Source organism: Frigoribacterium sp. PhB116, from assembly GCF_004364285.1.
Classification (GTDB): Bacteria; Actinomycetota; Actinomycetes; order Actinomycetales; family Microbacteriaceae; genus Frigoribacterium.
The window spans coordinates 1259946-1316283 of record NZ_SOBE01000001.1 but is presented as its reverse complement, the minus strand read 5'-3'; the positions used below and the strand labels follow the sequence as shown (position 1 = coordinate 1316283).

The 56338-nt window shown below is 73.6% G+C and carries 53 protein-coding genes (2 of these 53 only partly in view); 32 read left to right on the top strand and 21 right to left on the bottom strand.

Annotated elements, in window-relative coordinates; genetic code table 11:
* On the top strand, window positions 1-279 hold the 3' portion of the coding sequence (locus EDF20_RS05985) for an antibiotic biosynthesis monooxygenase family protein (protein WP_123546840.1). 33 nt of this gene lie to the left of the window's left edge; 279 of the gene's 312 nt are visible here — the last part of the coding sequence; its start codon lies off the left edge, out of view; its stop codon occupies window positions 277-279.
* A gap of 6 nt (window positions 280-285) precedes the next feature.
* On the opposite strand, the gene EDF20_RS05980 is transcribed toward EDF20_RS05985, so the two are convergent.
* Window positions 286-1077 carry a hypothetical protein gene (locus EDF20_RS05980; RefSeq protein ID WP_133737979.1) on the bottom strand — a complete coding sequence of 264 codons (792 nt, stop codon included), beginning with the start codon at window positions 1075-1077 and terminating at the stop codon, window positions 286-288.
* Window positions 1078-1295: 218 nt separating this feature from the next.
* On the opposite strand from EDF20_RS05980, the gene EDF20_RS05975 reads away from it, so the two are divergent.
* Entirely contained in the window at window positions 1296-2708 is a 1413-nt protein-coding gene (locus EDF20_RS05975) for a hemolysin family protein (RefSeq protein WP_123546838.1), read from the top strand.
* A complete protein-coding gene (locus EDF20_RS05970; RefSeq protein ID WP_133737978.1) occupies window positions 2705-3745 on the top strand; it encodes a hemolysin family protein in 1041 nt (346 codons plus the stop codon). The genes EDF20_RS05975 and EDF20_RS05970 overlap by 4 nt, the downstream gene beginning before the upstream one ends.
* Here EDF20_RS05970 and EDF20_RS05965 read toward each other — a convergent pair.
* A complete protein-coding gene (locus EDF20_RS05965; RefSeq protein WP_233569000.1) occupies window positions 3742-4419 on the bottom strand; it encodes a GntR family transcriptional regulator in 678 nt (225 codons plus the stop codon). The two genes, EDF20_RS05970 and EDF20_RS05965, sit on opposite strands and share 4 nt — an antisense overlap.
* A 217-nt stretch (window positions 4420-4636) precedes the next feature.
* Between EDF20_RS05965 and sigK the strand changes: the two genes are divergently transcribed.
* Genes sigK through EDF20_RS05950 form a run of 3 tightly spaced genes read left to right on the top strand, consistent with a single transcriptional unit; the run spans window position 4637 to window position 5951 of the window.
* Window positions 4637-5218, top strand: a complete 582-nt coding sequence (gene sigK / locus EDF20_RS05960; RefSeq protein WP_133737977.1) for an ECF RNA polymerase sigma factor SigK — start codon at window positions 4637-4639, stop codon at window positions 5216-5218.
* 20 nt (window positions 5219-5238) lie between these two features.
* The gene (locus tag EDF20_RS05955) at window positions 5239-5637 is read left to right on the top strand and encodes an SMR family transporter (RefSeq protein WP_123547338.1); all 399 of its coding nucleotides are present in this window, start codon (window positions 5239-5241) and stop codon (window positions 5635-5637) included.
* Window positions 5637-5951, top strand: a complete 315-nt coding sequence (locus tag EDF20_RS05950) for an SMR family transporter (protein ID WP_123546835.1) — start codon at window positions 5637-5639, stop codon at window positions 5949-5951. Before EDF20_RS05955 ends, EDF20_RS05950 begins: the two co-directional genes overlap by 1 nt.
* A 120-nt stretch (window positions 5952-6071) precedes the next feature.
* Here EDF20_RS05950 and EDF20_RS05945 read toward each other — a convergent pair whose 3' ends face one another.
* Entirely contained in the window at window positions 6072-7802 is a 1731-nt protein-coding gene (locus EDF20_RS05945; RefSeq protein WP_208292594.1) for a glycerol-3-phosphate dehydrogenase/oxidase, read from the bottom strand.
* A gap of 159 nt (window positions 7803-7961) precedes the next feature.
* Here EDF20_RS05945 and EDF20_RS05940 point away from each other — a divergent pair, with 159 nt between their 5' ends.
* The 4 genes from EDF20_RS05940 to EDF20_RS05925 all read left to right on the top strand — a co-directional run bounded on the left by EDF20_RS05940 (window position 7962) and on the right by EDF20_RS05925 (window position 11895).
* Window positions 7962-8924, top strand: a complete 963-nt coding sequence (locus EDF20_RS05940; protein ID WP_123547337.1) for a sugar-binding domain-containing protein — start codon at window positions 7962-7964, stop codon at window positions 8922-8924.
* 172 nt (window positions 8925-9096) lie between these two features.
* Complete coding sequence (locus EDF20_RS05935) at window positions 9097-9675, top strand: type 1 glutamine amidotransferase domain-containing protein (RefSeq protein ID WP_133737975.1); 579 nt, start codon at window positions 9097-9099, stop codon at window positions 9673-9675.
* Between the two features lie 197 nt (window positions 9676-9872).
* Complete coding sequence (locus tag EDF20_RS05930; protein ID WP_133737974.1) at window positions 9873-10511, top strand: hypothetical protein; 639 nt, start codon at window positions 9873-9875, stop codon at window positions 10509-10511.
* 175 nt (window positions 10512-10686) lie between these two features.
* Window positions 10687-11895 (top strand): GAF domain-containing protein, encoded by a 1209-nt coding sequence (locus EDF20_RS05925; RefSeq protein WP_133737973.1) that lies wholly within the window; start codon window positions 10687-10689, stop codon window positions 11893-11895.
* On the opposite strand, the gene EDF20_RS05920 is transcribed toward EDF20_RS05925, so the two are convergent.
* The gene (locus tag EDF20_RS05920; protein WP_133737972.1) at window positions 11892-14933 is read right to left on the bottom strand and encodes a DEAD/DEAH box helicase family protein; all 3042 of its coding nucleotides are present in this window, start codon (window positions 14931-14933) and stop codon (window positions 11892-11894) included. The genes EDF20_RS05925 and EDF20_RS05920 overlap by 4 nt on opposite strands.
* Before the next feature lie 336 nt (window positions 14934-15269).
* Between EDF20_RS05920 and EDF20_RS05915 the strand changes: the two genes are divergently transcribed.
* The 5 genes from EDF20_RS05915 to EDF20_RS05895 all read left to right on the top strand — a co-directional run bounded on the left by EDF20_RS05915 (window position 15270) and on the right by EDF20_RS05895 (window position 20424).
* Window positions 15270-16127, top strand: coding sequence for a response regulator transcription factor (locus EDF20_RS05915; protein ID WP_166644757.1), 858 nt, complete (start codon window positions 15270-15272; stop codon window positions 16125-16127).
* A complete protein-coding gene (locus EDF20_RS05910; protein WP_133737970.1) occupies window positions 16124-17488 on the top strand; it encodes a HAMP domain-containing sensor histidine kinase in 1365 nt (454 codons plus the stop codon). The genes EDF20_RS05915 and EDF20_RS05910 overlap by 4 nt, the downstream gene beginning before the upstream one ends.
* Before the next feature lie 88 nt (window positions 17489-17576).
* Window positions 17577-18944 (top strand): glycosyltransferase, encoded by a 1368-nt coding sequence (locus EDF20_RS05905; protein WP_133737969.1) that lies wholly within the window; start codon window positions 17577-17579, stop codon window positions 18942-18944.
* Window positions 18941-19927, top strand: coding sequence for an SDR family NAD(P)-dependent oxidoreductase (locus tag EDF20_RS05900; protein WP_133737968.1), 987 nt, complete (start codon window positions 18941-18943; stop codon window positions 19925-19927). Before EDF20_RS05905 ends, EDF20_RS05900 begins: the two co-directional genes overlap by 4 nt.
* 155 nt (window positions 19928-20082) lie before the next feature.
* Window positions 20083-20424, top strand: coding sequence for a hypothetical protein (locus tag EDF20_RS05895; RefSeq protein ID WP_133737967.1), 342 nt, complete (start codon window positions 20083-20085; stop codon window positions 20422-20424).
* 117 nt (window positions 20425-20541) lie between these two features.
* On the opposite strand, the gene EDF20_RS05890 is transcribed toward EDF20_RS05895, so the two are convergent.
* From EDF20_RS05890 to EDF20_RS05875, 4 genes are all read right to left on the bottom strand, one after another.
* A complete protein-coding gene (locus EDF20_RS05890) occupies window positions 20542-20889 on the bottom strand; it encodes a LysR family transcriptional regulator (RefSeq protein ID WP_133737966.1) in 348 nt (115 codons plus the stop codon).
* A 121-nt stretch (window positions 20890-21010) separates the two neighbouring features.
* Window positions 21011-21838 carry a ferritin-like domain-containing protein gene (locus EDF20_RS05885; RefSeq protein ID WP_123546824.1) on the bottom strand — a complete coding sequence of 276 codons (828 nt, stop codon included), beginning with the start codon at window positions 21836-21838 and terminating at the stop codon, window positions 21011-21013.
* 23 nt (window positions 21839-21861) lie between these two features.
* Window positions 21862-24294: an SDR family oxidoreductase gene (locus tag EDF20_RS05880; protein ID WP_133737965.1), complete on the bottom strand. Its 2433-nt coding sequence runs from the start codon at window positions 24292-24294 to the stop codon at window positions 21862-21864.
* A complete protein-coding gene (locus tag EDF20_RS05875) occupies window positions 24291-25112 on the bottom strand; it encodes a hypothetical protein (protein WP_123546822.1) in 822 nt (273 codons plus the stop codon). The genes EDF20_RS05880 and EDF20_RS05875 overlap by 4 nt, the downstream gene beginning before the upstream one ends.
* An 86-nt stretch (window positions 25113-25198) precedes the next feature.
* On the opposite strand from EDF20_RS05875, the gene EDF20_RS05870 reads away from it, so the two are divergent.
* The 5 genes from EDF20_RS05870 (at window position 25199) to epsC (ending at window position 30628) form a co-directional block, all read left to right on the top strand.
* Window positions 25199-26020 (top strand): SDR family NAD(P)-dependent oxidoreductase, encoded by an 822-nt coding sequence (locus EDF20_RS05870; RefSeq protein ID WP_133737964.1) that lies wholly within the window; start codon window positions 25199-25201, stop codon window positions 26018-26020.
* Window positions 26017-27054: a lysophospholipid acyltransferase family protein gene (locus tag EDF20_RS05865; protein WP_133737963.1), complete on the top strand. Its 1038-nt coding sequence runs from the start codon at window positions 26017-26019 to the stop codon at window positions 27052-27054. Before EDF20_RS05870 ends, EDF20_RS05865 begins: the two co-directional genes overlap by 4 nt.
* Window positions 27051-28757 (top strand): FAD-binding oxidoreductase, encoded by a 1707-nt coding sequence (locus EDF20_RS05860; RefSeq protein ID WP_347876485.1) that lies wholly within the window; start codon window positions 27051-27053, stop codon window positions 28755-28757. The genes EDF20_RS05865 and EDF20_RS05860 overlap by 4 nt, the downstream gene beginning before the upstream one ends.
* 379 nt (window positions 28758-29136) lie before the next feature.
* Window positions 29137-30075 (top strand): cysteine synthase A, encoded by a 939-nt coding sequence (cysK, locus tag EDF20_RS05855; RefSeq protein ID WP_133737962.1) that lies wholly within the window; start codon window positions 29137-29139, stop codon window positions 30073-30075.
* A gap of 1 nt (window position 30076) precedes the next feature.
* A complete protein-coding gene (gene epsC, locus EDF20_RS16035) occupies window positions 30077-30628 on the top strand; it encodes a serine O-acetyltransferase EpsC (protein ID WP_133737961.1) in 552 nt (183 codons plus the stop codon).
* Between the two features lie 213 nt (window positions 30629-30841).
* Here the strand turns inward: epsC and EDF20_RS05845 are convergent, their stop codons facing one another.
* The gene (locus EDF20_RS05845; protein WP_123546817.1) at window positions 30842-31195 is read right to left on the bottom strand and encodes an MmcQ/YjbR family DNA-binding protein; all 354 of its coding nucleotides are present in this window, start codon (window positions 31193-31195) and stop codon (window positions 30842-30844) included.
* A 122-nt stretch (window positions 31196-31317) separates the two neighbouring features.
* On the opposite strand from EDF20_RS05845, the gene EDF20_RS05840 reads away from it, so the two are divergent.
* Window positions 31318-32085, top strand: coding sequence for a histidine phosphatase family protein (locus tag EDF20_RS05840; protein WP_133737960.1), 768 nt, complete (start codon window positions 31318-31320; stop codon window positions 32083-32085).
* Complete coding sequence (locus tag EDF20_RS05835; RefSeq protein ID WP_133737959.1) at window positions 32069-32938, top strand: NAD(P)H-hydrate dehydratase; 870 nt, start codon at window positions 32069-32071, stop codon at window positions 32936-32938. The genes EDF20_RS05840 and EDF20_RS05835 overlap by 17 nt, the downstream gene beginning before the upstream one ends.
* A gap of 119 nt (window positions 32939-33057) precedes the next feature.
* Here EDF20_RS05835 and EDF20_RS05830 read toward each other — a convergent pair whose 3' ends face one another.
* From EDF20_RS05830 to EDF20_RS05800, 7 genes are all read right to left on the bottom strand, one after another.
* A complete protein-coding gene (locus tag EDF20_RS05830) occupies window positions 33058-34200 on the bottom strand; it encodes an acyltransferase (RefSeq protein WP_133737958.1) in 1143 nt (380 codons plus the stop codon).
* A 302-nt stretch (window positions 34201-34502) separates the two neighbouring features.
* Window positions 34503-36092, bottom strand: coding sequence for an MFS transporter (locus EDF20_RS05825; RefSeq protein ID WP_133737957.1), 1590 nt, complete (start codon window positions 36090-36092; stop codon window positions 34503-34505).
* Window positions 36093-36170: 78 nt separating this feature from the next.
* A complete protein-coding gene (locus EDF20_RS05820; RefSeq protein WP_208292579.1) occupies window positions 36171-36761 on the bottom strand; it encodes a PadR family transcriptional regulator in 591 nt (196 codons plus the stop codon).
* A gap of 226 nt (window positions 36762-36987) precedes the next feature.
* Window positions 36988-37623, bottom strand: a complete 636-nt coding sequence (locus tag EDF20_RS05815; protein WP_133737956.1) for an MOSC domain-containing protein — start codon at window positions 37621-37623, stop codon at window positions 36988-36990.
* A 125-nt stretch (window positions 37624-37748) separates the two neighbouring features.
* Complete coding sequence (locus tag EDF20_RS05810; protein ID WP_243833384.1) at window positions 37749-38789, bottom strand: sugar kinase; 1041 nt, start codon at window positions 38787-38789, stop codon at window positions 37749-37751.
* Window positions 38786-39481, bottom strand: coding sequence for a bifunctional 4-hydroxy-2-oxoglutarate aldolase/2-dehydro-3-deoxy-phosphogluconate aldolase (locus EDF20_RS05805; RefSeq protein ID WP_133737955.1), 696 nt, complete (start codon window positions 39479-39481; stop codon window positions 38786-38788). Before EDF20_RS05805 ends, EDF20_RS05810 begins: the two co-directional genes overlap by 4 nt.
* Window positions 39478-40629, bottom strand: a complete 1152-nt coding sequence (locus EDF20_RS05800) for a type IV toxin-antitoxin system AbiEi family antitoxin domain-containing protein (RefSeq protein ID WP_133737954.1) — start codon at window positions 40627-40629, stop codon at window positions 39478-39480. The genes EDF20_RS05805 and EDF20_RS05800 overlap by 4 nt, the downstream gene beginning before the upstream one ends.
* 360 nt (window positions 40630-40989) lie before the next feature.
* Here EDF20_RS05800 and EDF20_RS05795 point away from each other — a divergent pair, with 360 nt between their 5' ends.
* From EDF20_RS05795 to EDF20_RS05765, 7 genes are all read left to right on the top strand, one after another.
* Window positions 40990-42321, top strand: coding sequence for an extracellular solute-binding protein (locus EDF20_RS05795; protein ID WP_133737953.1), 1332 nt, complete (start codon window positions 40990-40992; stop codon window positions 42319-42321).
* A complete protein-coding gene (locus EDF20_RS05790) occupies window positions 42321-43298 on the top strand; it encodes a sugar ABC transporter permease (protein WP_133737952.1) in 978 nt (325 codons plus the stop codon). Before EDF20_RS05795 ends, EDF20_RS05790 begins: the two co-directional genes overlap by 1 nt.
* A complete protein-coding gene (locus EDF20_RS05785) occupies window positions 43298-44146 on the top strand; it encodes a carbohydrate ABC transporter permease (RefSeq protein WP_123546807.1) in 849 nt (282 codons plus the stop codon). Before EDF20_RS05790 ends, EDF20_RS05785 begins: the two co-directional genes overlap by 1 nt.
* A gap of 181 nt (window positions 44147-44327) precedes the next feature.
* Window positions 44328-45290 (top strand): D-isomer specific 2-hydroxyacid dehydrogenase family protein, encoded by a 963-nt coding sequence (locus EDF20_RS05780; RefSeq protein ID WP_133737951.1) that lies wholly within the window; start codon window positions 44328-44330, stop codon window positions 45288-45290.
* A 168-nt stretch (window positions 45291-45458) separates the two neighbouring features.
* Window positions 45459-46118, top strand: a complete 660-nt coding sequence (locus EDF20_RS05775) for a hypothetical protein (RefSeq protein ID WP_243833382.1) — start codon at window positions 45459-45461, stop codon at window positions 46116-46118.
* A gap of 182 nt (window positions 46119-46300) precedes the next feature.
* Window positions 46301-46858, top strand: coding sequence for an NADPH-dependent FMN reductase (locus tag EDF20_RS05770; protein WP_123546805.1), 558 nt, complete (start codon window positions 46301-46303; stop codon window positions 46856-46858).
* Between the two features lie 225 nt (window positions 46859-47083).
* Complete coding sequence (locus EDF20_RS05765) at window positions 47084-47653, top strand: manganese efflux pump MntP family protein (RefSeq protein WP_123546804.1); 570 nt, start codon at window positions 47084-47086, stop codon at window positions 47651-47653.
* A 154-nt stretch (window positions 47654-47807) separates the two neighbouring features.
* Here the strand turns inward: EDF20_RS05765 and EDF20_RS05760 are convergent, their stop codons facing one another.
* Window positions 47808-48161 (bottom strand): PRC-barrel domain-containing protein, encoded by a 354-nt coding sequence (locus tag EDF20_RS05760; RefSeq protein WP_123546803.1) that lies wholly within the window; start codon window positions 48159-48161, stop codon window positions 47808-47810.
* Window positions 48162-48428: 267 nt separating this feature from the next.
* On the opposite strand from EDF20_RS05760, the gene EDF20_RS05755 reads away from it, so the two are divergent.
* Both EDF20_RS05755 and EDF20_RS05750 read left to right on the top strand, forming a co-directional pair.
* Window positions 48429-49181, top strand: coding sequence for a gamma-glutamyl-gamma-aminobutyrate hydrolase family protein (locus EDF20_RS05755; RefSeq protein WP_133737950.1), 753 nt, complete (start codon window positions 48429-48431; stop codon window positions 49179-49181).
* A gap of 292 nt (window positions 49182-49473) precedes the next feature.
* Entirely contained in the window at window positions 49474-50961 is a 1488-nt protein-coding gene (locus EDF20_RS05750; RefSeq protein ID WP_133737949.1) for an MFS transporter, read from the top strand.
* Between the two features lie 329 nt (window positions 50962-51290).
* Here EDF20_RS05750 and EDF20_RS05745 read toward each other — a convergent pair whose 3' ends face one another.
* The 4 genes from EDF20_RS05745 to EDF20_RS05730 all read right to left on the bottom strand — a co-directional run bounded on the left by EDF20_RS05745 (window position 51291) and on the right by EDF20_RS05730 (window position 55383).
* Window positions 51291-51953 carry a response regulator transcription factor gene (locus EDF20_RS05745; protein WP_243833381.1) on the bottom strand — a complete coding sequence of 221 codons (663 nt, stop codon included), beginning with the start codon at window positions 51951-51953 and terminating at the stop codon, window positions 51291-51293.
* On the bottom strand, window positions 51950-53452 hold the full coding sequence (locus tag EDF20_RS05740; RefSeq protein ID WP_133737948.1) for a histidine kinase: 1503 nt from the start codon (window positions 53450-53452) through the stop codon (window positions 51950-51952). The genes EDF20_RS05745 and EDF20_RS05740 overlap by 4 nt, the downstream gene beginning before the upstream one ends.
* A gap of 1 nt (window position 53453) precedes the next feature.
* Window positions 53454-54269, bottom strand: coding sequence for a hypothetical protein (locus EDF20_RS15610; RefSeq protein ID WP_166644756.1), 816 nt, complete (start codon window positions 54267-54269; stop codon window positions 53454-53456).
* A 196-nt stretch (window positions 54270-54465) separates the two neighbouring features.
* Window positions 54466-55383, bottom strand: a complete 918-nt coding sequence (locus tag EDF20_RS05730; RefSeq protein WP_133737947.1) for an ABC transporter ATP-binding protein — start codon at window positions 55381-55383, stop codon at window positions 54466-54468.
* 132 nt (window positions 55384-55515) lie between these two features.
* Between EDF20_RS05730 and EDF20_RS05725 the strand changes: the two genes are divergently transcribed.
* Window positions 55516-56338, top strand: partial view of an NtaA/DmoA family FMN-dependent monooxygenase gene (locus EDF20_RS05725; protein ID WP_243833380.1) — the 5' portion only. Its footprint extends 605 nt past the window's final position; the window shows 823 of its 1428 coding nt (coding positions 1-823); the start codon lies at window positions 55516-55518; the stop codon falls past the right edge of the window.

Below are 56338 nucleotides of genomic sequence, written 5' to 3'. Positions count from 1 at the left end.
CCTGAGCTCCGCGACGACTACCTCGCCTCCTGTGTGAGCCTCGTCGAGGCCGGTCGCGACGCGCCCGGCTGCCTCGACTACGCGCTGTCGCCCGACATCGTCGATCCCGGCCGCATCAACGTCGCCGAGCGCTGGGTGTCGCAGAACGCCCTCGACGACTTCCGCGGCTCCGGCCCGACCGACGAGCAGGAGGCGGAGATCCGGCACAGCGACGTGCACGACTACCAGCTGACCGGCCCCGAAGAACCGTCGCTGTCGGAGTCGGGCGACCTCGTCTGAGCAGGGCTAGTCGATCCCGTCGATCCCGCCGAGGCGCTCCAGCACGCCCGTGAGGATGGTGCCGGCAGGGTCGGGCAGCACGTGGTGGTTGAGGTAGATCCCCTCGAGCCACGGAAGCACCTCGTCGGCGGGCATGCCGACGGCGGCCCAGTCGACGCCGGGCAGCGCCCGGGTGACGGTCTGCTCGGTGCCCGGGGTCAGCCACGCCTCGGCGATCGGCTGGTCGGGCGTGCGGTGCTCGTCGGCCGCCCAGAGCAGGGCGATCGGGTGCTCGCGGACGTCGTCCGGCACCTCGTCGACGTGGTCGTGCTCGACGTGCCCGGCGCCGAGCCAGGGCAGGGTGAGCAGCTCGCCCTCGATGTCGACCTCGACCAGGTCGAGGTGCGTCGGCTCCTCGACCTCGCACACCCAGAGGTCGAGACCGGCGTCGTGCCAGGCCGCGGCGTCGTCGACGTCGTCGATCAGGTCGGGCATCAGGGCCTGCAGGTCGGTCAGCAGGGCGGTCGCCCACGCGACGACCTGGGCGGTGTCGCCGGGGCCCCACGGGCTGGTGTCGGTGTCGTCGCCCGCCGCGTCGTGGAAGTGGTGCTCGGCCCCGCCGTCGACGGCGTCGAGGTGCACCTGGCCCGTGCCGAACCCGACGTACAGGCTGCTGAGCTCGGTCTCGTCGTCCCACTCGCCGAAGAGGTTGGGCTTGCCGAGCGAGGGGGGCAGCGGCAGCGTCGCCGCGTGGCGCGTGCCCAGCGCGAACACGGCGCGGAAGCGCCTGGTCGGCAGCCGGAGGCTCATGTCAGTCACAGGGTGTCTCCGATCGATCGGCTCCCAGCGTACGGGCTGCCGCCGCCGTCGACGGTGGCCCCTCGGCCGCGAGAGCTACCTGCAGCCACTGCAGGTTCACAGCATCGTCGCGGCGTTGCTCCTTACCATCACCGCATGGACGACCCTCCCTCTCACATGCCGACGCCCTTCCGCGCCCTGACGCCTCACGGTGTCTCTGACGAGCGGGGAGGGGCTCAGTGAACGAGTGGGCCATGCTCGCCGTCGGTCTGGTCCTGACCGTCGGCACCGGCTTCTTCGTGGCGTCCGAGTTCTCGCTCGTGAACCTCGACCGCAACGACCTCGAGGCCCGCCAGGACCGGGGCGAGAAGCGCCTCGCGCCGACGATCAAAGCGCTGCGCATCACCTCGACCCACCTCTCGGGGGCGCAGCTCGGCATCACGCTGACCACGCTGCTCACTGGCTACACCTTCGAGCCCGCGATCAGCTCGCTGCTCGCCTCGCCGCTCGGCGAGCTCGGCGTGCCCGCGGCCGTCGTCCCGGGCATCGGCGCCGTGGTCGGCATCGTGATCGCGACCCTGTTCTCCATGGTGGTCGGCGAGCTCGTCCCGAAGAACTTCGCACTGGCCCTGCCGCTCGCGACGGCCAAGTTCGTCGTGCCGTTCATGGCGGCCTTCACGACCGTCTTCAAGCCGGTCATCCTGCTCTTCAACAACACCGCCAACGCGGCGATCCGCAGGATGGGCATCGAACCGAAGGAGGAGCTGTCCGGCTCCCGGTCGGCCGAGGAGCTCAGCTCGCTGGTGCGGCGCTCGGCGCTCGAGGGCATGCTGGACGACGACCACGCGACCCTCCTGGGGCGCACCCTCCGGTTCTCCGAGCACGCGGCCGTCGACGTCATGACCCCCCGGGTGCGCATGACCACCGTGCGCTCCACCGACACCGCCGCCGACGTCGTCGAGACGGCGCTCGCGAGCGGCTTCTCGCGCTTCCCGGTGATCGGTGACGACAGCGACGACATCGTCGGGGTCGTGCACGTCAAGCAGGCCTTCGCCCTGCCTGCCGAGGAGAGGGCGTCCGTCCCGGTCGCCGGCCTGGTCTCGGACGCGCGCTTCGTGCCCGAGTCGATGGGCGTCGACACGCTGCTCGGCCTGCTGCGGCGCGAGGGCTTCCAGATCGCCGTCGTCGCCGACGAGTTCGGCGGCACGGCCGGTCTCGTCACGCTGGAGGACCTGGTGGAGGAGCTCGTCGGCGAGCTCGAGGACGAGCACGACCGCGCCAAGGCCGGCATCGTGCGGTCGTCGGGCACCGTCGTGTTCGACGCCGCCCTCCGCCCCGACGAGCTCTGGGACCGCGCCACGGTGCGGGTGCCCGACGACGGCGACTACGAGACCGTCGGCGGCTTCGTCACCGAGCAGCTGGACCGCCTGCCCGAGGTGGGCGACGAGGTCGAGCTCGAGACGGGAACGCTGCGCGTCGAGCGGGTGGTCGGGCAGCGGCTCGAGCGCCTGCGGTTCGTGCCCTCGCCGGCCGAGCTGCCCACCGCCTCCGGTGCCCCTGCGGGCACGACGGGCACGGCGCACGCCGTCGAGCCTGCCCCCACCGACCACGACCGGGTCGTCGCCGGACTGCGAGAGGACCTGAGGCGATGAACGAGTACCTGCCCGGCATCATCTGGTTGTTCGTGCTGCTGATCGTCAACGGCTTCTTCGTCGGCGCCGAGTTCGCCGTCATCTCTGCCCGCCGCTCGCAGATCGAGCCTCGTGCCGAGGCCGGCAGCAAGGCGGCGAGGAAGACCCTGTGGGCGATGGAGCACGCCACGCTGATGCTGGCCACGAGCCAGCTCGGCATCACCGTCTGCTCGCTCGTCATCCTGAACGTCTCCGAGCCGGCGATCCACCACCTGCTCGAGATCCCGCTGGCCGCGACGCCCCTGACGCCCGAGGCCATCGGCGTCGTCGCGTTCGTCATCGCGCTGGTGCTCGTGACGTTCCTGCACGTCGTGGTGGGCGAGATGATCCCCAAGAACCTGTCGTTCTCGGTGCCGGACAAGGCGGCGCTGCTGCTCGCGCCTCCGCTGGTGTTCGTGGCGACCGTGTTCAAGCCCGTGATCTGGTCGCTGAACGGCGTCGCCAACGCGGTGCTGCGCCTGTTCCGGGTCGAGCCGAAGGACGAGGCGACGAGCACCTACACGCTCGACGAGGTCGCGACGATCGTGCAGCAGTCGACCCGCGAGGGCGTGCTGTCGGACGCGTCGGGCACGCTGTCGGCCGCCTTCGAGTTCACGACCCGCAAGGTGCGCGACGTGGAGGTCCCCGTGGGCGAGATGGTGCGGCTCGCCCCCGGGGCCACGCCCCGCGACGTGCAGCTCGCCGTCGCCGAGCACGGCTACTCGCGCTACGTGCTGACGGACGACGACGGACAGCCGACCGGCTACCTGCACCTCAAGGACGTCATGGACCTGACCTCGGCCGAGGCGCTCGACGCGCCCGTGCCGGCGAAGCGGGTCCGCCGCCTCGGAGCGGTGCCGCACGACGCCGACCTCGAGGACGCGCTGGCGTCGATGCGCCGCAGCGGGGCGCACGTCGCGCGTGCCGTCTCGGTGATGGGCGAGACGACCGGCGTGCTGTTCCTCGAGGACATCATCGAGGAGCTGGTCGGCGAGGTCGACGACGCGACGACCGTCTAGCTGTCGGCGCGCTCGGGCGAGAGCGGCCGCTCGCCGGGCAGCTCGTGCAGGGCCTCGGCGGCCAGCTCGGCCCGGATCGGGTCGCGGTCGCGGGTCGCCTGCTCGAGGGCCACGAGCGAGTCGCTCATCGCGGCCCAGTTCAGCACCTGGACGATGTTCGGCACGCGGAGCGAGTAGGCGAGGCCGTCGGTCACGTCGCGGCACACCTTCTTGAGCGCGGCGTTGCCGCAGTGCTCGACGTACAGGTCGAAGAGGGCCACGGCGTGGGCGTTGAGGGCCGGGCCGTCTTCTCGCTCGATGTCGCCGATGCAGATCTTGACCGTCGACGAGATCTGCTTCATGACGGCCGCGGGGAGGCGCGGCACGGCCAGCCGGACCGCGCCGCCGTAGAGCACGCCGAGCGTCTGGACCGCCTCGACCGCCTGGCCGGCGTCGGGAGTCGCGACCCGCGTCCAGCGGTTGGGGGCCATCTCGACCAGCCCGGCCCGGACGAGGTCGCTGAGCGCCTCGCGGATCGGGGTGCGCGACACCTGCAGCCAGGCCACGAGCTCGTCGTCGTGCAGGCGCTCGCCGGGCTCGAGCGTGCCGTCGAGGATGGCCTCGCGCAGCCGGCTCCTCACGGTGTCGCGCAGCAGCTGGCGCTCGGTCGTGGGTTCTGAGGTGGGGACGGGCACGGGGGTCTCCGATCGTCGGCGGGTCGGGCGCGGGGCCCTGCCCACCAGGATAACGGCACATGTCCCGTGTGGCGGGTGACGCGTCGGGGGTGATGTACCACCGGTCCGCGCCGCCCCGAAGTGGGGGTGACCGCGATCATGCGGGCGCATATGGTTGCGGCAGGGCTCGGGCGAGCGTCCTGCACCCCCGCACCCTCCACACCGATCGGACGGCACCGTGACCCTCGCACCTGCGACGCACGCCGGGCCGACGCCTTCGGACGACGACCTCGTGGCCGCCTCCGCCCGCGGTGACCAGCGCGCCTTCGCCGAGTTCTACGACCGCACCGCGCCGCGTGTGCACGGCCTCGTGCGGCGGGTGCTCGTGGATCCCGCGCAGTCCGAGGAGGTCGTGCAGGAGGTGTTCCTGGCGGTCTGGCAGGAGGCCTCCCGGTTCGACCCGGCCAGGGGGACGGCGCTGTCGTGGCTGCTCGTCCGGGCGCGTCGTCGTGCGATCGACCGCGTGCGGTCGTCGCAGGCGAGCCGCGAGCGTGACCTGGCCGCCGGCGTCCGCGACCTCGACGCCGTCCGCGACGACGTCGCCGAGACGGCGGCGATCCGGATCGAGCACGCGCGCGTCAGCCGGGCGCTCGAGGGGCTCTCGGCCGTGCAGCGCCAGGCGCTCGAGCTGACGTACTGGGGCGGCCTCACCCAGTCGGAGGCGGCGAGCCGGGCCGGCGTCCCGCTCGGCACCATGAAGACCCGCCTGCGCGACGGGCTCATCGCCCTGCGGCGCCTCGTGGAGCCCGCGGTCGCCTAGGCTCGACGGATGAGGTGCTCGTGACCTGGCTCTGGTTGGCGGGCGCGATCGTCGTCGAGGTCACCGCCTCCCTGGCGCTGCAGGCCGCCGTCGACGCCCCCGGCTGGTACGCGCTGGTCGTGGCCGGCTACCTGTCCGCGTTCGTCTGCCTGTCCCGGGTCCTGAGGGGCGGCATGGCGATCGGCGTCGCCTACGGCATCTGGGGCGCCTCGGGCGTCGCGCTCACGGCGGTCATGGCGGCCGTCCTCTTCGGGCAGGCGCTGACCGGCGTGATGGTCGCCGGGCTCGTGCTGGTGGTCGCGGGCGTCCTCCTGGTCGAGCTCGGGTCCCAGCGGGCCCTCGCCGCCCGCGCTGCCGCGGCCGCCGCGGCCTCTGCCTCGACGACCGCTGCCCGGGCTCCGATCGAGGGCGACGCCTGATGGGCTGGGTCCTGCTCGCGATCGCCATCGTCTGCGAGGTGGGCGCGACCATCAGCCTCAAGCTCGCCACCGACGGGCGGAGGCGCTGGTACGTCCCCGTGGCCGTCGGCTACGTCACCGCGTTCTCGTTGCTCGCCGGTGCCCTGGCGCTGGGCCTGCCGATCGGGGTCGCCTACGGGGTCTGGGCGGCGACCGGGGTGGCCCTCACCGCGGTGCTCGGACGCCTCCTGTTCAAGGACCCCCTGACGGCGACCATGGCCGCCGGCATCGTCCTCATCGTCGCGGGGGTCGTCCTCATCGAGGTCGGGCACTAGTCCCTGCACCTGGCCGACCAGCCCTCTCTCGCGTCGGCCGCCGGAGCAGCCGGCACCGGACGCACGAGACCCGCCCGGCCCCGAGGGGCGGGCGGGTCTCGTGGAGCCGGGAGGCGCCTCCTACGAGGCGGGCGTGCTCACGACGGGCGTGCCGCTGGGCACGTGCTGGGACGACACCTCGACGCCGTGCGACGTGCGCAGCACGTCGAGGGTGGCCTCGATCTCGGCCTCGCGCTCGTCGGCCGTCCAGCCGAGGCTCGACGCCAGGACGTCGGCGATCTCGCTGAGCAGCTCGATCGTGACTCCGCCCACGAAGGCGAGGTTGGTGCGGCGCAGGACGACGTCGGCGAGGTGCACCGCGTCCTCGTGCTCGGCGAAGTACGCGATCTCGGCCGTGGTGAGGCCCGGGTCGCTCGCCAGCGGCTCGGACGGCTGGTCGAGCAGCACCTCGATCACGCTCTCGGCACGGGTGCCGTAGCGGGTGAGGAGGCGGTCGACGTGCTCACGGCTGAGGCCGTCGGCGTGGGCCGCGACCCAGGTGGTGCGGGCGGCGTCGGTGGTCGGGAAGTCCTTGCCGCCGCCGATCGCCATGCCGGTCGTGTCGACCGTGCGGGTCACGCCGAGACGGTTCGTCGCCTCGGTCGACAGGTGTGCCGACAGGGCGCGGAACGTCGTCCACTTGCCGCCGACGAGGCTGAGCACCTTGCTGGTCGGCAGCTCGGCGACCTCGGTCTCGACGATGCGGTAGTCGCGCGACACGAAGCCGGCGGCGAGGTCGTCGTGCTTCGGCAGCGGGCGGACACCCGAGTAGCGGTAGACGATGTGGTCGCGCGTGATGTCGATCTCGGGGTAGACGTGCTTGACGAGGTCGAAGAAGTAGTCCACCTCCTCCTCGGTGCAGACCGCGGGCTCGGCCATGTCGGCCTCGAGGTCGGTCGTGCCGATCAGCACGCGGCCCTTCAGCGGGTAGATCAGCACGATGCGGCCGTCGTTGTTCTCGAAGAAGATCTCGCGACCGTTCGTCGCCTCGAGCAGCTCGGGGCTGTCGACGACGATGTGCGAGCCCTTGGTGCCGCCCATGTACTGCGACTCGGCGCCGAGCGCCGCGTTCGTCAGGTCGGTCCAGGGGCCGGAGGCGTTGACGACCACGTCGGCCGTCACGGTGAACTCCGAGCCGGTGACGACGTCGCGCAGCACGACCCCGCCGTCGGCGGTGCCGGCGGCCTCGAGGTAGTTCGCGCTGCGGGCGTTGTCGCCGGCGGCCAGGCCGTCCTTGAGCACGTCGAGTGCCAGGCGCTCGGGCTCGTGCACCGAGGCGTCGTAGTAGGTGCCCGTGTACTTGAGGTCCTTGTTCAGGTGCGGCATCTCGGCCAGCGCGGCCTTGCGGCCCAGGAACTTGTGACGGGGCACGGAGCCGCCGTCGCGCGAGAACGAGTCGTACATGGTCATGCCGACCTTGATGAGGAGCGCACCGCGCTCCTTCGTGCTGCGCTGCTTGTGCGTGAGCATGCGCAGCGGGGCGTTGAGGATGCCGGAGAACGTCGAGAAGATCGGCATCGTCGTCTGCAGCGGCTTGACGTAGTGGGGGGCGATCTTGAGGAGGCCGTTGCGCTCCTCGACACTCTCGCGGACGAGGCGGAACTCGCCGTTCTCGAGGTAGCGGATGCCGCCGTGGATCATGTGCGACGAGGCTGCCGAGGCGCCCGAGGCGTAGTCGGCGCGCTCGACGAGGACGACGTCGACGCCCTGGAGGGCGAGGTCGCGGAACGTGGCGATGCCGTTGATGCCCCCTCCGACGATCAGCACCTGGGCGTGGGGGCGGTCGGCGATGCGCGACACGTTGGCGCGCATCGTCCCTGTCTTCTTCGACTCGGTCACAGTGGAGCTTCTTTCCCGTTGCGTTCGGTGAGCGGTGGGGTCGTGCGCCGGCTGCTCGGGCCGGTAGTGTCCATGATCGACCCCTCCTGACGAGGGTGCAACGTATCTGCACAGATGTGCACGGAGGTGCCCATGGCCGAGGCGACGACGTCCGAGAAGACCCACGACGCACTCCGTGCGGCGCACCTGTACTACATGCAGGACCTCACGATGGAGGCGATCGCCTCGGAGCTGAACACGTCCCGCTCGTCGGTCTCGCGCCTCCTCAAGGCCGCCCGCGAGACGGGCCTCGTCGAGATCCAGATCAAGTCGCCGCTCGACCAGGCGACGCGGTCCGCCGCGGCCCTGCACGACCGGTTCGGCGTCGTCGCGCACGTCGTGCCCGTGCCCGACCAGATCAGCGAGATCGACCGGCTCGAGCGGGTCGCGCTGTCGGCGGCACGCACGATCACGCCCTACGTCGACTCGAACATGGTGGTCGGCGTGGCGTGGGGGGCGACCCTCAGCGCCGTCAGCCGGTCGTTGGTGCCGCGGGCGACGCACAACTCGGTCGTCGTGCAGCTCAACGGTGCGGCGAACACGCGCACGACGGGCATCGAGTACGCGAGCGAGATCCTGCGGCGCTTCGGGGCGGCGTACTCGGCCGCCGTGCAGCAGTTCCCCGTGCCGGCGTTCTTCGACGACCCGGCCACCAAGCGCGCGCTCTGGCGCGAGAGCAGCACGAAGCGCGTGCTCGAGCTGCAGGCCTCGATGGACCTGGTCGTCTTCGGCGTCGGCTCGCGCGACGCCCGGGTGCCCAGCCACGTCTGGTCGGGGGGGTACCTGGAGAAGAGCGACCAGCTGAGCCTCGACCGCGACGGCGTCGTCGGCGACGTGGCGACCGTCTTCTACCGCGAGGACGGCTCGTCCGCCGACATCGCCATGAACGCCCGGGGCACGGGCCCCGACCTCGAGACGATCCGGCGGGCGCCGCGGCGGGTCTGCGTCGTGGCCGGCGAGGCCAAGGTCGCCGGCGTGCGCGGAGCCCTCGCCGCGGGGCTCGCGACCGACCTCATCCTCGACGAGGGGACGGCGCGGGCGCTGCTCGCGAGCTGAGGAGCGAGCCCGAGGGGGCGGCGTCGACCGGGGAGGTGTCGGCCGAGAGAGGTGCCGGCCGGGGGAGGTGGCGTCCGGGGGACAGGCTGCCGAGTGCCCCTCCAGCCCCGCGGCGTAGACCGGTGCTCGACATCGATCGGCCCGCCCCGCGGGCCCGGAGGAGGAGAGCCCCATGGCCACCACCGATCTGACCGGACGACGCGTGCTCGCGATCGTCACCAACTACGGCGTCGAGCAGGACGAGCTCGTCGTCCCCGCCCGTGCCCTGCGCGAGGCCGGCGCGACCGTCGTCGTCGCCGCGCAGTCGACCGAGCCGATCCAGACGCTCGTCGGCGACAAGGACCCGGGCGAGACCGTCCGCCCCGACACCACCCTCGACGAGGCCGACGCGGCCGACTTCGACCTGCTGCTCGTGCCCGGCGGCACCATCAACGCCGACACGATCCGCCAGGACGACGGCGCGGTCTCGCTGCTCAAGGCCTTCGCCTCGGCAGGCAAGCCCGTCGCCGCCATCTGCCACGGCCCCTGGCTGCTGGTGGAGGCGGACCTCCTGAAGGGCAAGGAGCTCACCTCCTTCGCTTCTCTCGAGACGGACGTGCGGAACGCCGGAGGCGCCTGGGTCGACCGCTCGGTCGTCACCGACGTCGAGGGCGGCTTCACCCTGGTCACCTCGCGCGACCCCGACGACCTCGACGACTTCGTCGGCGCCGTCCAGGACGCGCTCGTGACCGCAGGCGGCGGACAGGGCTGACGCCTCCCGGGCGGACGGTTCGCTTCGCCCGGCGCGCCCGGCGCGGCGCCCCCGACCCGGTGCCGGGACCGACGATTCGTCGCGGTCCCGGCACCGGGTCTTTAATCGGGAGAGGCGCCGTGTCAGGACGGCCCGGTCGACGAGGAGCAGGTCATGGCAGCGGCAGCAGCACGGGCGGCAGCAGCGGGGGAGGCGTCGTGAGGTGGCGGAGCACGCGCGGCAGCGCCGGCCCCGCGAGCCCGGACCCGGCGCCGGTCGACCCCGAGGCCCTGGAGCGCGCGGTGGTCGAGGGCCTGTTGATCTCGCGTGCCGCCGCGATCGTGTCCGTCGCCAACCGCATCGTCGTGCGGGCGCTGCGCGACGACGACGTCTTCGACCACGACGAGACCGCCGCCTCCGTCCGTCGAACGCTGCACCGCCTCGCCGAGGAGCAGCGGTACCAGAACCGCCGCATCGGGGAGGCGCGCCAGAAGGCGCTCCGCTCCAAGGGCCGCTCCCGGCACCAGCACGACTACCGCAAGGGCGACGACGAGACCCTCTGGTTCCGCGAGAAGACGTACACGGCCGTCGCCGACCGGCTGGACGCCCTGCGCGACGACGCCGAGTACGTGGACGACATCGTCCAGACGGCGGTCGCCCGTGCCTGGGGGGACGTCGGCGCGGCCGTCGTGACCCGGGTGCGCGCCGCCTCCGTCGTGGTCGACGCCGCCTACGGCGAGGCCCGGGCCGAGCGGCTCGCCGGCCTGGACGACGACCTCGCCGAGCTGCGGGCGCAGGCGGCGTCCCGGCCTGCTCAGACGCCCGGGGCCGATCCCTCGTCCTCGTCCTCCTCCTGACGGGCCCGTCGTCGTCCTCTCCGTCTTCCCGACGAGAACGGGCCCGCCCCGAGCGGGGGCTTGCCCGGGACCCCCGGGCGCGAGCATCATCGACTCACCTCACCAGTCATGCCCGGGCGACCACGCCGCCCCGGCTCCCCTCGAACACGCCCGTCGTCCGGGTCGGAGTACCCGCATGCGCCGCCTCCCCCTCCCTCTCGTCCGGGCCTGGGTCCGCGCGCGGTACCGCGTCGTCGACGAGCTGCTCTCGACGCCGTGCCCCGACGACCACCCGAGCGGCCACGCCCCCGGAACCGACCCCGACCGGGTCCTCGTGCTGGGCAACGGTCCTGCCGTCGGCTGGGGCGTCCGCAGCCACGACCTCGCCCTGCCGGGCACGCTGGCCCGCGCCCTGTCGGCGCTGACCGGCCGCGGCGCCGACGTCGACGCGCTGGCCGACGCCGACGTGTCCGTCGCGACAGCCGCCTCCTTCGTCCGGGGGCGCGACCTCGGCCGCTACGACGCCGTCGTCGTCGTGCTGGGCATGAGCGACGCGCTGCGGCTCGTCCCGCGATCGCGCTGGGCAGCCGGGATCGCGGCCCTGCTCGACGCCCTCGAGGAGGAGGTCGACGCGTCGTGCGAGATCGTCGTGACGGGGATCCAGCCGCCGAGCTCGGTGCCGAAGTTCGCCCTGCGCTGCGGCGGCGTGGTGGACGCCCACGCCGACGAGCTCAACCGCGTGACCGCAGAGCTCTGCGCGACCCGGGCCCGGGTGTCGATGGTGTACCCGCCCGGCCCCGTCGCCGCGCCCGAGGGCCTCGGGGAGCCGGCCCGCACCTCCGTCCCCTACCCGGCTTGGGCTGCAGCCCTCGCCGCCGTGGTCGCGCCGCTGGTCGACGCCGCGCTCGCCGCGGGCAGCACGGCGCGGACCGCCCGCGAGGCGCCCCAGACCGACGAGACGCGCATCGCCGCCGTCCGTGCGCTCGGGCTGCTCGACACCCCCGCCGAGAAGCGGTTCGACGACATCGTCGAGCGGGCCCGGGTGCTGCTCGGCGCCCAGGGGGCCGCGTTCTCGCTCATCGACGACGGGCGCCACTGGAACAAGTCGGTCGCCGGGTCGTCACAGGTGGAGGTGCCCATCGCGTCGTCATTCTGCTCGCGGACCGTGCGGACCGGCACCGCGATGGTCGTGCCCGACGCCTGGCGCGACGACCGCTTCGTCTCGCACCCGAGCGTGCGGTTCTACGCGGGGCACCCGGTCGAGAGCCCGGACGGCGTGCGGATCGGCGCCCTCTGCGTCGTCGACGCCGAGCCGCGGAGCGCCGAGAGCGTCGACCTCGTGCTGCTGCGCGAGCTCGCCCTGCAGGTGCAGCGCGAGCTGCGGGTCGTGCCGGTCGGCGGCTAGGACCACTGCTCCCGCACGAACGGCGCGCGGGGCGTGCCCTCGAGGGCCCGCCGTGCCCGCGAGACCCGCACGAGGTCGTCGGGGGAGTCGATCTCGTGCAGACGGCAGGGCCCGACCCTGCGCGACCAGTCCGCCGCGAAGGCCTCCGCGTCGGCGCGACGCCGACCGATCTGGGTCGGCACGGGCACGTGCCGGACGCGGCGCGAGAGCGCCCGGTGCAGCAGCAGGGCGACCGTGAGCAGGGGGCGTCGCCAGGCGTCCGAGATCTCGCCGCGCTCCGCCTCGAGCAGGAAGCGCGGGTTCCCCACCGGGCCGAACAGCTCGGCCATCGCCGTCGCCACGGTCTTCTGGTCGTCCGGTGAGCCGCCCGAGACCGCGACCTCGAACGACGCCGTCGTCCCGAGCGGACCCGGACGGGCGACGACGGACAGGTCGCCCTCGCCGTAGGCCGGCACGCGGCCGGCCCTGTGCAGGCCGTCCACGACGACGCGAGCGACGCGGCGGTGGGCCTCCGCCGTCGAGAAGAGCTGGCGGCTCGCGAGCACGAGCTGGCGCCAGACGGGCCGCACGGCCCAGACGACGATGACGGCGGCGACCACGCTGGCCGCGATCCCCGGGCCGGTGCCGAGGCGCCAGCCCTGGCTCAGCACGTTCGCCGAGCCGAGCAGGCCGGCGACGGCGAGCAGGGCCACGGCGATCAGCGCCAGCTCGAAGGTCGGTCCGCTGCGGAACGGGACGCGTCCGGGGGAGTCGACCACCGCGACCGTCGACTCGCGGTCCGCGTACGGCTCGCCGACGCGCCACGCCCGTCGGGTCGCCTCGCGGGACGGCATGACGGCCTCCACGGAGCCGTTCAGGTCGGCGACCGTCCTCGGCGGGCGCACCTTGCCGACGATCTGTCCGAGGAGGGCACGGTGCTCGTCGGTCAGCGCGATCTCGAGGCCCCTCACCACCTCCGTGTCGTCCGACCGGAGCAGGCCCCAGAGGCGGCTGTGCTTCCGCACGAGCCGGCTCACGTCGGGCGCCGCGTCGAGCGTGGTCGTCGCGGGCAGCACGGCCGTCACCGTCCAGTTGTGGGCGACCTTCTCGGGCCACGCCGGGTCCAGCCGCAGGGTGCGACCACGCAGCTGCTGCGTCGCGGACGACGTCGCGACCGCGGTCAGGTCGATCAGCGTGTTGACCGCCGGGCAGTCCCAGCCCTCCCCGAGCAGGCCGCGGGTGCCGACGACGAGCCGCACCGTGCCGTCGGTGAGCAGGCGGGAGACGGCGGCCACCACGGCCGCCGAGCCGTGCCCGGCGGTGTCGAGCTGCCGCACCTCCGGCGCGCCGGGAGTCCGGTCGGGCACGACCTCGACCGGCAGCGGGTCGCCGTCGGCGCGGCCGAGCGCCACGGTCAGGGCCGGCAGGACGACGTCGAGGTCCCGTGCGGCCACCCGGAGGTGCCGGGCCGTCACGAGGACCGGCCGGAGCCGCGAGGTGGTCGGGTCGGCCACCACGGCGTCGAAGGTCCGCAGCGCGCCGGCCGGCGACCCGTCGGAGCCGTGCTTGTTGCCGTGCACGGCGTGGTCGGTCACGACCACGGCCTTCACGAGCGGGCCGGTCGGTTGGTCGAGCTCGAGGCGCAGGACGTCGCCCACGGCGGCGTCCTTGGCCGCGGACGAGGCGAGCAGGGTGTCGATCGGGTCGCGGGCCCGGCGCACGCCCCGATCGGTGAGCGTGTAGCCGAGGTCGACGAGCACGCGCTTCAGGCGCCGCCACTCGTCACCGCGACTCGGGTCGGGCAGCAGCCGGTCGAGGCCCCAACGGGCGAGGAGGCGGACGCTCTGCTCGGTGTCCGGGGCCCGCCGGGCGGCCTCGTGGAGGAGCGGCACGAGCGGGTGCGTCGGCTGCAGGTCGAAGAGCATGCGGGCTGCCGACTCCGCGACGGGGAAGTCGGCGGCGAAGGCCGCGGCGACCCGCTGTTCGTCGGTCGCGGGGCGGGCGCCGTCACCGGCGACGGCGTCGTCGCGGTCGCGGTCGCCCCGCAGCTGCTGCTTGAGCCACGCGGTGCCGTCGGGGGTGGCGAGCGACTCGCGGACGAGCCCGACGAGCTGCTCCTCGTGCCCGCGCAGGAACTGCAGCTCGGCCTCCGTCGGCTCGACGAACCAGACGTGGTCGCGGTACGGCGCGAGGTTCCCCTCCTTCACCACGGCCGGCGTGGGCACCTCGTAGTCGACCTCACCGAGCAGCGACGTGTAGAGGTCGTACGAGTCCTGGTCGTCCGACGACGGCAGCGTCGCTGTCAGTCCGATCAGCAGGGGCGTCCCGCCGGCCTGTCGGATGCGGCTCGCCAGGTAGGCGACGACCAGCGCCCAGTGGTCGAGGAGGTGGTGGCACTCGTCGAGCACGACGGTCTCGACGCCGTGCGACACGAGTCGGTCGACGAGCTCGCGGGCGTTCGGGTGCAGGGCCCCGGCGAGCAGGTCAGGGTCCTCCCGGGCCAGCTGACGGCGCATCGCCCGCGAGCGGCGGGCGACCCCGGCGCGGTGCTCGTCCGGGTTCGAGGACCGCAGGTCGTCTATCCACCGGGCCGCCGCCTTCTCGTCGCGACCCCCGGCGACGAGCTCGCGCGTCCACGCCTCGACGGCGAGTTCGGTCAGCGGGGAGCCCGTCTCGAGCACGCTGAGCATCTGGTACGTCAGGGCGGTGACGTCGCCGAGGGCACGCGGGTCGTCGGAGACCTGGCCGTCGGCGCCCGCCAGGGCGTCCGCCGAGCGGACCCACTGCGCTCGGATCGTCGCGGTCGGCGCCAGGACGAGCGTCCGGGTGCCGCGTCGAGCGGCGAGCAGGAGACCGAGCAGGGTCTTGCCCGAGCCGGGCGGGGCCACGACGTGAAGGGGCTCGCCCGGGACGACGGGCACCCGGTCGAGCACGTCGGCCTGGTAGCGGCGCAGCTCGCCGGCGAACCGCCAGGAGCTCAGCGGGCCGGGGGTCGCCCCCGCGGCGGGTCGTTCGTGCGCGGCGCCCCGGTCGCGCGCTGCGTGCTCGTCGGTCGTCATGTGGCCCTCCCCCCAGGACGCCGCGAGTCTACCGAGGGCCGCGGGCCCGGTCACGGGCCTGGGCTCGCGACCCGTGTCGAGCGTTCAGGAGGCGGCGTCGCGTCGGCCTCGTCCGGCGGCGTCGCCGCGCGTCCGGCGACACGGTCTCCTGACTCCTCGACGCGGTCGGGCTGCGGTCGGGCTGTGGTCGCCGGTCGCCCAGCCCGTCCCGACATGTCTCATGCGATGCTGGCGGTCCGACCCGTCTGCGCGGGGAGGTCGGCCGGCACGTGCACGTCAACGTGCACGGACACGAGGACGGACACGGACACGCACGACGAGGACGGGAGGCGACGGGTGGCACGAGGGGACAGCGACACGACGCGGCAGGCGACGGTGCTGGTCGTGGACGACGACCCGAACGTGCTGCTCGGGGTCCGGGTGGCCCTCGAGACGGACGGGCACCGCGTCGTGTCCGCGGCGGACGGGCGGTCGGCGCTGCTCGCCGTCGCCGCGCACGACCCCGACGCCGTCGTGCTCGACCTGGCCATGCCGTTCCTCGACGGGGCGGCGGTCTGCCGCACCCTGCGAGCGGCGGGCGACGGCGTGCCCGTCCTGGTGCTCACGGCCCACCACCGGCCCGCCGAGCGCGTCGCCGGTCTCGACGCCGGCGCCGACGACTACCTCGGCAAGCCGTTCGACGTCGACGAGCTGCGCGCCCGGGTCCGGGCCCTGCTGCGGCGGGCTCCCGGCGGCTGGGGCGGTCCGCCGGACCAGGCCGGAGCAGCAGCCGCGGCCGGCACGGGGACGAGAGCCGGTGCCTGGCCCCGGTGGCGCGGGGTCGTGCTCGACGAGAGGGGGCAGCGGCTCGTCCGGGAGGACGGGACCTGCACCGCGGCAGGCACGCCGGCCACCGTCGAGCTGACCCGGATCGAGGCGGGCCTCGCCGGGCTGCTCTTCCGCGACCCCGGGCGGGTCCGCACCCGCGACGAGCTCGTCGACGTCGTCTGGGCCGACCGGCCGCCGCCCGCGTCGAACGCCCTCGACGTCGCCGTCAGCTCGCTGCGGCGCAAGCTCGCCGAGCTCGTGCGCGAGCCGGCGGACGGTCAGCCGGAGGGCTCCGCCGACGGCCGGCGGGACGGCTCCGCCGACGCCTCGGCCGCCCGACCCGTCGTCCGCGCCGTGCGCGGCCTCGGCTACCGGCTCGAGCCGTGACCGCGCGTCGAGGCTCGCTCCGGCGCCGGGTCGCCGTCCTGGTCGCCGGGTCGGTGGCCGTCGCGGTGGTGCTCGTCGCCGTCCTGACCTGGCTCGTCGTCTCGAGCCAGGTCCGCGCCTCCCTCGACACGGCGCTCGACCGCGAGGCGACACGGGTTCAGCGCCTGGTCCGGGTCGACGCCGACTGGACCGGCGAGGGCAGCGAGCAGTGCCGCTACGCGGCCGAGCCCGCGTGCGTCCGGCTGGTCGAGACCGCCGACGAGGTCGGGAGCGGCACGGGGCCCCTGCAGACGACGGAGGCGGCCCTCGCGGTCGCCCGCGGGGACCAGCTGCGCGCGCGCTGGACGGCCGGGCCGGTGCGGGTAGTGGCCGTCCCGACCCGGCCGGGCGAGGCCGCCCTCGTCGGCGTCCCGACGCGCCAGGCCGACCTGGCCCTCGCCCGGACGGCCGTCGCGCTCACGGCGACGGGCGGCGTCGGCGTCGTCCTCGCGGGCCTCCTCGGGTGGGCTGCCGCGACCGTCGGGCTGCGTCCGGTCCGGCGCCTCGACGAGGCCGTCCGCCGCGTGCGCGACAGCGCCGACCCGCACGACCACGTCGACCTCGCCTCGACCTCGCCCGACGACGAGCTGGGGCGGCTGGCCGTCGCCGTCGACTCCATGCTCGTCGAGCTCGCGGCCGCCGACGACGCCCAGCGTGCCTTCGTGGCCGACGCCTCCCACGAGCTCCGGACGCCGCTCACGACGCTCCGCACGAACGTGCAGCTGCTCACCGCCGACCGGCCGCTCCGACCCGGGACGCGGGCCGCCCTGGGGGCGGCGCTCGGCGAGGAGGTGGCGGCGATGACGCGGACCGTCGACGACCTCGTGGAGCTCGCGGGCGACGACCGGCCGCGCACGGCCGAGCTGGTCGTCGAGGACGTCGTCGCGGCCGCCCGGGCGGCGGTCGCGGCCACGTCCCGGCGCGCTCCCGGCGTGGAGGTGCGGACGGACCTGCCGGGCGCGCCGGTCGGCGTGCGCGTCCCCGCGGGACGGCTGGGGCGCCTCCTCGACGTCGTGCTCGACAACGCCGTCAAGTACGGGGCCGGGGGAGCCGTCGAGGTGCGCGTCGTCAGCGGGACGCCGGGCGACGGCGTCGTCGTCGTCACGGTGACCGACCACGGCGTGGGCATCCCCGCGGACGAGCGGGAGCGGGTGTTCGACCGGTTCCACCGGGCGCCGGCCGCCCGCGGGCTGCCCGGCTCGGGGCTCGGGCTCGCCATCGCGGCCCAGGTCGTCGAGCGGGCCGGCGGCACGATCACGGCCGAGGCGCGCGCCGACGGCGGCGCGGGCACGACGATCCGGCTGGTGCTCCCCGCGGGTTGACCTCGTCGCCGTGCAGGGGGAGCGCGATCCGAGCCCCTGGGCAGTCGCACCTCACGTTCGCCTCACGCAGGCGGCCGACCCTTGCGGCATGTCATCCACCACCTCGAGACGCGCCCGCTCGACCCCGCCGGTCGACCGCCTCCGCGTCGTCGTCGCCGCCGGGGGCACCGGCGGCCACGTGTTCCCCGGCATCGCGGTCGCCGCGGCCCTACAGCGACGGGTGCCGGAGGTGGTCGTCACCTTCGCCGGGACCGCGGACCGGCTGGAGGCGACCCTCGTCCCGGCGGCCGGCTACGAGCTCGACACGACGCCGATGGTCGCGTTCCCCCGGCGGCCGGGCCTCGCGGCGCTGCTGTTCCCCGCACGGTTCGTCCGCTGCGTGCTCGGGGCACGCGGGCAGCTGCGCCGACGAGGCGCCCAGGTCGTCGTCGGGGTCGGCGGCTACCCGAGCGTGCCGGCCGTCGTCGCGGGCTGGACGCTGCGCCTGCCCGTGGTCGTGCACGAGTCGAACGCGACGCCCGGGCTCGCCAACCGCCTGGCGGCACGGCTGTCGGGACGGGTGGCCTGTGCCTTCGACCCGGCGTCCGTCGGGCTCGGCACCGGGGCGGAGGTGCGGCAGGTCGGCATCCCGATCCTCCCGGCCCTGGCGGCGTGCGACCGGGAGTCGCTGCGGGGGCCGACCCGCGCCTCCTGGGGCGTCGAGGACGACGAGCTGCTCGTCGTCGTCTCGGGCGGCAGCCTGGGGGCGGCGTCCCTCGACCGTGCCGCGGTGGAGCTCGCGTGCGCGGCGGTCGCGGCCGGTGCGGCCGGTACGGCAGCCGCCGACGGAGGCCTGGACGGCCGTCGGCTGCGGCTCGTCGTCAAGGCGAGCCCGACCCACGTCGCGAGCCTGCGGGGCGCGCTCGTGCGGGGCGGCGGTGACGAAGTGGCGGAGGTGGTCGAGCACATCGACGACATGGCGGCCGCCTACTCGGCGGCGGACGCGGTCGTCGTCCGCGGCGGGGCGTGCACCGTGGCGGAGATCGAGCACCTCGGCGTCCCCGCCGTCGTCGTGCCCCTGCCGAGCGCGACGGACGACCACCAGACCGCCAACGCGGAGGCGCTCGCCGCGTCCGGTCGCGCCCCCGTCGTCGTCGTGCGCGACGGCGACCTCGACGGCGAGACGCTGGCGGCGGCGCTGACCAGGGTGGTCGCGCTCGCCGGGGTCGTTCAGCCGCAGGACCCCGACCCCGACCCCGACCCCGACTCCGACTCCGACTCCGGCTCCGGCTCCGGCTCCGGCTCGGCCTCGCCGCGCGGTGCCTCGCCGCACGCCGACGCCGCCGACGCGGTCGCCGGGTGGGTCGTCGAGCTCGCGCCTCCCGCCGCCTCCACCGCCTCCTCGGCCGTCTCGGCCGCCTCCTCGATCTCCTCCTCCTCCACCTCCACGAACACCACCGAAGGGACCACTCGATGAACGACACCACCTGGCAGGGCCGCACCGTCCTCGTGACCGGAGCGGAGGGCTTCATCGGCTCGGCGCTCGTCGACGAGCTCGTCGCCCTCGGCGCCCACGTGCGCGCCCTCTGCCACTACAAGCCCTACGGCGCCGCGGGCAACCTCGCCCGGTACGCGTCCGACCACCGCGTCGAGCTGCTCGCGGGCGACGTGCGCGACCCGTTCGTGGTCGACGAGGCCGTGGCCGGGGTCGAGGTGGTGTTCCACCTCGCGGCCCTGATCGGCATCCCGTACTCGTACACGGCGCCCGAGTCGTACGTGCAGACCAACGTCGTCGGGTCGCACGCCGTCGTCGCCGCCTGCCGCCGGCACGGGGCGCGCATGGTGCACACGTCGACCTCCGAGACGTACGGCAGCGCGCTGCGCGTGCCGATGGACGAGACCCACCCCGCGCAGCCGCAGTCGCCGTACGCGGCCTCGAAGATCGCCGCCGACGCGATGGTGCTGTCGTACCACGCGTCGTTCGGCACCGAGGTCGCCGTGTGCCGCCCGTTCAACACCTACGGCCCGCGGCAGAGCGCGCGAGCCGTCATCCCGACGATCCTGCGGCAGCTCGCGGCCGGGGCCGACGAGATCCGGCTCGGGTCGACCACGCCGACCCGCGACTTCACCCACGTCTCGGACACGGTCGCCGGGTTCCTCACGGTCGGTTCCTCGGACGCGGCCCTCGGCCGGGCCGTCAACCTCGGCACCGGCCAGGAGATCAGCATCGGCGCGCTCGCCGAGCTGCTGATCCAGGTCAGCGGACGAGACGCCCGCGTCGTGGTCGACGAGGCGCGGCTCCGGCCCGAGGCGAGCGAGGTGGACCGGCTGCTCTCCGACAACGGGCTCGCACGGAGTCTCGGCTGGGAGCCGCTGACGAGCCTCGAGGACGGGCTCCGCGACACCTGGCGCTGGGTGCTCGGCACCGACGAGCCGGGCTCGACGCGCTACGTCGTCTAGCGGCGTCGAGCCGCGTCGAGCTCTCAGAAGACGCCGTCGCGGACGTGCCCCGTGCCCGGACCTCGGGCCCGCCGTCGACGCCGTCGCCTGAATCGTCGACAGGGGACCCGGGGCGGGGCGGGCCGGGGCCGCGCGGCGCGCGGCAGACTGGCCGCATGGCCGACGCACCCGCACCCCTCGTCACGCCCGACGGCCGCTACCTCGTCGTCCGCGGGCGGCTCTGGCGCCGCACGGACCCGTCGCTGCCCGAGCAGCGTCGGGCCGAGCTGGTGCACGAGCTGATGGAGGCGCGGCGCGCGAAGAAGACCGCGCTGGCCGACGACGACGCCGGGGCCCCCGAGGCCGCCCGGGCCCGGGTCGACGCCGCGAAGACGGCGCTCGGCGAGCGGGGCCCGGTCTGGTGGGACGACGACGCCCCCGACGAGACCCGCCGCATGGCCGAGAACACCCGGTACGCGGGTTGGTTCGCGGAGACGAGCAGCGGCGAGGCCGGCTAGCGCCCTGTGACCGCCGACGCCCCTGGCGCCCTGTTGCCGCCGACGCCCCTGGCGCCCTGCTGCCGCCGACGCCCCTGGCGCCCTGTTGCCCCTAGCGCCCCTGGCGCCCTGTGACCCCTAGCGCCCCTGGCGCTTCTTGAACGGCTTCGGCTGCCCCTTGACCGCCGGGGTGCGCCCCTTGCCCTTCGACGCCTTGGCCTTGCCGCCCGCTGGGGGAGCAGGCGGCGCTGGCGGTGTCGAGGGGCTGGCCAACTCGTCCTCGGCGACGACCACGGCCGCGCGGCCCGCCTTGGTCAGGCGGTAGGGCGAGGCATCGCGGTCGAACAGCTTCTGCCCGAACTCGAGCTCGAGCGCCTCGATCGACGACTCGAGCTTCTGCCGCGAGATCCCGAGCTTGTCGGCCGCGACGGGGAAGTGCAGCACCTCGGCCGCGACGAGGAAGTGCCTCAGGTGGCTCGTCTTCACGTGGTGTCGCCTCTCGCTGGTCGGCCGGGTGCCCGACCGCCCCAGACTAACGGAGCCGCAGGCCGCCCCGCCGAGGCGGGACGACCTGCGGCCGAGGAGGGGATCGGTGCCGGACGAGCCGTCAGGCGACGCTGACCGAGCCGCCTGCGGCGGGGCCGTGCGTGACGCCGAGCCCGTCGAGCGCCTTCTGGAAGATCGTCAGCCCCGACATGCCGGGCAGGTTCGAGATGTTGGCGTCGAGCTTCTCGGCGGCCTTGCGGCCCTCCTCGCCGCTCATCAGCTGACCGAAGACGAACTTCACGTCGTCGAGCTCCATGATCGACGAGCCGACGGGCGCCCAGACCTTCTGCAGCAGGAAGCGGGTCAGCTTCTGCGCCTTCTTGCTCTTGAGCAGGCGCTCACGGGCCTGCGACACGTAGAACGCGACGTGGCGCGACTCCTGGCGGGCGATGCGCACGAGCAGCTCGGCGAGCACCGGGTCCTTCTCGAGGGCGGCCATCCGCTTGTAGGCGGCGACGGCCGAGTACTCGTTGGCGGCGCCCCACGACATGTGCACGGCCACGAAGTCCGAGCCGACGAACTTGCCGAGCAGGCCCTGCTTGACCGGGTCGAGCTTGTCGCGCCAGCCGAGCTTGAGCCGGTTCGCGCGCAGCTGGTCGTAGTCGACCTTCTCGCCGTGCACCTCGAGGATCGCGGCGAGGGCCTCGCCGTGCCAGAACTCCTCGCGGTTCCACATGGTCATGAAGGTCGAGACGTCGCCCTCCTTGTGCGAGGGCGTCGTCAGCAGGTCACGGGTGTAGCAGACCGTGTGGTACTCCACGTCGGCCATGTAGCGCAGGGTGCGGAGGGAGTCCGGGCTGAGCGGGTTCTCCTTGAAGTGGTCCAGGTCGAGGTCGTCCCAGGTGATGCGCTCGCTGGTGGCGGCGAACTTGTCGATGTCGAATGCCATGTGGCGTGAGGAGGCGCGGGTCGTCAGACCCTGTCTCCTTCTCCTTTCGAGGTGGTGCCGACGGCCGGGGCCGTCGATGTTCCGGACGCGGACGAACCGCGGGCACGCGACCAATCTCGGATGCTCCATCTTCTTCGGAGCGCCTCGCGTGCGAGATTGGCGTCGGGGTTGACGGCGGACGGGTTGCCGAGCATCTCCAGCCACGCCAGGTCGGCGTGGCTGTCACCGTACCCGTACGACCCCGTGAGGTCGATTCCCTCTTCGAGGGCCCACTGCGCGAGCCACGCGGCGCGGGCCTCGTCGACGAGCGGCGGCTGGGCGAGGTAGCCCGTGAGGACGCCGTCGCGCTCGTGCATCGTGCTCGCGACGACCTCGTCGAAGAGGTGGGCGATGGGGGTCGCGAGGGTGCCGATGGAGCCCGTGACGAGCACGGTGCGGTGCCCGGCGGCGCGGTGTTCGGCGATGCGCGCGAGCGCCTCGGGCAGGGTGTGCCGGCGGACCGTCTCGGCGTAGCCGGCCGAGCGGACGACGCCCTTCAGCCGCGAGACGGGCATGCCGGCGTAGCGGCGGAGGAACGCCCGGATGAACTCGCCCCGGTCGCGCCCCTCGGCGCGCAGGTAGGCGGGCAGCCCGGTCAGCAGCGACGCGACCTCGGCGGGCCAGGCCGCCTTGCGGAAGCCGTTCGAGCGCACCCAGAGGTACTGCTCGACGATGTTCGAGTCGAGCACGGTGCCCTCGAGGTCGAAGACGGCGACGACGTCGCTGCGCTGCGGCAGGGCCCGGGCGTCGAGCACGGCGCCGGCCGCCGCGGGACGGACCGAGAACGCCCGCGTCATCGCGGTGATCGACGGGAAGTGCACGGTCTGGAAGTAGTCCTCCCAGTCGATGTCCGTCACGTCGAAGCCGATGTCGGCCGGCGCCTCCTCGGGGAGGCCGTCGTGCAGGGCGCGCGTGCGGCGGTCGTCGAAGATGATCTCGGACTGCACGTAGTGCCGGTACAGGTCGGTCAGGCTCTGCAGCGACTCGAGGTCGGCCCGCCGCGTCTGCACGCCGGTGAGGGCCGTGCGGGTGCGGGTCGTCGAGGGCAGGCGGACGAGCACGCGCTCGCGCCAGTCGTTCGCGCGCTGAGCGGTCCGGATCGCGCCCTCCACCTTGCGCACGCCGGGGAAGTCCCAGGTCGGCACGGGGATGTTCGTGTGCTCGTCGCGCGGCAGCGGGTTCGCCGTGAAGAACGTCTTGAGGTTGTCGAACATCCGCAGGATCGGGAACGGGTTGCTGTTGCCCGACGCGACGTGGAAGTACTGCGGCTCGGGCGCCGAGGCCGAGGCCGAGGCCGGGGCAGCGCCGTCGGTCGCAGCGCCCGACGCGACGGCGCCGGCCGCACCGGAGTCGACGGCAGAGGCCGAGGAGGCGCCGGCCGGGTTCGCGGCCACGGCCAGGATCACGTTCACCACGTAGTCGACCGGCACGATGTCGAGGACGCTGTCGGGCACCCCGGGGAACTCGGGCAGCAGGCCGCGGGCGTACGACATGATCAGCGGGTCGGCGACCTTGAAGCCGTCGATCCAGCCCGGGTAGGGGTGGCGCAGGGCGCTCTCCACGATCGCGGGCCGGACGACGGAGAGCCGGTGGCCCTCGGCCGCCCAGATCTGCTCGGCGGCGCGCTCGGCGAAGGCCTTGGTCAGCGTGTAGACGTCGGTCCAGCCGAGGGTCTCGGCGCGGGTGCGCCCGTAGTCGACGAGACGGGCGGCCACCCAGGCGACCCGCGCCTCCTCGGCTGCCGCCGCGACGGCCTGCGGTCCGGTCTTGCCGTGGCCCGCCCGGCCCTCGGCCAGGAACCCGCGGAGCGTCTCGGGCTGGCGCGACGCCGCCTCGACGCGGGCGCGGGCGTCGCGGGCGGCCGCGTGCTCGGCGCGCCAGTCGACGTCGTGGCGGAGCGCCGCCTCGGGGAAGACGCCCTTGCGGATGCCCCCGACGTAGGCCGTCGAGACGTGGACGACGTGCGGGTTGCCGCCCGCCGCGACCAGCGCCTCGTAGAGACCGACGGCGCCGCCCACGTTCGTGTCGAACGCCTGGTCGATCGGCGGGTCGAACGACACGGTCGACGCGCTGTGGATGACGACGTCGAGGTCGCCCGGCAGGGCGGGCAGCGAGCCGAGGGAGCTCTCGACGACCCGCAGCCGCTCGGTCAGCGCGCGCTCGACCTCGTCCGCCCCGACGCGCTCGCGCCACGACGCGAACACGGGCTTCTTGAGGAGGTGCCGCAGACGGGCCAGGGCCGACGTGCCGGCCTTGGGGCGGATGAGCAGCGTGACCGTCGTGTCGGGGTGCGACGACAGCAGCCGCTCGAGGATCGCCTGGCCGACGAAGCCGGTGCCGCCGGTCAGGAGCACGTGCGCCGAGCCGAGGCTGGTCACGGTCGAGCCGGGGACGGAGGAGGGGGCAGGGACGGTCATGCGGTGAGCTTTCGGGTCACGGCGGCGCCCACGGAGGCGTCGAGTCCGGGCAGGGAGGCGACGCGGTCGCCGACGGCGTCCGCCCGCAGGTGGCCGGCGGCGCCGCCCCACACCGCGGCGTCGAAGAAGGTGCGCTCGGCGTCCGAGCGCTCGACGGCGCCCAGCGGCCAGACGGCCGTCGACAAGGAGGCGCGGGTCTGCTTCACGGCACGGGCCGAGTCCTCGAGGCGCCAGCGTGCCTCGACGTCGAAGAACTCCTCGTGCCGCGCCTTGACGGTGCGGAGGCGCTCGACGACAGCCGTCAGCGCGGGGCTGTCGGCGCGCTCGACGAGGACGTCGTACGCGTGCCGCATCACCCACTCGTCGACGAGGCCGGTGGTCATGTGCACGGCCACGATGGGCACGCCGCGTCCGATCGCCTCGATCGCGCGGGTGATCGGGCCGCGCCGCTCGACGGCCTCGGCGGGGCTGTGTCGGCGGGGCCCCTCCTCGACGTCCTTGAGGCGCGGCTCGCCGTTCGCCTCGAGCACGGCGTCGACGGCGTCGGCAATCCAGTACTTCTCGAACGCCCAGGTGACGAGGAACGCGGTGACCCGGGCGTCCTTGTGCGTGGCCGTGACGAGCAGGTTGCGGAGGTGCTCCATCGTCGCGCTCTCGAGGCGGCCGAGGTGGCGCAGGAGGCGGAGCTCGTCCGGGCTGAGCGGCGCGGCGTCGAAGGGGGCCAGGTCGAGCTCGGCGCGGAGCGTGCCCTGGGCGGTCAGGGTGAACTCGCGGATGTCGAAGGTGCTCGAGTCGTAGGGGTCGCGATCGGTCGTCATGGCTGTGTTCCTCCGGGGGACCTCATCGCGGTGGTGAACGGGACACGATGCACGCAGTTTCCCGACAAGACCGTATCGTAAGCGGCATGGCAACAGCGCTCGTCACCGGGGGCACGTCCGGCATCGGAGCCGAATTCGCCCGCCAACTCGCCGCCCGCGGCTGGGACATCGTCCTGGTCGCGCGCGACCCCGCCCGACTCGACCTGACCGCCCTCGAGCTGAGGGCCCTCGGACGCGACGTCGAGGTGCTCTCCGCCGACCTCGGCGACCGTGCCGACGTCGACCGGGTGGCCGCCCGGCTCGCCGAGGTCGACCGTCCGGTCGACCTGCTCGTCAACAACGCCGGCTTCGGCGTGCACGAGCCGCTGACGAGCACCGACACGGCCGTGCACGACCGGGCGTTCGAGGTGATGGTGCGGAGCGTGCTGGTGCTCTCGGCGTCCGCGGGGCGCGCGATGCGCCTCCGTGGCTCCGGCCACATCGTCAACGTCGGCAGCGTCGCGGGCTACATGGCGATGGGCAGCTACTCGTCGATCAAGGCGTGGGTCAACTCGTTCAGCGAGGGCCTCGCGGTCGAGCTGAAGGGCAGCGGCGTGGGCGTCACGGTGCTGCAGCCGGGGTGGGTGCGCACGGAGTTCCATCAGCGCGCCGGGATCCGGTCGTCGTCCATACCCAACTCGATGTGGCTCAGCGCCGAACGACTGGTGTCCGCGTGCCTGCGCGACGTCGAGAGAGGCAAGGTGGTGTCCATGCCCACGCTTCGGTACAAGGTGCTGATCGGCTTGGTCAAGCACGCTCCGGGCAGCGCCGTGCGCGCCGTGTCCGGCGCGATCTCGTCGAGCCGCCGTGCGCCCGCGGACGCCGTCGCCGGCGGTGCTGCCGGCACGGACGCTCCGGTGGAGCGGTGACGGTGGCCCGCGACGAGCGACCCGACGAGACCGAGCAGGCCGCCGAGGCGGAGCCCGCCTCGTCTGCTGCGTCGTCGTCTGCTTCTGCGTCGTCGTCGTCGTCCGCCGCCGCCGCCGACGCTCGCGCGGCTCGCCCGCGCCGCGACGCCGTCGCCCGCGCCGCCGTCGACGTCAAGGACCGCTTCAGCTCGCGCGGCCACGCGATGGCCCGCTACGTCGCCCAGCGCGTCGTCCTCAAGCCCACGATCTGGTCGATCACGAGCGTCACCGTCATCGACCGAGACCGGCTCAAGGGCGTCGAAGGCGGCTTCATCGTGGTCGCCAACCACTCGAGCCACCTCGACGCGCCGCTCATCCTCGGCGCCCTGCCGCGTCGCCTGGCCCGCTACCTCGCCACCGGCGCCGCCGCGGACTACTTCTTCGACGTGCCGTGGCGCCGCAAGCTGACCGAGCTGTTCTTCAACGCGTTCCCCGTGCAGCGCGGGTCGTCGACCGCGACCCCGGCGGGCACGCCCGGGTCGCCGACGCCCCAGGCGCCGGGGGCCGTGGCCGCCGCAGCCGCCGCCGCGGCCGCGCACCCCTCGACGGGCGCGACGGCGATCCCGTCCGCGGCGCGCCGCAAGGCCGCCGCCAAGGTCGCCGCCCGGCGTCGGGCCGGCCAGCCGACCGTCAGCGCCCGCTCGCTGCTCGAGCGCGGCTACCCGGTGCTGGTGTTCCCGGAGGGCACGCGGTCCAAGGACGGCACCGTCGCCTCCTTCAAGCCCGGTGCCGCGGCGCTCGCCGCCGCCTGCGACGTGCCGATCATCCCGCTCGCGCTGATCGGGGCGCACATCGCGCACCCGCGCGGCTCGAGCTGGCCGCGACCCGGCCGGCTGCCCGTCGGCGTCGCGTTCGGCGACCCGATGCGTCCCGAGCCCGGCGAGACGCCCCTCGACTTCTCCGCTCGGCTCCGCGCCGAGATCCTGCGTCTCAAGGACGCGAACACCGCCCGCATCCTGGGCCCCGAACACCCCTCTGAAGGAGCACGACCGTGACCGACGTCCAGAACAAGCCCCAGACCACGGCCGCCGACCACGGCGTCGCCCACATGAAGTGGTGGGGCTGGGGCGTCGAGGGCGTCGCGTTCCACCACGAGGACAAGCCCGGGTTCGCCCCCTTCGTGAAGAAGATCGTCGGCGTCGAGCTGACCCAGGGCCAGCACGACACGGGCCTCGACTTCGCCCAGCTGACCGTCCCCGCCTCGCGCGCCTCGGCCGAGGTGCTCGACTCGCTCGTGCAGATCGTCGGGCCCGAGCACGTCGACCAGGGCGACCACGACCGCGTCGTGCACACCTACGGCAAGAGCATCCGCGACCTGATCCGCATCCGAGCGGGCATCCTCGAGCGTGTGCCCGACCTGGTGGTCTACCCCGCCGACGAGGCCGAGGTGCAGCAGATCGTCGACCTCGCCGTCGCGAGCGACGTCGTGCTGATCCCCTTCGGCGGCGGCAGCAACATCGTCGGCAGCCTCGAGCCGATGCCGACCGAGGAGCGCACCGTGGTCTCGCTCGACATGGGCCGCCTCTCGAAGGTGCTGGACATCGACGAGGACGGCGGCCTCGCCCGCATCCAGGCCGGCGGCCAGGGCCCCGACCTCGAGGAGCAGCTGAACGCGCGCGGCTGGACCCTCGGCCACTTCCCGGACAGCTTCACCCACTCGACCATGGGGGGCTGGGTCGCGACCCGCTCCTCCGGCATGCAGAGCGACAAGTACGGCGACATCGCGGACATCACCAAGGGGCTGCGCGTCGTGCGTCCCGGGGGAGTCCTCGCGATCCGCGCCGTGCCGAGCGCCTCCACCGGGCCCTCGCTGCGCGAGATGATCATCGGCTCGGAGGGGCGCCTCGGCGTCATCACGGAGGTCACGGCCCAGGTGCACCGCCTGCCCGAGAAGCGCGAGATCCTCGCCTACCTGTTCCCGTCGTGGCACGACGGCCTGGCCGCCATGCAGGCCATCGCCGAGAGCGACGCGCGGCCGTCGGTGACCCGCGTCTCGGACGCGCACGAGACGGCGTTCTCGTTCGCGACCTCGAAGGCGAGCACGGGCATCTCGAAGGTCGTCAACGACGCGCTGCCGAAGGTGCTCAAGGCCAAGGGCTGGGACGTCGACGCGATGTGCCTGTCGTTCATCGGCTACGAGGGCAGTCCCGAGCACGTCGCCCAGACCCAGAAGGCGGTCGCCAAGATCGTCAAGGCGAACAAGGGCATGGGCGTGGGCAAGGGCCCGGGCAAGCTCTACGACCAGAAGAAGTTCGACACGCCCTACCTGCGCGACTTCTTCATGGACCACGGAGGCGCGGCCGACGTCTCCGAGACCGCCGCGCCCTGGTCGAAGCTGCGCGCCGTGTCGTCGCGCGTCTACGCCGCCGCCAACCAGGCCTTCGACCAGATCGGCGTGCAGGGCTGGATCATGGGGCACCTGTCGCACTCGTACCACTCGGGCGCCTGCCTCTACTTCACGTTCGCCTTCGAGCACGGCGAGCAGGCCGAGGCGGAGTACGACGTCGTGAAGCACGCCATCCAGCAGGCGTTCATCGACACCGGCGCGACCGTGTCGCACCACCACGGCGTCGGCCTGGAACACCAGCCCTGGCTGGCCCAGGACGTCTCGGCCGAGGGCGTCGCCGTCATGCAGGGGCTGTTCGACTCGGCCGACCCGGGGCGCGTGTTCAACCCGGGCAAGGTCACCGGCGCGTAGACCCGCCGCTCGACCTCGGCGCCCCGTCGCACCTCGTGTGCGGCGGGGCGCCGCGCTGTCGCGCCGCGCCGCGTCGCGCGGCTGCGCCGTGCGTCGCGCACTCGCGTGGCGCCGCTGCGCCGTGCCTCGCGCACTCGTGTCGAGGACTCAGGCGCGGGCGTCGTCAGGGACGCCGCGTCCTCGGCGGGCCGGGCCGCGCCTCCTCCGTCTCCTGATCCGTCGACGCGTCGACTGCCCGCTGAGCTGCCGCGTGGACGGACTGCCCGGTCCCACGTGTCGTGGGTCCGCCGCTGGGCGTCATCTGGGGCGACGGCGCAGGTCCGCTGCCTACACTGAGGTCTGTTCGTACGTACCGACCCACCTCACGGAAGAGACGCGCATGACCGGCATCCACGACGACATCACCTCCGCCTTCGGCGACACGCCCCTCGTGCGCCTCAACCGCCTGGCGGTGCCCGGAGGTGCCGAGGTCGTCGTGAAGCTCGAGTTCTACAACCCGGGCGCGAGCGTCAAGGACCGCCTCGGCGTCGCCATCGTCGACGCGGCCGAGGCGTCGGGTCAGCTGGAGCCCGGCGGCACGATCGTCGAGGGGTCGAGCGGCAACACCGGGATCGCCCTCGCCCTCGTGGGCGCCGCCCGTGGCTACCGCGTCGTGATCACGATGCCCGAGACGATGAGCGTCGAGCGCCGCACCCTGATCAAGGCCTACGGCGCCGAGGTCGTCCTGACCCCGGGCAGCGAGGGCATGCGCGGCGCCGTCGAGCGCGCGAAGCAGATCGTCGACGAGACCGAGGGCGCCGTCTGGGCCCAGCAGTTCGAGACGCTGGCGAACGCCGAGATCCACCGCCGCACGACGGCGCGCGAGATCATCCGGGACACCGAGGGCGCCGTCGACTTCTTCGTCGCGGGCGTCGGCACCGGCGGCACGATCACGGGCGTCGGCCAGGTGCTGCACGAGGAGGTGCCGGGCGTGAAGGTCGTCGCCGTCGAGCCCGCCGACTCGCCGCTGCTCAGCGAGGGCAAGGCCGGACCGCACAAGATCCAGGGCATCGGCGCGAACTTCGTGCCGGAGGTGCTCGACCGGACACAGATCGACGAGGTCTTCCCCGTGCAGCTGGACGACGCCCTGCGCGTCGCACGCGACCTCGGGACGAAGGAGGGCATCCTCTCCGGGATCTCGTCGGGAGCCATCGTGCACGCCGCCCTCGAGATCGCCGCCCGCCCCGAGAACGCCGGCAAGCGCATCGTCGCGATCGTCTGCGACACGGGCGAGCGCTATCTCTCGACGGTGCTGTTCCAGGACCTCGCGGACGCCTAGCGTGCGGCTGGTCGCGCGGCTCCGCGAGGACCTCGCCACCGTCCGGCGACGCGATCCTGCGGCCCGCGGACGGCTCGAGACGGCACTCGTCTACTCGGGGCTGCACGCGGTCTGGGCGCACCGCCTGACCAGCAGGCTGTGGCGTGCGGGAGGCGTGCCGCGCCTCCTCGGCTCGCGGTTCGTCGCCCGGGTGCTGTCGCAGGTCGCGCGGACGGCGACCGGCGTCGAGATCCACCCCGGCGCCGTGCTCGGGCGCAGGCTCTTCATCGACCACGGGATGGGGACCGTCGTCGGCGAGACGGCGGTCGTCGGCGACGACTGCACGTTGTTCCACGGGGTGACCCTCGGGGGCAAGGGCGGCCGTGGCGTCGCCGGGCGTCGGCACCCGACGCTCGAGCGCGGCGTCACGATCGGCGCGGGCGCGGCCGTGCTCGGCGGGGTCGTCGTCGGGGCCGACAGCGTCGTCGGCGCGGGCGCGGTCGTCACGCACGACGTGCCGCCCGGGTCGGTCGCGGTCGGCGTGCCCGCCGTCGCGCGGCCGCGACGCGGCTAGCGCGCTCCCGCTCCCGCTGCTGCTTCCGCTGCATCCGTAGCCCGCCGCTGCCATCGCTCGTGCGTCTCCCTGTTCGCGCGTCGACGAATCAGGTGTCGGCGTCGACGCTGGACTCGGCGCCGGGCTGGGCGGCGCAGGTCGTCGTCGTCGCCTGAGTCCTCGACGCCGTCGACACAACGAACGACGGCCCCGCCGCGCCGCGCGGGCGGCCGACTACGCCAGCGGGCGACGCGACTTCGGCATGCCCGCGACCACGCGGTCGTACGAGTTGCCCACGAGGTCCTCGACCATGGTCGCGGGCAGGTCGCCCGACAGGTCGAGCGTGATCCAGTGCCGCTTGTTCAGGTGCCACCCCGGAGTGATCTCGGGGTGCTCGGCGCGTAGCTGCTCGGCGTGCTCCGGCACCGCCTTGAGCGAGACGGACGGCGTCTCGGCGTCGACGGGCACCAGGGCGAAGATCTTGCCGCGCACCTTGTACACGGCGATCTCGAGCCCGAACGGGAACGTCAGCTCGGCAGAGGGCTGCTCGGCGCAGATCGCCTGCACCTGCTCGGTCGTCGTCGCCATCGGCCCAGGATGCCACGCTCCGCAGGTCGTGACGAGGAGGCGTCGGCCAGGTCTCGACACCCTCGCCGCCGACCGCACGGCCGGGTGGTCGCGACGCCGCGCGACCGCCTACCGTCGTCGACATGATCAGGGAACTCCTCCTCGTCCGCCACGGCGAGAGCACCGCGAACGTCGCCGCCACGGCCGCCGAGGCAGCCGGCTCCGAGACGATCGACGTCGACGAGCGCGACGCCGACGTCCCCCTCAGCGAGAAGGGGATCGAACAGGCGCGCGCGCTCGCCTCATGGCTCGACGGCCTCGACCTGGGTGCGGTCGCAGTGGGCGACGGAGGCAGCGGCACCGCCTTCTGGTGCTCGCCCTACCTGCGTGCCCGACAGACCATCGGGACGGCGGTGGAGGAGGCCGGTCTCGAGCCCACGATCCGCGTGGACGAGCGACTCCGCGACCGCGAGCTCGGGGTGCTCGACCTGCTGACCCGTCGCGGGGTCGAGGCACGGCACCCCGAGGAGGCGGCACGCCGTCACCGGCTCGGCAAGTTCTACCATCGTCCGCCCGGCGGCGAGTCCTGGGCCGACGTGGCCCTCCGCGTCCGTTCGCTGCTCCGGGACCTCGACGACCTGGCCGACGAGACCGACACCCAGCGCGTCGTGCTCACCGCGCACGACGCCGTCATCATGCTCGTCGTCTACGTCTGCACCGGGCTGAGCGAGGACGGCCTGCTCGAGTTCGCCCGCGGCAACACCGTCACGAACGCCTCCGTGACCACCCTGCGCCGCGAGGCGGGGGCCTCCTGGTGGACCCTCGACCGCTTCGCGGACGTCGACCACCTGGCCGAGGAGGACGCACCCGTGACCGTCCACGAAGGAGACCGCGATGTCCGACCGCACTGAGCACGTCATCACCCCCGAGCTGCTGCGCGCCTGGCCCCTCCCGACCGCCGGGGACGGCAAGTACTCGCGCGGGCAGGTCGTCGTCGTGGGCGGAGCAGCGCGCACGCCCGGTGCAGCGATGCTCGGCGCGCTCGCAGCGCTGCGCGTCGGCGCGGGTCGTCTCACGCTCGCCGTCGCCGGCTCGGTCGCCCCGCACATCGCGGTGGCCCTGCCGGAGGCGGGCGTCGTTCCCCTGGGCGAGACCCCGGAGGGGCATGTGGTCGGCTCGTCGCTGGGGGCGGCGGCCGACGACCTCCAGGGCGCCGACGCCGTGCTCGCCGGGTCGGGGCTCGACGACGCCGACGAGGCCGAGGCCCTGGTGCGCCTCCTGCCTGACCTCGTGGGGGACGAGACGGTGGTCGTCCTCGACGCGTTCGCCCTCGGGGTGCTGCCGCGCTGCGGCGGTGCGGTCGACCGGCTGCGCGGCCGACTCGTCATGACCCCGAACACGAGCGAGGCTGGCCGGTTGCTCGACCGAGACGTGGACGACCTGCCGAGCGACCTGCTCGAGATCGCAGCCCGGTGGGAGGCGGTGGTCGCCTGCCAGAGCCTGGTCGCGTCCCCGGACGGGCGACTCCGGCGCTCGGGCGCCGGCCACGTCGGCCTCGGCACCTCGGGCAGCGGAGACGTCCTCGCAGGGGCCGTGGCCGGGCTCGCCGCCCGCGGGGCCACGCCGGCACAGGCCGCGACGTGGGCGACCCACGCCCACTCGTCGGCGGGCGACCGGCTGGCCGTCGGAGTGGGTCCCCTCGGGTTCCTCGCGAGCGAGCTGCTCACGGAGCTGCCGCGCGTGCTCGTCGAGGTCGGCTCCTAGGCCGAGGAACGCGCGTCAGGCCACGTCAGGTCGCGTGACGTCGTTACCGGCGCTACGTCGCGTGGCGGCTGGATGAGGAGCGGACACGACGGCCGCCGCCGCCGTCGTGTTCGCGACCGTCAGGCGTTCGTCAGCTCGCGCTCTGCCGGTGTCGTGCTCCGCGCCTCCTTGGCGGACGTGCCGAGGCGGTCCTTGAGACGAAGGGCCGGCCCCTCGACGAAGCGGTGCGAGAGGTACGCCGTGACGACGGACGCGGCGATCACAGCCACGACGCCGAGCGCACCGGGGACGACGGGGGTGATGAGGGCGATGAAGACGACGTGCCAGAGGTAGATCGGGTACGAGAGCGCCCGGCCGAACCAGGCGACGGGGCTGAGCGAGAGCACCCGGGCGGGGAGCGACGGTCGGGAGACGAGGCCGCCGATCAGCAGTGCCGACGCGATCGCGACGCCGGGCAGCATCACGGTGAAGGTCGTGACGTTCTGCTGCCAGCCGCTCCCGATCGCGGCCAGGGAGCCGACGACGCCGGCGAGGCCGGCCCAGGTGGCGACGCTGCCGAGGCGGCCTCGGAACAGCGCCTGCCCCTTCTCGGAGCCCATCACGAGCGCCAGTCCGCAGCCGAGCAACAGCGGAGCCACGTTCAGCACCGGGCTGAAGTAGATGTCGGGCGTCGACCCGCCCCCGGGCGCCTCGAAGAGGAAGCCCGACGCCACCACGGAGGCCACGACGAGCGCGCCGAGCACGGCCACCATGACCCGGCGGGTGGCGACGACCGCGATGAGGAGCATGAGGAGGGGCGGCCAGACGATGTAGAACTGCTCCTCCATCGAGAGGCTCCACATGGGCGAGAACACACCCTGCGACTCGCCGAGGAACGAGCGGGCGACGTTGCCCGTGTAGGTGAGCGCGACCGCGGCAGCGCCGAGGGCGCTCATGGTCGAGCCCTGGTAGTCGCCGATCAGCCACCACAGGGCGACGCCGACGACCACGACGGCGAGCAGGGTCGGGTACAGGCGCAGGATCCGCCTCACCCAGAAGCGGCCCAGGCGGATGCGGCCCGTGCGGGCGTGCTCGCCGAGCAGCAGCGTCGTGATGAGGTAGCCGGAGAGCACGAAGAAGACGTTGACGCCCACGAATCCGCTGCCGAAGCCGGGCACGTGCAGGTGGTAGAGCACCACGAAGGCGATGGCGACCGTGCGCAGGCCGTCGAGCGGCAGGACGCGGTCGCGGCGCGTCGATGTCGTCGGAGAGGCGAGGGGCATCGGGCCAGTCTGCCCGGCGGACCTCCGATCTGCCCGGGTGCGCTGGGCGGACAGGTGCGTGAGGCGCGTGGAGGGGGAAGGCACGTCGAGCGCGGCGAGCGCGGCGAGCGTGTCGAGCGTGTCCAGCGTGTCGAGCGTGTCGAGCGTGTCGAGCGCGTCGACGAGTCAGGAGGCGGTGGCGAGAGCGAGCAGGGAGCGTGCCGGGACGACGACAGGGCGTCGACGACTCCTGAGTCGTCGACGCCCTGCGTGGCCCGCGTGCCGAGGCGAGGCGAGGGGAGGTGCGGTGCGCGCGCGGCGCGTCAGGCCGTGGGGGCCCCGGCGTGCTTGCCCGAGCCGCCGTGGCTGCCCGCTCCCGGACCTGCGTCTGCTCCGGAGGCGGCGTCTCCTACGGCTCTGGATCCGGCTCCCGAGGGGCGGCCGTGGCCGACCCGGCGCGGCAGGGCGAATACCAGCGCGAAGGCGACGAGCGCGAACGCCGCGCTGACGCCCATGGCCGCGGCGGAGGCGTCGGTGAAGCCCGCGGCACGGCCTGCCGCCGTCGCCAGCTCGCGGCCGCCGGGCAGCGACCCGAAGAGCACGCTGCCGATGATGGCGATGCCCACCGCCGAGCCGATGCGCTGGATGGCGGAGATCACGGCGCTGGCCGAGCCGGCGTCCTGCGGGTCGACCGTGGCCACGATGAACTGAACGTTCGGGGCGATGAAGAAGCCGTTCCCGAGGCCGGCCACCAGCAGCGGGACCAGCAGGATCCAGTTGGTGAGGTCGGCCGGCTCGACTACGAGGAGGATGATCCACATCGCCCCGAGCCCGATCGTGACGAGGGCCGTCCCGAGCACCAGCACGTTGCGGCCGAGCTTCTGGGCGAGCTGGTTGCTCTGCGACGACGAGATGATGCTGCCGACCGCGAACGGGATGGCGACGGCGCCGGAGGCGAGGGCGCTGTTCCCGAGGCCCGACTGCCAAAGCAGCGAGATCGTGAAGAAGATGCTGGTGAAGGCCGCGAAGTACACGAGGGCCAGGACGACGCCGCCCGTGAACTGCGGGTGGGAGAACAGCTTGGGGGGCACCAGAGGCGTGCGTCCTCGGCGGGTGTAGGCCACCTCCCACAGCCCGAACAGCGCGAGCAGCACGAGGCCGCCGGCGATGCTCAGGTAGGTCCAGAGGGGCCAGCCCTCGTCCTGCCCCTGGATCAGCGGGACGAGCAGCGCGACGAACGCCGCCGACACGAGCAGCAGGCCGAACCAGTCGAGCCCGCGGTCGGGGCGAGGCACGGACTCGTCGCGACGGGGGAGCAGCACGGCGGCCGCGATCAGCGTGATGATGCCGAAGGGCAGGTTCACGAAGAACACGAGACGCCAGCCGTGCTCGTCGCCGAACGCCTGGATGAGCAGTCCGCCGATGATCGGCCCGAGGGCCGACGAGACGCCGATGACCGCTCCCATGATCGCGAAGGCCTTGCCGCGCGACCGCCCCGGGAACAGCAGCTGGATGAACGCCGTCACGGCCGGCACGAAGATGCCGCCCGCGAGCCCCTGCACGACGCGGAACACGACGAGCTGGTGGTCGCTAGTGGCCACGCCGCAGGCGAGGCTGGCCAGCGTGAACAGCAGCACGCCCGAGAAGTAGACCCACTTGTGCCCGATGCGGTCGCCGATGCGGCCGGCCGGGATGAGCGTCAGGCCGAACGCCAGCGCGTAGCCCGAGATGATCCACGACAGCGTCGACTCGGAGGCGTCGAGGTTCGTCCTGATCGTCGGCAGAGCGACGTTGACGATCGTCGTGTCCAGCAGGGCGATGAACATGCCGAGCAGCAGCGCCGACAGGGCGAGCCACGACTGGCGGGGGATGGCGGGCGCCGGGGCGGCTGCCCGGGCGGTGGCGTCGGTCATGGAGGTGCCTTTCAGGGGGCAGGGTCGGGTGCCCGGCGGGTGGCCGGAAGAGGGAGATGGGAGTCGAGGAGGCGGTCGCTACCGACCGGGGGAGCCGGGAGTCAGTGCGTGCCTGGCACCCGCCTCCTCGTCGGCGACGATCTCGGGGAGCGCGTCGACGAGCGTGTCGTGCCAGTCGAGCTCGGCGCGGAGCCGGTGCTCTCGGTGCGCCATCGCGTGCTTCTCGGCGACGGAGAGCCAGGGGCTGGCGCGACGGTGGTGCTCGATCTCGTCGTCGAGGAGACGACGGACCGCCCGACGACGTTCGTGGACCGTGCCGACCAGGTCGTCGATGGCGTCGGGGTCGACGCGGGTCAGCGCGAGGTCGAAGGGATCGGGCCGCAGCACGACGGTCTCGAGCGCGTGCCGGCGGGAGTCGGCGAGGGCCGCGCGACCCTCGTTGGTTATCGCCCAGACCTGGCGCTCGGGGAAGTTGCCCTCGCGCTCGGTGCGGACGGGGGTGAGCAGGCCCTCGGCGGCGAGGCGCTTGAGGGCGCCGTACAGCCCGCCGACCGAGATGTCGGTCCACTGGTGGACGTGTTCCTGCTCGGCCTGGAGCTTGAGCTGGTGCCCGTGCATCTCGCCGTGGCGCGCGAACGAGTCGAGCACGAAGAGGCGGATGGAGGACACCGAGGTACTCTCGCACGAGTAGTCGTTCGCGTCAAATATCGTGCAGTGCGCGCAACCTCGGTTTCACCGCGGGCACACCCGGCGTCGAGCAGGCCGGACGCGTCGCAGGGCGAACTTCGGGCGCTTGACCCCGGGCCGCCGCCACCGCCACCGCCACCGCCGCCGCCGCCGCCGCCGCCGCCGCCGCCGCCGCCGCAGCCGCTGACGCCGCCGCGCTGTCGAGGACTCAGGCGCGGGACGCGGCGAGCTCGGCGACGTCGCGCATCCCGGGCGCGAGCGACGGCGACTCCTGATCGCTCAACAGCAGTGCGGCCCGCTCAGGAGCGAGCCCCGCGAAGCACTCGCCGATGGTGACGCCGTGCTCGGGGCGCGAGACGACCCGGAGGTCGTCGCCCGCGGAGATCTCGCCGCCGACGACCACCTTGAGGTACGCGCCGGGCCTGCCCTCCTCCTGGAACCGCCGCACCCAGCCCCGTTCGCCGAGTCGACGCGCGAACGTGGCGCACGGAGTCCGCGGCATGGTCACCTCGAGGACGAGACGCTCGCCGACGGCCCACCGCTCGCCGATGACGGCGCCGGTGACGTCGAGGCCCGACGTGCGGAGGTTCTCGCCGAACGAACCGGGGAGCACCTCACGGCCGAGGAGGTCGGCGAAGTGGTCGGCGTCCTCGTCCGCGAAGGCGTACACGGCCTTGTCCTCGCCGCCGTGGTGGGCACGACTTGCCTGGACGTCACCCCGCAGGCCGAGCTTGCGGACGGGCACCGGCCCCTCGACCGGTCGCTTGTCGATCGCGGTCACGCCGACGCTGCCGGAGTCGTCGAGCAGGGCGTGGACGCGGCAGATCGCGGTGACGTGGGGCATGGGGCCATCGTGCCCGAGACCACGACCCTCGACAAGGCGGACAGCGAACGGCGGGCGCTCGAGACAGGGTGCGGCGGTGACGGCGCGCGTCGAGGCTGCGAGCGTGTCAGCGCTCGTCAGCGTCGTCAGCGCGTGACTGCCTCGCGGGCGTGAAGCAGCCCCAGCTCGGACCGTCGGGGCAGGCCCTCCCAGTCCCCGGCCGCCAGGCAGACGAACGCCCCGACCGTCGCGGCGGTCTGCAGGCGGGTCGGTGCGTCGCTCCCGGCCGCGAGCTCGGCGAGGTAGCCCGCGACGAACGCGTCCCCGGCCCCGACCGTGTCGTGGGCGACGATCGGCACGGCCACCTGCGTGACGAGCTGGCCGTCGACCATCGCCACGGCACCGGCCGCACCGCACTTGACGACGGCCTGCCGCGGACCGAACTCGGCGAGGCCGCATGCCAGTGCTGCGGCTGCGGCAGCGGCATCGGAGGGGGAACCGGCGGCGGCGGAGTCGGTGGCGAACGACGCCGAGGCGGCCGGCCCGAGCAGCATCGCGGCTTCGTCCTCTCCGGCGAACAGCACGTCGCAGCCGGCTGCGAACTCCCGGCAGAACGTCGCGGCGTCACCCGTCGACCACAGGGCACGCCGGTAGTTGACGTCGAACGACACCAGGACACCCGCCTCGCGGGCGACGTCGGCGGCTCGGCGGACCGCCTGCGCAGCCGAGTCCGAGAGAGCCGGCGTGATGCCGGTCACGTGCAGCACGTCCGCCGAAGCGATGGCCGACTCGTCGAGATCGTCGGACGACAGACGCGATCCGGCACTCCCGGCCCGGTAGTAGGTGACGTTCTGCGAGGTCGAGGTCCGACGCTCCTTGATCATCAGGCCGGTCGCCGCACCGTCGTCGATCGTGACCCGGGCGTCGACGCCCTCGGCGCGGATCTCGCGAGCGACGAGACGGCCGACGGAGTCGTCGCCCACTCGGCCGAACCAGGTCACGTCCACGCCGAGCCTGCTCAGGCCGATGGCGACGTTGGACTCCGAGCCGCCGATGCCGAGCTGCATCGTGTTCGCGTGGGCGAGCGGCCCCGGCTGCGCGTTGGAGAGCAGCCCCATGGTCTCGCCGAGCGTGACGACCCGTGGTCGCCTGGTCGAGCTGGAGGAGGCGGCGGTCGGGTCCGTCACCGCGCCTCCCCGGCCTCGAGGGCCAGCCCGACGACGCGGCGTGCGCGTTCCTCGAGGGCGCTCGCAGCGCCTCCGGCGAAGGCGTCACGCAGGAGAGGACCGCCGAGGCTCACGGCGAGCGAGCCCGCGCGGATCCACGCCGGGACGTCGTCGAGCTCGATGCCGCCTGACGGCACGACCTCCAGGTCGGGGAAGGGGCCGCGCAGCTGCCCCAGGTAGCCGGGCCCCACCGTCGAGGCGGGGAAGAGCTTGACCGCTGTGGCGCCCGATGACCAGCTCGACCAGAGCTCGGTCGGTGTCAGGCCGCCGGGGTAGAAGGGCACGCCACGGCTCGTGACCGCGGCAGCGATGGCCGACGACGTGATGGGCGTGACGACGTAGGCGGCGCCGTGGTCGACGGCGGACAGGCCCTGCTCGACCGTGGTGACGGTCCCCAGGCCGATCTCGGCGGCGTCGGCGAAGCGACGGGCGAGATCGGGCAGCACGGCCAGGACACCGGGCGTCGTGAGCGTCAGCTCGATGCTCTGGATGCCTCCGCGGACGAGGGCCTCGACCACGGGCTCGAGCTCCCCGGCCGTGGGTGCTCGGAGCACGGCGATGACGCGCGATCCTCGGAGAGCAGCCGAGGCAGGCGTCCGGCCGCCTGGTCCGGTCGGGGCCTGAGCGGCCGTGGACGTGCTGCTGACGGTCATCGTGAGTCCTTCGCGCCGGTGCGGTGGTCATGACCAGTATGACCCGAGGCGGGGGAGAGGGCTGACCCGCGTGGGGCCAGGGCCTGTGCTCGGTGCCGCTGGGCGAGTTCACGGCGGCGGGACCAGCTGTGGTGCGCCTCGTCGGGCCGACGACGTGGCAGACGCCACCGTCGGCCAGGTCGCGAGCGTCCGTGCGTCGACCGTCGTCCGGTCGCCTCGTCCCGCCCTCGGCCCGGACCTGGGGTCCGTCCGGTCGACAGGTCGTCGCGGACGCGCGTGCGGCTCGGCGGCACGGGCCCGGCCGCCGTCCCGTCACGGTGCATCAGGACCGCCGCCTCGATGGCGGCCAGGACGACGTCCCAGTGCTCCGTGATCAGGTCGTAGCTGAGGTGCACGGGGATACGCCGACGGATGAAGGTTGCCATGTCCTTGCTGACGTCGGCGTCGAACCGGTCTGCGTGCCACTTGCGCCCGTCCGTCTCGACTCCGAGCACGCCGTTCACGACCAGGTCGGTGTGGCGGCCGAAGCCGACGGGCACCTGCGAGGTGACGTGGAAGCCCGCCCTCCGGAGCCGCGTGCGCACGACGCTCTCGAGGATGCTCTCGCTGTCGGCGTCGACCCAGTCGGCGATGCCGCGGGCGTCGGCGGGCAGACGGGCGAGGACCCCGCAGAACTCGGCGTCCGACAGGCGTTCTTGGTGGAGGGCCCAGTCGCAGAGCGCGACCGCGATCTCGAAGTCCTCCTCGAGGACTGCTCGGACGAGGGCGTCCGCGATCGAGACGACGGCCACGCCGCCCCGCTCCCGGACGCCGACCGGATCCCACACGACCCGTGACCGTCGACACCGGCGGAGCCGCGCTGCGTGGGGCGGGACGGAGACGCAGACCGAGTCGGGACGATCCCACATCCAGCCGCCGAGGTGGAACAGGGCGGAGGCGCCCGTCAGCCGCCCGCCGACCCGGACCGCCGTGACGCGGTCGTCGTCGAGGGGCAGGTTGCTGTACCAGCCGAGGCGCGGCCGATGGAGGTCGCCCGACCGCACGGCACGGGTGAGGTCGCGATCCGTCGCGCCGGCCCGACGGAGTTGCTGACGGGTGGCGAAGCCCCCGGCATCGCCGACGATGTCGGTGAGGGTGCTGGTGTGCATGCCGACACTGTCGCGCGGCGTCCGGTCTCGCCGCCGAGGGTCGGAGGGCCGCTGGGGACGGCCGTGGCGCGTCGCCGGGCTGAGGAGGGATCGCCGACCCGACATCGCGGCGCGGCCGTGCAGTCGATCATTCAGGTCCTGGCGCCCGTCTGACCCGGCTCGGCGCGTCGCGACGCGGTGACCGACGGCGTGTCCTGATCCGTCGACCGCGCCCCCGCGGCGATGGCGTACGAGGGGCGCTCACGCGCTCGGGGCCCCTCGGCGCCCTTGACTCCCCGTCGAGCCGGTTCTTAGGGTGGAAGAGCGCGGTCACGGGAGACCAGCGGCCGTCGCGCACGATCGACACGTCGAGGAGGACGCATGCAGATCGACCGCAGGGGGCTGCTCGCCGGGGCGGCGGGACTGGCAGGAGTCGCGGCGCTCGCGGGCTGCGCACCCCGCGCCGAGCGGACCGAGATCGGCGACTGGCCCACGGAGGTCGGCGACGAGCCCGTCACGATCGACTGGTGGAGCGCCAACATCGCCACCAACGAGGGCGGCGACCTCCGCCCCCGCCTGATCGAGGAGTTCAACAAGCAGTACCCGAACGTGCGGATCAACCTCGTCGCGGCGCCTGCCGACACCGACACGAACCGCACGACCCTGACCACCCAGATCGCGGCCGGCTCGCAGAGCCCCGACGTCATCCACGGCGACATCGCCTGGCCCGGCCAGTTCGCCGAGAACTCCCTCGCCACGCCCCTCAGCACCCTCGTCCCGGACGACTTCTGGGACCAGTACCCCGAGGGCCTCCGCTCCGCCGCGAGCGTCGACGGCGAGTACTACATGTTCCCCGTCTACATCGACAACTCGTTCCTGGTCTACCGGCAGGACCTCCTCGACAAGCACGGCTTCCAGGTGCCGGGGTCGTGGGAGGAGGTGGTCGAGACGAGCAAGGCGCTGATCGACACGGGGGACGTCGACTACGGCTTCGTCTTCCAGGGCAACGTCTACGAGGGCATGACGTGCAACGCGGTCGAGTTCGTGGCCGACGCCGGCGGCCGCTTCACCGACGAGGACGTGACCGAGTCCACGGCGACGAGCTCGGAGGCGCGACGCGGGCTGGAGTTCATGGCCTCGCTGGTCTCCGAGGGCGTGACGCCCCGCGCCTCCTTGACGTACATCGAGCAGGCGAGCCTGGACGCCTTCACGACGGGGCGGGCGGCGTTCCTCCGCAACTGGTCGTACGCGTACGACACCGCGAACAGCCCCGACGCCTCGAGCGTCGCAGGCAAGATCGGCATCCGGTCTCGGCCCGGGTTCGACGGCACGGACGAGACGCACACGACGATCGGCGGCTGGGGCAGCTACATCAACCCGCACACCGCGAAGCCGGCCGCGGCCCTGGCGTGGGCGCGGTGGCTGGCCGACGAGGACGCGCAGCAGCTCATCGTGCGCGAGGGCGGCGTGATCCCGGCGCGGACGGCGTCGCTGACGAGCCCCGACGCGAAGGCCGCCGCCAAGCCGCAGTACGAGATCGCGGCCGACTACACGCTCGTGCCGAGGCCGACCGCGACCGCCTTCTACCCGAAGGTCTCGCAGGGCATCTACGTCAACGCGAACTCGATCGCCGCGGGGCAGTCGGCCGTCGAGACGGGAACCAGCCGCATGCAGCGGCAGATGGACGTGGCACTCGCCGGGCAGGCCCTGTGATGAGCGTTCAGGAAGAGACGACGACGCCCCGCCAGGACACCGCGCTCTCGACGACCACGGGGCCGCCGACGCCTGAACGCTCAGCGCGCACCTCGCTCGCGCGCACCCGCAACCGCGCCGCGTGGCTCTTCGCCAGCCCGGCCCTGCTCGTCATCCTGCTGGTGACCGTGTTCCCGGTGATCTACTCGGTCGTGCTCAGCTTCGCGCGGGTCACCATCGACTACGACGGGTTCCAGGTCGAGGAGTACACGCTCGCCAACTACGGCGCGCTGCTGCAGAGCCAGGACTGGTACCGGGCCCTCGGCTTCACGATCCTCTACACCGTCGTCACGGTGACGATCGAGCTCGTGCTCGGCATGCTCTCGGCGCTCGTGCTCGAGCGGCTCGGCGTGACCCGGGGCTGGATGCTCGCGCTGCTGCTGATCCCGTGGTCGCTCGTCACCATCGTCTCCGCGCAGCTCTGGAAGTACATCTACGACTCGACCTACGGCATCGCCACGTGGGGGATCGCCCTGTTCGCGGACAGCCCGCCCGTGATCCTCGGCGAACCGGTCAGCGCCGCGGCCGCCCTCATGGTCGCCGACATCTGGAAGACCACGCCGTTCGTCGCGATCATCCTGCTCGCGGGCCTCGTGATGATCCCCGACGAACAGTACGAGGCCGCCGAGCTCGACGGCTCGAGCGCGTGGTCGACCTTCTGGCGCGTCGTGATGCCGCAGCTGCTGCCGACGTTCACGATCGCGGTCCTGTTCCGGGTGCTGCAGGCGTTCGGCGTCTTCGACCTGCCGTTCGTCCTCACCCAGGGAGGCCCCGGCACCTCGACCCAGACCCTCGCGATCATGGGCTACAAGGTGCTCTTCCAGGACATCAACATCGGCCCGGGAGCCGCGATCGCCACGTCGACCGCCCTGATCGTCGGGCTCGGCTGCCTGCTGTTCCTCCGAGCGTTCCGCAACCAGGCGAAGGGAGGCGACTGATGGCCCGCACCAAGATCCGGCGCGGCTGGCGCCGCTGGGTCAACGTGGTCAACATCGGCGGCGTGCTCATCGCCCTCGTGACGGCGATCCCGCTCTACTGGCTCGTGGTGTCGTCGTTCAAGACGGCTCCCGAGGTCGCGGCGTCGCCTCCCACGGTCGTTCCCCAGACCTGGACGCTCGAGAACTACGTCACCGCGTTCGTCTCGAACGACCTCGCGGTCTACATGCTCAACAGCGTGATCGTGGCCGTCAGCACCACGGTGCTCGTCCTTGGGCTCGCGCTCTTCGCGGGCTATGCGCTCACCGGCCGCAAGCTCAAGGGCGGCACCACCATCATGACGACGCTCCTGATGCTGTCCGTGTTCCCCGCGATCGCCGTCCTGACGCCGATCTACCTGATCGAGCGGCAGCTCGGCCTGCTCAACAGCTACCCCGGCCTGATCATCCCGTACGTCGCGTTCAACCTGCCGTTCGCGATCTGGATCATGCGCAACTACCTCGCCGGCATCCCCACCACCATCGAGGAGGCGAGCGAGATCGACGGCGCCTCGCCCCTCCGCACCGTGTTCTCCGTCATCCTGCCCATGTCGAAGCCGGGCCTCTTCACGGTCGGCGTCTTCACCTTCACCGCCTCGTGGAGCGAGTTCCTCATGGCGCTCACCTTCAACAGCGAGACGTCGTTCCGCACGATCCCGGTCGGCATCGCGCTCTTCGGCACGCAGTTCACCGTGCCGTACGGGGCGATCTTCGCGGCGTCGGTCTCGGCGACCGTGCCCATCGTGATCCTGGTGCTGATCTTCCGCCGCTCGATCGTCTCCGGGCTGACCTCGGGGGCGGTCAAGGGCTGAGGCGAGGAGGCGCGGGCCCGGTCGCGTCGAGGACTCAGGCACCCGAGGCGGTCGCCGCCGTGGCGCGGGCCCGGCGGCCGGCACCGGACAGGTCTCGCCTGAGTCCTCGACGGGGGCGGGCTCACGCCAGCGGCCTCACGCCAGCGCGGGCACGTCGCCGCGGCGTCGATAGGTTGGGCCGATGACAGACATCGCCGTGACCGTCCTCCCCGTCCCCGACTCGTCCGGAGTGGGCGGCGACGTCTGGGGCGTCGGCCCCGCGACGCGCGCCGTCGAGGCCACCGGCGCCAGGGCGGTCGAGCTCGGCGACGAGACGCAGATGATCGTGGTCGGCGGCCGCGTCGACCAGGCCGAGCTGCGCCGGGCGATCGACGAGCACCCCGCCGTCTCGGTCGTGCAGCTGCCGAGCGCCGGTGTGGACTCGTACGTCGAGACGATGAGGGCCACCCGCCGTGACGGGCTCGTCTTCACCAGCGCGAAGGGGGCCTACAGCGCGCCGGTGGCCGAGCACGCGCTCGCCCTGACCCTGGCGACGCTGCGTTCGCTGCCCCTCCGAGCCCGTGCGGACTCCTGGGAGCAGGAGCAGCGCGGCATCTCGCTGAACGGGTCGCGTGTGCTGATCATCGGCGCGGGCGGCATCGGCACCGAGCTGCTGCGGCTCCTGGGGGTGTTCGACGTCGAGGTGACGATGGTCGTGCGGACGCCCCGCGAGGTCCCGGGTGCCGTGCGCACCATCACCGCCGAGGGTCTCGCGGAGGTGCTGCCCGACATGGACGTCGTCGTGGTCGCGGCCGCCCTCACCGACGGCACGGCCAAGATCGTGGGCCGGGCCGAGCTCGAGGCGATGAAGCACACCGCCGTGCTCGTGAACATCGCCCGAGGGCCCCTCGTCGACACCGACGCGCTCGTGGCAGCGCTCGCCGCGGGGTCGATCGGCGGAGCCGGCCTCGACGTGGTCGACCCCGAGCCGCTGCCCGACGGGCACCCTCTCTGGGACGAGCCGCTGGCGCTGATCACCCCGCACCAGGCGAACACGAACGCGATGACCGAGCCGCTGTTCCAGGCCCGGGTCGAGGAGAACATCCGGGCGCTCGCCGACGGCGGACAGCCCGTCGGCGTCGTGGACGTCGACGCCGGGTACTGACCCCTTCTCGCAGGGCCGTGGGCCCGCAGGCCTGCCGCCCCGCCGGGAGCGACCCTGTCGAGGGCTCAGGAGGCGGGCACGTCCACGGCGTCGGCGTGCAGGTGAGCACGGCCGTCCGGCCCCCGCCGCCTGAATCCTCGACGCCTAGGTCCGCGTACCGTCGCCCCCATGCGCCGTCCCCGTCCCGTTCTGCCCGCTCTCGGCCGGCACCGCCCTCCGCGCGCCCCTGACGACCGTTTCCGCGGCCGCATCGCGGGCTTCGGCACGGCCTCCGGGACCCGTGTCGTCATCGGCATGTGGGACGAGTCGCCGCTCGGCCGCTTCGCCGACGTGATGATCGAGGACGCGGCGGGCCACCGCCTCCTGCTCGCACCCTCGCCCGAGGTCGCGGACTACGTCTCGTCGACCTACTCGTTCGACGAGGTGCGGGTCGTCCCGGTCGCCCGCCGCAGGGTCGACGGCGGCATCGCCGTGACGGCGGGCGACCTCGAGGTGACGCTCGCCGTCGGGCCGATCTCGTGGCTCGGCGTGTTGCTGCGGCTGGTCCCGCGCGGCCTCGCGACCCGGCCGGCGTGGCTCACCCTCGTCGATCCTGTCGCCCGCGTGCTCGTCCGCGGCGCCCGCACGGCCGGCACCGCGGGCGGAGGCCGCCGCGAGTACTACGGCGTCACCCTCGTGCGCGACCTCGCCGCCGTCACGGCCGTCCGCGACGGCGTCGACCTCGGCTCGATCGCGCCGCTGTCGCCGCCCGTGCGATTCGGGTTCGGCTCGGCGCCCGCGCGGCCCAGCCTGGTCGACGTCGTCAGCACGATCCGACGTCCGGCCTGAGCCGAGGAGGCGCGCGGCAGCCCCGCGACGACGCGCGAGGTGAGGGCCAGCGCGCGTCCCGCAGCGACCCTCGGGAATATCCCGCGCCTCCGGCAGGTCTCCCTCCGTGCACGTGCATGACGCGTCACCTACCCGCGTCGGAGCCCGCCGCACCCACCGCACCCCTTCAGCAAGGAGACCCCATGACCACCGTCCTCGTCCTCGTCGGCAGCCTGCGCGCCGGATCCACCAACAAGCAGATCGCCGAGACCGCGGTGCTGAACGCCCCCGAGGGCGTCACCCTGAGCGTCTACGACGGCATCGCGCACCTGCCGTTCTACAACGAGGACATCGACGTGGACGGCGCCCGTCCGGAGGCGGCCGTCGCGTTCCGCAGCGCGCTCAGCGGCGCCGACGCCGTGCTCGTCGTCACGCCCGAGCACAACGGCACCATCCCTGCCGTGCTCAAGAACGCGATCGACTGGGCCTCGCGTCCCTACGGCGAGAGCCAGATCTCGGGCAAGCCGGTCGCGGTCATCGGCAGCGCGTTCGGCCAGTTCGGCGGCGTGTGGGCGCAGGACGAGACCCGCAAGTCGTTCGGCATCGCCGGCGCGAAGGTCCTCGAGGACGTGACCCTGGCCATCCCCGGCTCGGTCGTCCGCTTCGCCGAGGTGCACCCCAAGGACGACGCCGAGGTCGTCGCGAAGCTCGCCGAGGTCGTGTCCGCGGTCGTGGCGTCGACGCGCAGCGACGCCGCGTAGGCGACTCCTCGGGAGCGTCGTCGCAGGCGCGACGAGCCAGCAGGAGGCGGGCGAGACCGTGTCGGTCTCGCCCGCTTTCCCACGCGGTCGCCCGACACCGCGGATTCGGCGTCCCGAAGTTGTCTGATCAGGGATTTTCTGGCGTCACGGCCGCCTCCGGCATGCCAAGATCGACAGGTTCCGGGGCGACGACGCCCGCCGTCGCCGCCACCGAAAGGACCCGTCGTGAGCTTCTGGGCCCTCCTCTTCATCGCCCTCGGCGTCTCTGCCGACGCCTTCGCCGTCGCGCTGGGCAAGGGCTTGCACATGCGCCAGTTCTCGGTGCGCGGGGCCACGGTCATCGCCGTGACGTTCGGTCTCTTCCAGGCGGCGATGCCCCTCGCGGGCTGGCTGCTCGGCACCGCCTTCGCCAGCTACATCGCCGACTTCGACCACTGGATCGCCTTCGGGCTCCTCGCCCTCATCGGCGCGAAGATGCTCTGGGAGGCCTTCACGAAGGGCGCGGACGACGACGAGGACGTCGACCGGATCTCCACCCGCGAGCTGCTGCTGCTCGCGGTGGCGACCAGCATCGACGCCCTCGCCGTCGGCGTGACGCTCGCGTTCCTGCCGGTGTCCATCGGCGGGGCCGTGCTCTTGATCGGCGTGACGACGACCGTCCTGACCTTCGTCGGCGTGCTCGTCGGCCACCGGGTCGGGGCGCGCTTCGGCAAGCCGGCCGAGATCGCGGGCGGCGTCGTCCTGATCCTCATCGGCACGAGCATCCTGCTCGAGCACCTCGGAGTGCTTGCCTAGCCAGGCACCGGAGCGCAGGCCAGCGGGCCGTTGCCCGGAACGCGGCTCACGGGCCGAGGTCCCGGAGCAGCAGGCTGCAGATCGCGACGTCGGGGACGACGACAGGAGGCGCGGTGCTCGTCGCACCGCGCCTCCTCGTGTCCCGCAGCCTGCGTCAGCGGCGGCCGAGTCGGCGCTCTCCGCCGGCGCCCAGCGCGTAGGGGAGGCCGTAGTGGGCGAAGACGTCCGCCTCCTGCGAGGCCTCGAGCTCGCCGTCGGTGTCGATGGACGGGGCGTCCTTGACGAGCTTCTTGTCGAACTGGACCTTGAGGTGCTTCGGGGCGACGACCGCGCCGTCGAGGGGCACGAAGATGAGCTTCTTGCCCACGAGGCCGGTCTGGACCGTCGCGAAGGACGGGGTGTCCGACGACGTGTCGAAGTAGACGCTCTCGAGCTGTCCGATCTTGTCGCCGCTCGGGTCGACGACCGGCAGGCCGATCCAGTCGCGCAGGTTCTCCGCTTCGAACATGACATCCCTCTCTGCTGCACGGATCAGGGCCGGCACGCGTGTGGTCGACGGTAGTAGCCCGGCGTGCGCGCGGGCCGGGCAGTGCGCGCGGGCCGGGCAGTGCGCGCGGGCCGGGCAGTGCGCTCGGCCCGGGCAGTCCGCGCGGGCTGGGCCGCGCGCAGGCGCGCCGTGCCGATCCGGGCGGTTCCGGTCTGCCCCGTGCCGTCGAGGACTCAGGCGTGCGCGTCGCGACCGGCCCCGCCGGCAGGCGCCTGGCACGATGGCGGCATGTCCGACCTGAGTCCTCGACGCGACCCTGCGTCGACGCCCGTCCTGCTCGTCGTCGACGTCGCCGATGGCGGACGCGACGACCCCGCCTTCGAGGCCGAGCTGCAGCGCCTCACGGCCAGCGTCGTCGCGGCGGCGACCGACGTGGGCTTCGCCGTCGACCGCGTGCCGGCGGCGCAGACGCCCCCGGCCGAGCTCGACGAGCGCCTGTCGGCGGCGGACGCGGTCATCGTGACCGGGGGAGAGGACGTCGACCCGTCCCTCTACGGCGGCGACCCGGGCGAGCCGCACCTCGGCCAGACGTTCCCGGCGGCGGACCGGGCCCAGGTCGCGATCGTCCGTCGCGCCGTCGAGGAACGCACCCCGCTCGTCGGCATCTGCCGGGGCATGCAGCTCGTGAACGTCGCCCTCGGCGGCGACCTGGTGCAGCACCTCCACGACGGCGGACACGTCGGAGGCGACACCACGGACAGCATGGTCGACCACCGCGTGCTCGTCGAGCCCGGCAGCGAGCTGGCGAAGGCGCTCGGCGCGACGGAGCTCGACGTGCGGAGCTCCCACCACCAGGCCGTCGGACGTGTCGCCGCGGGGCTCAGGGTCGTCGCCCGCGCCGACGACGGCACGATCGAGGCGGTCGAGCACGAGGAGGCGCCCGTCTGGTGCGTCCAGTGGCACCCGGAGGACGCGGGGTCGCGCGGCACCGTGCTCACCGACCTGCTGGAGGCGGCGCTGGCCGCTCGCCGCGCCTCCTGAGGCCGTCACAGCGGGGCGGCGACCTGTCGACCAGGGCGGCGACGGCACTGCGCAGGCCGCAAAACCGAATGTCGTTCTGGATCTTGCGGAGGGCCCGGGGGGCCGTGCAACACTGGATGGACGCCCTCGTCGTGGAGTGGCCCATCCCCGAACGCCCGCCCCTCCGCCGCGACGTGCGCGCTCCGCCTCCCGACACCGCCCGCGCCGTCACGCCGGGTCTTGTCGGCTGAGTGGTCCCTCGACGAGCCGATCGTCGTGCGCGCCCGGCCGGCCCGTCCAGGAAGGCCTGACCGTGCCCCAGAACTCCCCGCGTCCCGACGACACCCGCACCGGCTCCGTGGCCCTCGCCCCCGAGCCCGACACGCAGGGCCCGACCTCGACCCCGGCCTCGACCTACACGGGGTCCATGCGGGTCAGCGGCATCGACACCCCGGCCCCCCGTCCGACCCACGGCCACGACGGTACGCCGCACGTCCTCACCCCGTCGGCGATCGTCGGCATCGCCGTGCTCGGGCTGGCCACGTTCTTCGCGATCACCACCGAGCTGATGCCCGTCGGACTCCTCTCGACGATGAGCGAGGACCTCGGGGTCACCGAGTCCCGCATGGGCGTCGTCATCACGGTCTACGCCCTCGCGGTCGCCCTGCTCGCGCTGCCGCTGACGTGGGCGACGGCGCGCGTGCCGCGGAAGGCCGTCCTCGTCGCGACCCTCGGTGGCTACACCGCGTCGAACCTGATCGTGGCGCTCGCCCCGAACTTCGAGACGGTCTGCGTGGGACGCGTCGTGGGCGGCATCGCCCACGCCCTCTTCTTCTCGGTGGCCTCGGCGTACGCCACGCGCATCGTCCCGCCCCGGCTCGCGGGCCGCGCCATCGCGTTCGTCTACTCGGGCAGCTCGCTCGGCTTCGTGCTCGGCGTGCCCCTCGCCACGGCGGTCGGCGACCACCTCGGCTGGCGCTCCGCGGTCTTCGCCGTGGCGGTCGCCTCCGCCGTCCTCGCCGTCGTGGCGCTGGCGTTCCTGCCCGCGGTCCGGGGCGAGTCGTCGCCGCACCTCGGCTCGGTCGCGGCCTGGGCTCGTTCCGGCCTGCTCGCCGTCGTCGTCGCCGACCTCCTCCTGTTCGCCGGGCACTACGTCGTCTACACCTACGTCGGCCCGTACCTGATGACGGCCGGACTTAGCGACGACGCGGTCGCACCGGCCCTCCTCGTGCTCGGCGTCACGGGCATCGTGGGGCTGCTGACCGCGGGTGCCTTCGTCGACCGGGCGCCGCGACAGACGCTCATCGCCGCCGTGGCCGTCATGGCGCTGGCCCTCGCCGCCCTGCCCCTCGTGCACGGCTCGCTCGTCGGCACCTTCGTGGTAGCCGGGCTCTGGGTCGCGGCGAACGGCACCACCGGGACCTTATTCATGGCGGCGGCCATCCGCACCGGAGGCGTCAGCCCCGACATCGCCGGAGCTCTCGTCAACGCAGGCTCCAACGTCGGCATCGCGGCCGGGGCCGCGCTCGGCGCACAGGTGTTCGGCACGGCCGGGCTCGGCCTCGGCGCGCTGCCGTTCGTCGCGGCGGTCGTGGTCGGGGCGAGCCTCGTGGTCGTCGTCCTCGGCCGCCGGGGCTTCCCGGTCTCGGGACACACGCAGTCGACCCTGTCGACGTCGAGCCTCCGCACCATCACCTCGTCCGTGTCGGTCGTGACGGCGTCGATCGCGACCGTGCAGGCGGCCCGCACGGGCTCGGTGCCGACCGGACCCGCAGTGCGCGGCGGGCGTCGGAGCAGCTAGCCCCGGTCGGGGTCCGTCGGAACGGGTGCCCGCGCCTCCCGTGCCCGGCACCACCGCGGCACGGTGCCGTGTCGAGGACTCAGGCAGCGGCGCCGTCGAGGGCGCCCGATCGGCGGCGTGCACGGCGCGCACGGCGCCGTCTCCTGAAGGGTCGACGCGGTCGACGCGGTCGAGCGGGGCGGCCCCCGTGTTGAGCGAGCGACCCTCGTGTCGAGGACTCAGGCGTCGGCGTCCTCGACGGGCTCCGACCGGCGGCACGAGCGTCGTCGGCGTCGTCGCCTCCTGATCGCTCGACACGGTCGAGCGCGAAGGCCGCCCGCGGCGCGGGATCAGCCCCCGGCGAGCCCGTTCTCGTAGGCGAAGATCACCGCGTGCACCCGGTCGCGCGCGTCGAGCTTGGCCAGCACGCGTCCGACGTGCGTCTTGACGGTCGACTCCGAGAGGAAGAGCTCCCGGGCGATCTCCGAGTTGCTGAGCCCACGCCCGATCGCGACGAGCACCTCTCGCTCGCGCTCGGAGAGCAGGTCGATCGAGGAGGCGCGACGCACGCCCGCAGGATCGGGCAGGCGCCCCCGGTACAGGTCGATCATCGCGCGGGTCACGCGCGGCGACACGATGGCGTCGCCCGCCGCCACGGTGCGGATCGCGGCGACCAGGTCGGCCGGGGGAGCGTCCTTGAGGAGGAACCCGCTCGCGCCCGCGTTCAGGCCCCCGAAGGCGTACTCGTCGAGGTCGAACGTCGTCAGCACGAGCACGCGCGCCTCCGGGCGCGCGGCGACGATGCGGCGGGTGGCCTCGATCCCGTCGAGGGCGGGCATGCGGACGTCCATCAGGACGACGTCCGGCCGCAGTTCCGCGTCGCGCTCGACCGCGGAGAGGCCGTCCGCGGCCTCGCCCACGATCCGGAGGCCCGGCTGGGCCCCGAGCACCATCGCCATGCCGGCGCGCAGCAGGTCCTGGTCGTCGACGAGCATGACGGTGATGTCGGTCACGGTGCCTCCTCGGGCAGCTGGTCGGCGTCGGTCGGCGTCGGGGCAGAGGTCGCGCTCGCGGCGGGCTGGGCGTCCCGCCCGGGGAGGGGCTGAGCGCTCGCCCCGGTCACCGGCTGAGCGCCGGCGCCGTCGCCGTGACCCGGCAGGGCGAGCCGCAGCCGCCACCCGCGCCCGCCCAGGTCCGTGCGCGGGCCGGCCTCGAGGGTGCCCCCGTACAGTGCTGCGCGCTCGCGGAGCCCGACGAGCCCGCGCTCCGTCCCGACCGAGGCGGCGGGGACGGTGCCCGCGCCGTCGTCGACGACCTCGACGGTGACCCCGCCGAGCGCGGGCCCGAGCCCGAGCGCGTCGACATCGCCGCTGCCGCTGCCGCTGCCACTGCCGACGCCCCGACCCTCGGCACCGCGCAGGACCACTGCGACCCGCGTCGGCCGCTCGGCGTACCTCAGGGAGTTCGTCAGCCCCTCCTGCACTGTCCGGTAGAGGACCACCTGCAGAGCAGGAGCCGTCGGCAGCTCGCCCACGCGGGTGAGCGCGACGGGCAGGCCGGCCGAGCGGTAGGTCTCGACGAGGTCGTCGAGCTCGTCGAGCCCCGGCTGGGGAGCGAGCGCCGCGTCGTCGTCGTCGTCGTGCAGCACGCCGAGCAGGCGGCGCATGTCGGCCAGCGCCTCCCGTCCGACGACGCCGATCTGCCGCACGGCGTCGCGGCTGCGCGCCGGGTCGACCTCGGCGACCGCGTCGGCCCCGTCGGAGAGGCTGATCATCACGGACATGCCGTGGGCGACGACGTCGTGGAGCTCGCGGGCGATCCGCGCGCGCTCCGCGCCCGCGGCGAGACGCGCCTCCTGGTCCCGGTCGCGCTCGAGCTGTGCGGCCCGGTCGATGAGGGCGGCGAGGTACTGGCGCCGGCTGCGCACGTTGAGCCCGACGAGCACGACCACGACGATGCCGAAGGCCGCCACCAGCGGCGACTCCAGCTGCGGGACCAGCGTCGCCGACAGGGCCCAGAGCAGGCCCACGACCGCCGCGGAGCAGGCCCAGGCCCAGCGGGCGCCGCGGTGGGCCGCGACCGAGTAGAGGGCGATGAGCAAGGCCCAGGGCAGGTCGGTCGCGTCGAGCGCGGCCTGGCCGACGAGGGCGGCGAAGGCGACCGCCGCCACGACGACGGGTAGCCTGCGGCGCAGCAGAAGTGCGCCGGAGGCGAGGGCCCAGAGCACGTACCAGGGCCAGGGAGCGGGGAAGACGACGACCCACGGGGCGATCTTCGAGACGCCTCCCAGGATCCCGAACGCCCCGGCCGCGAGGGCGACGACGACGTCCGTCGCGACGGGGTGCGCCGCGATGCGTCGGCGGATCGCCCCGGGCGGCCGGGGCACGGCGCCCACACCGGCGCCCACGCCGGGGACCGGCACCGGTACCGGCGCGGCGCCGGGCCCCGGCGCGGGGCCGGGCCTCGGCGCGGCGTCGGGACCCGACGACGAGGAGGCGCGGCGGACGCGCATCTCAGACGTCGCGTCGCGCGGTGGCCCACGCCGCGGCGGCGGTCGGCGCGACGAGCCACGCGGCGAGCACGCCCACGTCGCGGCCCAGGTCGGCGGCGGGCTCGGTGCCGGAGAAGAGCTGGCTCATGGTCGTCTCAGCGTACGTGAGGAGCAGTACGGACCAGTCGGATCCCTGGCTGGCGGTCAGCAGGATCACGGCGACGGGCAGCACGAGCAGCACCCCGAGGACGATGGCGATCGCCCCGGCCGAGCTCCGGACGAGGGTGGCGACCATCACGGTGAACACGGTGAGCACGGCCAGCCACGCCGCCGCGGCGCCGACGGCCTGGAGCACGGCGGCGTCGACGAGCGAGGTCCGCAGGCCCGTGCTCCACAGCACCGCGCTCGACGCCGCCCACGCCGCGACCGACGAGGCCGCCGAGAGCACGACGGCGGCGCCCGCCGCGACGAGGGCCTTCGCCGCGAGCACGGGCAGCCGCCGGGGCACGGCGGAGTAGGTGGTCCGCTTCTGGCCGGTCGCGAACTCCTGCGTGACGAAGAGCACGACGAGCACAGCGACGAAGAGCTCACCGACCGTCGTCGCCGGCGCCATCGTGCGGAGGGTGGTCGCCACCCCGCCCGCCAGTGCGCCGGCAGGGTCGGAGGCGTCGGTGAGGGCGACGGCGGCGCTCGCCGCGGCGGACAGGACGACGGTCAGCGCCGCGATCAGCCAGGTCGAGCGGACGCTCGTCAGCTTGGTCCGCTCCGACCAGGCGACGCGGGCGAAGGTCAGGCGCGGTGCGCGCTCGAGCGGGCTGAGCAGGGGTGCGGTGGTCACGAGGTGTCTCCGATCGGGAGGAAGTGCGGGGAGGGAAGAAGAGAAGGAGGGGAGGAGGAGAGAGCGCGGAGGAGCAGGCGCGAAGCAGTGGTCGGAGGTCGGAGCAGCGCGGCTGCGGTGCTCAGTCCGGTCGAGGACTCAGGAGGCGCTGGTCACGGGGGGCCGGCGGCGCCCGTCCCCGAGGCGCCCCGGTCGATCACGCCTGAGTCCTCGACCCGGACCGGTACTCGACCGAGTCGTCGGTCAGGCCGAAGAAGGCGTCCTCCAGCGACGTCTGCGTGGGCGTCAGCTCGAACAGCAGCACGCCGGCCGGCGAGGCCGCCCGGGCGATCTGCTCCGCGGTGAGCCCCGCGACCTCGAGCCGGTCCGCGGCGAGGCGCGTGACCGTGCCGCCGAGCGGGCGCAGCAGGGCCTCGAGGCGCTCGGCCGAGTCGGTCCTGACGGCGACCGTGCCTCCTCCCTGGCCGGCGAGCACGTCGGCGACGGAGGCGTCGGCGATGACCCGGCCCCGGCCGAGGACGACGAGGCGGTCGGCCGTCTGGGCCATCTCGCTCATCAGGTGGCTCGAGAGCAGCACGGCGCGCCCCTCGGCGGCGAGGGAGCGGCAGAGCTGCCGCACCCAGATGACGCCCTCGGGGTCGAGCCCGTTGACGGGCTCGTCGAGCACGAGCGTGTCGGGGTCGCCGAGCAGGGCCGTGGCGATGCCGAGGCGCTGTCCCATGCCGAGGGAGAAGGTGCCGGCACGGCGACGTGCGACCGACTCGAGGCCGGTGAGCCCGATGACCTCGTCGACGCGGCGGTCGGGGATGCCGTGCGTCCGGGCGACGGTGCGGAGGTGGTCGCGGGCCGTGCGCCCGGGGTGGACGGCTCCGGCGTCGAGCAGGACCCCCACCTCCTGCAGGGGCGCCGGGCTGTCGGCGTAGCGGTTCCCGTTCACGGTGACCGTGCCCGAGGTCGGCCGGTCGAGCCCGACGATCATCCGCATGGTGGTCGACTTGCCGGCGCCGTTCGGCCCGAGGAACCCGGTGACGGTGCCCGGCGCGACCGTGAACGAGACGTCGTCGACGGCGAGGGAGGCGCCGTGGCGCTTGGTGAGGTGGCTGGCTTCGATCATGGTCACGACGCTACGGAGCAAGCTCGTCGCCCTCGTCGGAGCACGGTGCCGTCGTGGTGGTACCGCGGTACCACCCGTCGCGGGGCGTCACGGGCTAGGCCCGCGCCTCCGGCCTGTGGCAGTGTCGACCGGGTGACCGACGAGACCGCCCCGACGCCCGAGACCGCACCCCACGCCGACGCCGCGCCCGCCGCGAGGAAGAAGCTGATCCTCAACCTCTTCGAGATGAACTGCGTCGGCCACATCACGCACGGCCTCTGGCGGCTCCCCGGCAACCACCGTCGCGAGTACACCGACATCCGCTACTGGACCGAGCTCGCGCGGCTGGCCGAGCAGGGCGGCTTCGACGCCGTGTTCCTCGCCGACGTGCTCGGCACCTACGACGTCTACCGCGACAGCCCGGCGCCGGCCCTGCTCGAGGGGATACAGGCGCCCGCGAACGACCCGATGCTCGTCGTGCCGGCGATGGCCGCGGTGACCGAGCACCTCGGCTTCGGCGTCACCGCGTCGACGAGCTACGAGCCTCCCTTCGCGTTCGCGCGACGCATGTCGACGCTCGACCACCTGACGGGGGGCCGCGTCGGCTGGAACGTCGTCACCTCGTACCTGCCCTCGGCCGCGCGCAACTTCGGGCTCGACGACCAGATCCCGAAGGAGGAGCGCTACGCCCGGGCGGCCGAGTACCTGGACGTGCTCTACAAGCTCTGGGAGGGCTCGTGGGAGGACGACGCCGTCGTCGCCGACCCGATCGCCGACGGACTCGCGCCCGGCTCAGGCGTGTACACCGACCCGTCGAAGGTGCACACGATCGACCACGACGGCCGCTTCTACAAGGTCGTCGGGCCGCACCTCAGCGAGCCGTCGCCGCAGCGCACCCCGGTGCTCTTCCTCGCGACTGCGTCGCCGACCGGCGTGGAGCAGGCCGCCCGCAACGCCGAGGTCGTCTTCACCGGCG

Coding starts and splice junctions, on each gene's coding strand:
- EDF20_RS05785 (WP_123546807.1), top strand. CDS start 43,298: ATGGCCCGCACCAAGATCCGGCGCGGCTGGCGCCGCTGGGTCAACGTG.
- EDF20_RS05925 (WP_133737973.1), top strand. CDS start 10,687: ATGCGCCGCCTCCCCCTCCCTCTCGTCCGGGCCTGGGTCCGCGCGCGG.
- EDF20_RS05775 (WP_243833382.1), top strand. CDS start 45,459: ATGCGCCGTCCCCGTCCCGTTCTGCCCGCTCTCGGCCGGCACCGCCCT.
- EDF20_RS05870 (WP_133737964.1), top strand. CDS start 25,199: ATGGCAACAGCGCTCGTCACCGGGGGCACGTCCGGCATCGGAGCCGAA.
- EDF20_RS05840 (WP_133737960.1), top strand. CDS start 31,318: ATGATCAGGGAACTCCTCCTCGTCCGCCACGGCGAGAGCACCGCGAAC.
- EDF20_RS05800 (WP_133737954.1), bottom strand. CDS start 40,629: ATGCACACCAGCACCCTCACCGACATCGTCGGCGATGCCGGGGGCTTC.
- EDF20_RS05895 (WP_133737967.1), top strand. CDS start 20,083: ATGGCCGACGCACCCGCACCCCTCGTCACGCCCGACGGCCGCTACCTC.
- EDF20_RS05770 (WP_123546805.1), top strand. CDS start 46,301: ATGACCACCGTCCTCGTCCTCGTCGGCAGCCTGCGCGCCGGATCCACC.
- EDF20_RS05900 (WP_133737968.1), top strand. CDS start 18,941: ATGAACGACACCACCTGGCAGGGCCGCACCGTCCTCGTGACCGGAGCG.
- EDF20_RS05780 (WP_133737951.1), top strand. CDS start 44,328: ATGACAGACATCGCCGTGACCGTCCTCCCCGTCCCCGACTCGTCCGGA.
- EDF20_RS05945 (WP_208292594.1), bottom strand. CDS start 7,802: ATGCGCGCCAACGTGTCGCGCATCGCCGACCGCCCCCACGCCCAGGTG.
- EDF20_RS05830 (WP_133737958.1), bottom strand. CDS start 34,200: ATGCCCCTCGCCTCTCCGACGACATCGACGCGCCGCGACCGCGTCCTG.
- EDF20_RS05940 (WP_123547337.1), top strand. CDS start 7,962: ATGGCCGAGGCGACGACGTCCGAGAAGACCCACGACGCACTCCGTGCG.
- EDF20_RS05730 (WP_133737947.1), bottom strand. CDS start 55,383: ATGATCGAAGCCAGCCACCTCACCAAGCGCCACGGCGCCTCCCTCGCC.
- EDF20_RS05920 (WP_133737972.1), bottom strand. CDS start 14,933: ATGACGACCGACGAGCACGCAGCGCGCGACCGGGGCGCCGCGCACGAA.
- EDF20_RS05950 (WP_123546835.1), top strand. CDS start 5,637: ATGGGCTGGGTCCTGCTCGCGATCGCCATCGTCTGCGAGGTGGGCGCG.
- EDF20_RS05790 (WP_133737952.1), top strand. CDS start 42,321: ATGAGCGTTCAGGAAGAGACGACGACGCCCCGCCAGGACACCGCGCTC.
- EDF20_RS05905 (WP_133737969.1), top strand. CDS start 17,577: ATGTCATCCACCACCTCGAGACGCGCCCGCTCGACCCCGCCGGTCGAC.
- EDF20_RS05935 (WP_133737975.1), top strand. CDS start 9,097: ATGGCCACCACCGATCTGACCGGACGACGCGTGCTCGCGATCGTCACC.
- EDF20_RS05845 (WP_123546817.1), bottom strand. CDS start 31,195: ATGGCGACGACGACCGAGCAGGTGCAGGCGATCTGCGCCGAGCAGCCC.
- EDF20_RS05755 (WP_133737950.1), top strand. CDS start 48,429: ATGTCCGACCTGAGTCCTCGACGCGACCCTGCGTCGACGCCCGTCCTG.
- EDF20_RS05815 (WP_133737956.1), bottom strand. CDS start 37,623: ATGCCCCACGTCACCGCGATCTGCCGCGTCCACGCCCTGCTCGACGAC.
- EDF20_RS05880 (WP_133737965.1), bottom strand. CDS start 24,294: ATGACCGTCCCTGCCCCCTCCTCCGTCCCCGGCTCGACCGTGACCAGC.
- EDF20_RS05795 (WP_133737953.1), top strand. CDS start 40,990: ATGCAGATCGACCGCAGGGGGCTGCTCGCCGGGGCGGCGGGACTGGCA.
- EDF20_RS05825 (WP_133737957.1), bottom strand. CDS start 36,092: ATGACCGACGCCACCGCCCGGGCAGCCGCCCCGGCGCCCGCCATCCCC.
- EDF20_RS05760 (WP_123546803.1), bottom strand. CDS start 48,161: ATGTTCGAAGCGGAGAACCTGCGCGACTGGATCGGCCTGCCGGTCGTC.
- EDF20_RS05970 (WP_133737978.1), top strand. CDS start 2,705: ATGAACGAGTACCTGCCCGGCATCATCTGGTTGTTCGTGCTGCTGATC.
- EDF20_RS05805 (WP_133737955.1), bottom strand. CDS start 39,481: ATGACCGTCAGCAGCACGTCCACGGCCGCTCAGGCCCCGACCGGACCA.
- EDF20_RS05740 (WP_133737948.1), bottom strand. CDS start 53,452: ATGCGCGTCCGCCGCGCCTCCTCGTCGTCGGGTCCCGACGCCGCGCCG.
- EDF20_RS05875 (WP_123546822.1), bottom strand. CDS start 25,112: ATGACGACCGATCGCGACCCCTACGACTCGAGCACCTTCGACATCCGC.
- EDF20_RS05885 (WP_123546824.1), bottom strand. CDS start 21,838: ATGGCATTCGACATCGACAAGTTCGCCGCCACCAGCGAGCGCATCACC.
- EDF20_RS05835 (WP_133737959.1), top strand. CDS start 32,069: ATGTCCGACCGCACTGAGCACGTCATCACCCCCGAGCTGCTGCGCGCC.
- cysK (WP_133737962.1), top strand. CDS start 29,137: ATGACCGGCATCCACGACGACATCACCTCCGCCTTCGGCGACACGCCC.